General features: G+C 63.3%; 56 protein-coding genes (2 of these 56 cut by a window edge). 20 read left to right on the forward strand and 36 right to left on the reverse strand.

The window, feature by feature from the left end:
- Positions 1-187 carry the 3' portion of a fumarylacetoacetate hydrolase family protein gene (locus tag XW59_RS23370; RefSeq protein WP_137327083.1) on the forward strand. The gene continues 533 nt to the left of window position 1, outside the view, so 187 of the gene's 720 nt are visible here — the last part of the coding sequence; its start codon lies off the left edge, out of view; it ends in the stop codon at positions 185-187.
- Between the two features lie 108 nt (positions 188-295).
- On the opposite strand, the gene XW59_RS23375 is transcribed toward XW59_RS23370, so the two are convergent.
- The 8 genes from XW59_RS23375 to XW59_RS23410 form a co-directional block, all read right to left on the reverse strand.
- A complete protein-coding gene (locus XW59_RS23375; RefSeq protein ID WP_047148118.1) occupies positions 296-1,438 on the reverse strand; it encodes an ABC transporter substrate-binding protein in 1,143 nt (380 codons plus the stop codon).
- A gap of 157 nt (positions 1,439-1,595) precedes the next feature.
- Positions 1,596-2,465, reverse strand: coding sequence for an ABC transporter permease (locus XW59_RS23380; RefSeq protein ID WP_047148119.1), 870 nt, complete (start codon positions 2,463-2,465; stop codon positions 1,596-1,598).
- A 5-nt stretch (positions 2,466-2,470) separates the two neighbouring features.
- A complete protein-coding gene (locus tag XW59_RS23385) occupies positions 2,471-3,400 on the reverse strand; it encodes an ABC transporter permease (protein WP_047148120.1) in 930 nt (309 codons plus the stop codon).
- Between the two features lie 3 nt (positions 3,401-3,403).
- On the reverse strand, positions 3,404-4,396 hold the full coding sequence (locus XW59_RS23390; RefSeq protein WP_047148121.1) for an oligopeptide/dipeptide ABC transporter ATP-binding protein: 993 nt from the start codon (positions 4,394-4,396) through the stop codon (positions 3,404-3,406).
- Positions 4,393-5,400, reverse strand: a complete 1,008-nt coding sequence (locus XW59_RS23395) for an ABC transporter ATP-binding protein (protein ID WP_047148122.1) — start codon at positions 5,398-5,400, stop codon at positions 4,393-4,395. The genes XW59_RS23390 and XW59_RS23395 overlap by 4 nt, the downstream gene beginning before the upstream one ends.
- 70 nt (positions 5,401-5,470) lie before the next feature.
- Entirely contained in the window at positions 5,471-7,105 is a 1,635-nt protein-coding gene (locus XW59_RS23400; protein ID WP_047148123.1) for an ABC transporter substrate-binding protein, read from the reverse strand.
- Between the two features lie 275 nt (positions 7,106-7,380).
- Positions 7,381-8,199, reverse strand: coding sequence for a sugar phosphate isomerase/epimerase family protein (locus XW59_RS23405; protein ID WP_047148124.1), 819 nt, complete (start codon positions 8,197-8,199; stop codon positions 7,381-7,383).
- 119 nt (positions 8,200-8,318) lie between these two features.
- Positions 8,319-9,236: a DMT family transporter gene (locus tag XW59_RS23410; protein ID WP_047148125.1), complete on the reverse strand. Its 918-nt coding sequence runs from the start codon at positions 9,234-9,236 to the stop codon at positions 8,319-8,321.
- A 90-nt stretch (positions 9,237-9,326) separates the two neighbouring features.
- Here XW59_RS23410 and XW59_RS23415 point away from each other — a divergent pair, with 90 nt between their 5' ends.
- The 5 genes from XW59_RS23415 to XW59_RS23435 all read left to right on the forward strand — a co-directional run bounded on the left by XW59_RS23415 (position 9,327) and on the right by XW59_RS23435 (position 14,459).
- On the forward strand, positions 9,327-10,751 hold the full coding sequence (locus tag XW59_RS23415) for a PLP-dependent aminotransferase family protein (RefSeq protein ID WP_170990203.1): 1,425 nt from the start codon (positions 9,327-9,329) through the stop codon (positions 10,749-10,751).
- 56 nt (positions 10,752-10,807) lie between these two features.
- Entirely contained in the window at positions 10,808-11,116 is a 309-nt protein-coding gene (locus XW59_RS23420; protein WP_047148256.1) for a hypothetical protein, read from the forward strand.
- 158 nt (positions 11,117-11,274) lie between these two features.
- Positions 11,275-12,180 (forward strand): sulfurtransferase, encoded by a 906-nt coding sequence (locus XW59_RS23425; RefSeq protein WP_137327084.1) that lies wholly within the window; start codon positions 11,275-11,277, stop codon positions 12,178-12,180.
- Positions 12,181-12,280: 100 nt separating this feature from the next.
- Positions 12,281-13,495 carry a YeeE/YedE family protein gene (locus tag XW59_RS23430; protein WP_047148128.1) on the forward strand — a complete coding sequence of 405 codons (1,215 nt, stop codon included), beginning with the start codon at positions 12,281-12,283 and terminating at the stop codon, positions 13,493-13,495.
- A gap of 373 nt (positions 13,496-13,868) precedes the next feature.
- Complete coding sequence (locus tag XW59_RS23435) at positions 13,869-14,459, forward strand: hypothetical protein (protein ID WP_047148129.1); 591 nt, start codon at positions 13,869-13,871, stop codon at positions 14,457-14,459.
- A gap of 3 nt (positions 14,460-14,462) precedes the next feature.
- On the opposite strand, the gene XW59_RS23440 is transcribed toward XW59_RS23435, so the two are convergent.
- From XW59_RS23440 to XW59_RS23450, 3 genes are read right to left on the reverse strand one after another with little or no spacing between them, the layout of a single operon-like run.
- A complete protein-coding gene (locus tag XW59_RS23440; RefSeq protein WP_047148130.1) occupies positions 14,463-16,010 on the reverse strand; it encodes a DHA2 family efflux MFS transporter permease subunit in 1,548 nt (515 codons plus the stop codon).
- Positions 15,997-17,172, reverse strand: coding sequence for an HlyD family secretion protein (locus tag XW59_RS23445; RefSeq protein ID WP_206077739.1), 1,176 nt, complete (start codon positions 17,170-17,172; stop codon positions 15,997-15,999). Before XW59_RS23445 ends, XW59_RS23440 begins: the two co-directional genes overlap by 14 nt.
- Position 17,173: 1 nt before the next feature.
- On the reverse strand, positions 17,174-17,599 hold the full coding sequence (locus XW59_RS23450; RefSeq protein WP_137327085.1) for a MarR family transcriptional regulator: 426 nt from the start codon (positions 17,597-17,599) through the stop codon (positions 17,174-17,176).
- Positions 17,600-17,679: 80 nt separating this feature from the next.
- On the opposite strand from XW59_RS23450, the gene XW59_RS23455 reads away from it, so the two are divergent.
- Positions 17,680-18,147, forward strand: coding sequence for a universal stress protein (locus XW59_RS23455; protein ID WP_047148132.1), 468 nt, complete (start codon positions 17,680-17,682; stop codon positions 18,145-18,147).
- 44 nt (positions 18,148-18,191) lie between these two features.
- Here the strand turns inward: XW59_RS23455 and XW59_RS23460 are convergent, their stop codons facing one another.
- From XW59_RS23460 to XW59_RS23535, 16 genes are all read right to left on the reverse strand, one after another.
- Positions 18,192-19,127, reverse strand: coding sequence for a LysR substrate-binding domain-containing protein (locus tag XW59_RS23460; protein WP_047148133.1), 936 nt, complete (start codon positions 19,125-19,127; stop codon positions 18,192-18,194).
- 37 nt (positions 19,128-19,164) lie between these two features.
- A complete protein-coding gene (locus XW59_RS23465) occupies positions 19,165-19,461 on the reverse strand; it encodes a DUF4286 family protein (RefSeq protein ID WP_246666188.1) in 297 nt (98 codons plus the stop codon).
- An 11-nt stretch (positions 19,462-19,472) separates the two neighbouring features.
- Positions 19,473-20,441, reverse strand: a complete 969-nt coding sequence (locus tag XW59_RS23470; RefSeq protein ID WP_047148135.1) for a dihydrodipicolinate synthase family protein — start codon at positions 20,439-20,441, stop codon at positions 19,473-19,475.
- Complete coding sequence (locus XW59_RS23475; protein ID WP_047148136.1) at positions 20,438-21,367, reverse strand: dihydrodipicolinate synthase family protein; 930 nt, start codon at positions 21,365-21,367, stop codon at positions 20,438-20,440. Before XW59_RS23475 ends, XW59_RS23470 begins: the two co-directional genes overlap by 4 nt.
- A gap of 4 nt (positions 21,368-21,371) precedes the next feature.
- Positions 21,372-21,803 (reverse strand): MaoC family dehydratase, encoded by a 432-nt coding sequence (locus XW59_RS23480; RefSeq protein WP_047148137.1) that lies wholly within the window; start codon positions 21,801-21,803, stop codon positions 21,372-21,374.
- Positions 21,804-21,806: 3 nt separating this feature from the next.
- On the reverse strand, positions 21,807-22,220 hold the full coding sequence (locus XW59_RS23485; RefSeq protein WP_047148138.1) for a MaoC/PaaZ C-terminal domain-containing protein: 414 nt from the start codon (positions 22,218-22,220) through the stop codon (positions 21,807-21,809).
- Between the two features lie 9 nt (positions 22,221-22,229).
- On the reverse strand, positions 22,230-23,393 hold the full coding sequence (locus tag XW59_RS23490; RefSeq protein ID WP_047148139.1) for an acyl-CoA dehydrogenase family protein: 1,164 nt from the start codon (positions 23,391-23,393) through the stop codon (positions 22,230-22,232).
- A 20-nt stretch (positions 23,394-23,413) separates the two neighbouring features.
- Positions 23,414-24,610 carry a CaiB/BaiF CoA-transferase family protein gene (locus tag XW59_RS23495; RefSeq protein ID WP_047148140.1) on the reverse strand — a complete coding sequence of 399 codons (1,197 nt, stop codon included), beginning with the start codon at positions 24,608-24,610 and terminating at the stop codon, positions 23,414-23,416.
- On the reverse strand, positions 24,607-25,815 hold the full coding sequence (locus XW59_RS23500) for a CaiB/BaiF CoA-transferase family protein (RefSeq protein ID WP_047148141.1): 1,209 nt from the start codon (positions 25,813-25,815) through the stop codon (positions 24,607-24,609). The genes XW59_RS23495 and XW59_RS23500 overlap by 4 nt, the downstream gene beginning before the upstream one ends.
- 123 nt (positions 25,816-25,938) lie before the next feature.
- Positions 25,939-27,345, reverse strand: a complete 1,407-nt coding sequence (hydA, locus tag XW59_RS23505; protein ID WP_047148142.1) for a dihydropyrimidinase — start codon at positions 27,343-27,345, stop codon at positions 25,939-25,941.
- 31 nt (positions 27,346-27,376) lie between these two features.
- Positions 27,377-27,790, reverse strand: coding sequence for a DUF3830 family protein (locus XW59_RS23510; RefSeq protein ID WP_047148143.1), 414 nt, complete (start codon positions 27,788-27,790; stop codon positions 27,377-27,379).
- A gap of 26 nt (positions 27,791-27,816) precedes the next feature.
- Entirely contained in the window at positions 27,817-28,563 is a 747-nt protein-coding gene (locus XW59_RS23515; protein WP_052958422.1) for an aldolase/citrate lyase family protein, read from the reverse strand.
- Positions 28,560-29,510, reverse strand: coding sequence for a DUF6282 family protein (locus XW59_RS23520; protein WP_047148144.1), 951 nt, complete (start codon positions 29,508-29,510; stop codon positions 28,560-28,562). Before XW59_RS23520 ends, XW59_RS23515 begins: the two co-directional genes overlap by 4 nt.
- 90 nt (positions 29,511-29,600) lie before the next feature.
- A complete protein-coding gene (locus XW59_RS23525) occupies positions 29,601-30,569 on the reverse strand; it encodes a TRAP transporter substrate-binding protein (RefSeq protein WP_047148145.1) in 969 nt (322 codons plus the stop codon).
- Positions 30,570-30,603: 34 nt separating this feature from the next.
- Complete coding sequence (locus XW59_RS23530) at positions 30,604-31,884, reverse strand: TRAP transporter large permease (RefSeq protein WP_047148146.1); 1,281 nt, start codon at positions 31,882-31,884, stop codon at positions 30,604-30,606.
- Complete coding sequence (locus tag XW59_RS23535) at positions 31,881-32,453, reverse strand: TRAP transporter small permease (protein WP_052958424.1); 573 nt, start codon at positions 32,451-32,453, stop codon at positions 31,881-31,883. Before XW59_RS23535 ends, XW59_RS23530 begins: the two co-directional genes overlap by 4 nt.
- Positions 32,454-33,045: 592 nt before the next feature.
- On the opposite strand from XW59_RS23535, the gene XW59_RS23540 reads away from it, so the two are divergent.
- Complete coding sequence (locus tag XW59_RS23540) at positions 33,046-33,804, forward strand: hypothetical protein (protein ID WP_047148147.1); 759 nt, start codon at positions 33,046-33,048, stop codon at positions 33,802-33,804.
- A gap of 86 nt (positions 33,805-33,890) precedes the next feature.
- On the opposite strand, the gene XW59_RS23545 is transcribed toward XW59_RS23540, so the two are convergent.
- Positions 33,891-34,199, reverse strand: a complete 309-nt coding sequence (locus XW59_RS23545; protein WP_348639330.1) for a hypothetical protein — start codon at positions 34,197-34,199, stop codon at positions 33,891-33,893.
- Positions 34,200-34,538: 339 nt separating this feature from the next.
- Positions 34,539-35,321, reverse strand: coding sequence for a hypothetical protein (locus XW59_RS23550; RefSeq protein WP_052958425.1), 783 nt, complete (start codon positions 35,319-35,321; stop codon positions 34,539-34,541).
- Positions 35,322-35,521: 200 nt separating this feature from the next.
- On the opposite strand from XW59_RS23550, the gene XW59_RS23555 reads away from it, so the two are divergent.
- From XW59_RS23555 to XW59_RS23565, 3 genes are all read left to right on the forward strand, one after another.
- Positions 35,522-35,767: a hypothetical protein gene (locus XW59_RS23555; protein ID WP_047148149.1), complete on the forward strand. Its 246-nt coding sequence runs from the start codon at positions 35,522-35,524 to the stop codon at positions 35,765-35,767.
- A gap of 223 nt (positions 35,768-35,990) precedes the next feature.
- On the forward strand, positions 35,991-37,871 hold the full coding sequence (locus XW59_RS23560; protein ID WP_047148150.1) for a sigma-54-dependent Fis family transcriptional regulator: 1,881 nt from the start codon (positions 35,991-35,993) through the stop codon (positions 37,869-37,871).
- A 294-nt stretch (positions 37,872-38,165) separates the two neighbouring features.
- Positions 38,166-39,965, forward strand: coding sequence for an NAD(P)/FAD-dependent oxidoreductase (locus XW59_RS23565; protein WP_047148151.1), 1,800 nt, complete (start codon positions 38,166-38,168; stop codon positions 39,963-39,965).
- Between the two features lie 64 nt (positions 39,966-40,029).
- Here XW59_RS23565 and XW59_RS23570 read toward each other — a convergent pair whose 3' ends face one another.
- Positions 40,030-40,740, reverse strand: a complete 711-nt coding sequence (locus XW59_RS23570; protein ID WP_047148152.1) for a GntR family transcriptional regulator — start codon at positions 40,738-40,740, stop codon at positions 40,030-40,032.
- 264 nt (positions 40,741-41,004) lie between these two features.
- On the opposite strand from XW59_RS23570, the gene XW59_RS23575 reads away from it, so the two are divergent.
- From XW59_RS23575 to otnC, 7 genes are read left to right on the forward strand one after another with little or no spacing between them, the layout of a single operon-like run.
- On the forward strand, positions 41,005-42,420 hold the full coding sequence (locus XW59_RS23575) for a flagellar basal body P-ring biosynthesis protein FlgA (protein WP_047148153.1): 1,416 nt from the start codon (positions 41,005-41,007) through the stop codon (positions 42,418-42,420).
- 31 nt (positions 42,421-42,451) lie between these two features.
- Entirely contained in the window at positions 42,452-43,456 is a 1,005-nt protein-coding gene (locus XW59_RS23580) for a TRAP transporter substrate-binding protein (protein ID WP_246666189.1), read from the forward strand.
- Between the two features lie 22 nt (positions 43,457-43,478).
- Complete coding sequence (locus XW59_RS23585) at positions 43,479-44,150, forward strand: cyclase family protein (RefSeq protein ID WP_047148154.1); 672 nt, start codon at positions 43,479-43,481, stop codon at positions 44,148-44,150.
- Positions 44,147-44,665, forward strand: coding sequence for a TRAP transporter small permease (locus XW59_RS23590; protein ID WP_047148155.1), 519 nt, complete (start codon positions 44,147-44,149; stop codon positions 44,663-44,665). Before XW59_RS23585 ends, XW59_RS23590 begins: the two co-directional genes overlap by 4 nt.
- Positions 44,665-45,942 carry a TRAP transporter large permease subunit gene (locus tag XW59_RS23595; protein WP_047148156.1) on the forward strand — a complete coding sequence of 426 codons (1,278 nt, stop codon included), beginning with the start codon at positions 44,665-44,667 and terminating at the stop codon, positions 45,940-45,942. The genes XW59_RS23590 and XW59_RS23595 overlap by 1 nt, the downstream gene beginning before the upstream one ends.
- A 22-nt stretch (positions 45,943-45,964) precedes the next feature.
- The gene (otnK, locus tag XW59_RS23600; RefSeq protein WP_047148157.1) at positions 45,965-47,221 is read left to right on the forward strand and encodes a 3-oxo-tetronate kinase; all 1,257 of its coding nucleotides are present in this window, start codon (positions 45,965-45,967) and stop codon (positions 47,219-47,221) included.
- Complete coding sequence (gene otnC, locus XW59_RS23605) at positions 47,218-47,862, forward strand: 3-oxo-tetronate 4-phosphate decarboxylase (RefSeq protein ID WP_047148158.1); 645 nt, start codon at positions 47,218-47,220, stop codon at positions 47,860-47,862. The genes otnK and otnC overlap by 4 nt, the downstream gene beginning before the upstream one ends.
- A 20-nt stretch (positions 47,863-47,882) precedes the next feature.
- Here the strand turns inward: otnC and XW59_RS23610 are convergent, their stop codons facing one another.
- The 5 genes from XW59_RS23610 to ytfQ all read right to left on the reverse strand — a co-directional run bounded on the left by XW59_RS23610 (position 47,883) and on the right by ytfQ (position 53,215).
- Positions 47,883-48,635: a FadR/GntR family transcriptional regulator gene (locus tag XW59_RS23610; RefSeq protein ID WP_047148159.1), complete on the reverse strand. Its 753-nt coding sequence runs from the start codon at positions 48,633-48,635 to the stop codon at positions 47,883-47,885.
- A 6-nt stretch (positions 48,636-48,641) separates the two neighbouring features.
- Positions 48,642-49,622, reverse strand: a complete 981-nt coding sequence (gene yjfF / locus XW59_RS23615) for a galactofuranose ABC transporter, permease protein YjfF (protein ID WP_047148160.1) — start codon at positions 49,620-49,622, stop codon at positions 48,642-48,644.
- Positions 49,619-50,644, reverse strand: a complete 1,026-nt coding sequence (locus XW59_RS23620; RefSeq protein WP_047148161.1) for an ABC transporter permease — start codon at positions 50,642-50,644, stop codon at positions 49,619-49,621. The genes yjfF and XW59_RS23620 overlap by 4 nt, the downstream gene beginning before the upstream one ends.
- A complete protein-coding gene (gene ytfR, locus XW59_RS23625) occupies positions 50,641-52,170 on the reverse strand; it encodes a galactofuranose ABC transporter, ATP-binding protein YtfR (protein ID WP_047148162.1) in 1,530 nt (509 codons plus the stop codon). Before ytfR ends, XW59_RS23620 begins: the two co-directional genes overlap by 4 nt.
- Before the next feature lie 82 nt (positions 52,171-52,252).
- A complete protein-coding gene (gene ytfQ / locus XW59_RS23630; protein ID WP_047148263.1) occupies positions 52,253-53,215 on the reverse strand; it encodes a galactofuranose ABC transporter, galactofuranose-binding protein YtfQ in 963 nt (320 codons plus the stop codon).
- A gap of 449 nt (positions 53,216-53,664) precedes the next feature.
- Between ytfQ and XW59_RS23635 the strand changes: the two genes are divergently transcribed.
- Positions 53,665-55,050: a trehalose-6-phosphate synthase gene (locus XW59_RS23635; protein WP_047148163.1), complete on the forward strand. Its 1,386-nt coding sequence runs from the start codon at positions 53,665-53,667 to the stop codon at positions 55,048-55,050.
- Positions 55,051-55,074: 24 nt separating this feature from the next.
- Here XW59_RS23635 and XW59_RS23640 read toward each other — a convergent pair whose 3' ends face one another.
- On the reverse strand, positions 55,075-55,506 hold the full coding sequence (locus XW59_RS23640; RefSeq protein ID WP_047148164.1) for an Lrp/AsnC family transcriptional regulator: 432 nt from the start codon (positions 55,504-55,506) through the stop codon (positions 55,075-55,077).
- Positions 55,507-55,623: 117 nt separating this feature from the next.
- Between XW59_RS23640 and XW59_RS23645 the strand changes: the two genes are divergently transcribed.
- Positions 55,624-55,873, forward strand: partial view of a saccharopine dehydrogenase family protein gene (locus tag XW59_RS23645; protein WP_047148165.1) — the beginning only. The gene runs 851 nt beyond the window's last position; 250 of the gene's 1,101 nt are visible here — the first part of the coding sequence; its start codon is at positions 55,624-55,626; its stop codon lies off the right edge, out of view.

Consider the following 55,873-nt stretch of genomic DNA (forward strand, 5'->3'; position numbering starts at 1 on the left):
CTGGCGAACGCCCGAGATTATCTCGACCCTCTCGCGCTATTTCTCACTCGAACCTGGCGACATCATCATGACCGGCACGCCCGATGGCGTCGGACCCGTCGCTCCAGGCAACGTGCTGGTCGGCAGCATCGAAACGCTCGGAACGCTGACGGTGACGATCGGAGAACCAGCGGCGGTTGCCGCCTGACGCGTTCCTTGCGCTCGGCAAGCCGAAGCGGAACACGCGTGACGGCGGCATCAAGCCGATGCCGCCGCTGCCTTCGCGAAGTGCTGCTCGATCTGCGAGCGGTGGGTGTTACTCCACCAGTTCGAACTTTCCGTCCTTTGCCGTCAGGAGCACGACACCGCGCTCGTCGAGGCCGTAGTGATTGTCGGGCGTGAATTCGAACACGCCCTGGCTGGCCGGGAAGGGACCTCCCGTCTCGATCGCGTCGCGAAGTGCCGCACGGAATTCCGGCGTGCCCGGTTCGGCGGTCTTGCGCGCGATCGGGACCGCTTTCTTCAGGATCGCCATGGCGTCGTGAATGTGGGCGCCGAACTGCGTGCGGGTGCCTTCTCCGAAACGCTCTTCATAGGCCGTGACATAGGCGACGCCCTCTGCCTTCGTCTCGGAATCGTCGGCCTGCAATTCGGCGACCATGACCGGGCCGGAAGCGAAGATCGTGTTTTCGGCGGCTTCTTGAGCGATACGCAGGAAGTCGAAGGTCACGGCGCCATGCGTCTGGTAGATCGGGCCGGCGTAGCCACGCTCGCGCAGGGCGAGCTGAGGCAAGGCAGCCCCGGTTCCGGAGGCGCCGACCAGGACGGCGTCGGGCCGCGCGGCGACGAGTTTCAGCACCTGCCCGGAGACCGACGTATCCGGTCGGGCATAGCGTTCGTCGGCAATCATCTCCAGGCCATACTCCGCGCCGATCGCGCTCATCTGGCTCACCCAGAGGTCGCCGTAGGAATCGGAGAAGCCGATATAGCCAACGGTCTTGATGCCGTCCTTCTGCATGCGCGCAAAGAGCGTGCGCGCGATCAGCCCGGCGTCCTGTGGCAGGACGAAGGTCCATTTTCCCGCCGCGACGTTCGGCGGCACCGGCGAGCCGGCAAGATGTGGCGTGCTGGTTTCCGCCGCCACGCCGGAAATGGCGATCGAGGCGGGCGTGAGCGCCGAGCCGACGATGACGTCGACCTTGTCGTCGGTGATGAGCCGGCGCGCATTCGTCGTCGCGATCGATGGGTCACCCTGGTCGTCGAGAACGATGACCTTGAGCTTCTCGCCGTCGAGTTCCTGCGGCCACAGTTCGACCGAGTTCTTCAGCGGAATGCCGAGCGCCGCGCCTGAGCCCGTGGACGATACCGTGACGCCGATGGTGATATCGGCGAAGGCGGAGACCGCACCCAGCGGGGCTACCAGAAGCGCGACCGCGATCGCCTTTGAAAGACATTTCATATTTTCCTCCCTGAGACTTGTTCCCGATTTTCTCGGAATTGTTATTCAATATAATCGTGCCGCGGTTCCGTCAATTCAGGTAGCGGGCGGGCTGGTGCGAGCAAGGGTGGGTTTGCGTCGTCCGCGTATAGGCGTGAATGCCGAAGAGATGGCAGCCCTATCGTATCGTCGGATCGAGCTTGTCGCGCAGCCAGTCGCCGATCAGGCTGATCGAAAGCGTGGTGAACATGATCACGAAGGCTGGCATCAGCATGATCCACGGCGCCAACGTCAGATATTCGCGGCCGTATCCAACCATGTTGCCGAGGCTGGTCATCGGCGGCTGCACACCGAGGCCGAGGAAGGAGAGGCTGCTTTCGAGCAGGATGATCTCCGGGAAGGTGAGGGTCATCGAGACGATCAGGGTGGAGGCGATGTTGGGCAATATGTGCTTGAAATAGACGCGCGAAGGCGTCGCGCCGAGTTGGACGACCGCACCCGCATAGCCCTGTGCATTGGCGGAGATGGCGAGGCCGCGCGCGATGCGGGCATAGCGTTCCCAGCCGAAGAAACCCATCAGGCAGATGAGCAACATGAGCGAATTGCCGAAGAAGGCGAGCACCGCGAGCGATAGGATGAGAAACGGAAGCGCGGCCTGAAAATCCGCCAGCATCAGCACGATCTGCTCCACTATGCCGCGGAAATGGGCGGCCAGAAAGCCGAGCAGCGTTCCGAACACCGCGGAAATGATGGTCGCGCTGAAGGCGATGAGAAGCGAGACGCGGATCGATTCGATCAGCCGCGAAAGCACGTCGCGGCCGAGCTCGTCGGTGCCGAGCAGATGCGCGGGATTGCCTGGCAAGGAAAGACGGTTCTGCAGATCCATCGCGGTGAAATTGTAGGGCCGTATCCAGTCGGCGGAGAGAGCGATGGCGACCATCAGCGCGAGCCAGGCGAAGCCGAGGACGACGAGGAAGGGCGGCAGCCTGCGCTTGCCTTTTGAGGAAGCAGGCGTCGCCTCTGTGGAGTGGAGCACGGTATCGGTCATCTGCTTCAGGCTTTCGCGTAATTGTTGCGCAGGCGCGGATCGAGATAGCCGTAGAGGATGTCGACCACGAAATTGGAGACGACCATGGTCACCGCGATCAGGAGCAGGATGCACTGCACCACCGCGAGATCGCGGTTCGACACGGCGATTACGAGCAGTCGGCCGACGCCGGGCCAGGAAAACAGCGATTCGATCACCACCGCGCCGGCCACCAGTGAGCCGACCATGAAGCCGACGATGGTCACGATCGGGATCGCGGCGTTCGGCATGGCGTGGCCTCGTATGACGCGTGGCCATGAAACGCCCTTTGCGCTCGCTGTACGGATATAGGGCTGGCCGAGCACCTCGATCATCGCGCTGCGGGAGAAGCGGGCGAGGACGGCGGCGCCGCCGATGCCCATGGTCGCGATCGGCAGGGCCGCGTGAAGCCAGCTATCCTGTCCACCGGAGGGGAGCCAGCCGAGCGTAACCGAGAATATCAGCACCAGGATCAGGCCGAGCACGAAGCTCGGCATGGTGAAGCCGACGACGGCGCCGATCATGACGATCCGGTCGACGATGCTATCGCGATGGAGCGCCGCATAGACGCCGGCGGGAATGCCGATCGCAAGCTTCAGGATGAGCGTCGGCACCGTCAGCTGCAGCGTTGCGGGAATGCGCTCCGCCACCAGCTCGATCGCCGGGCGGCCGTCACGCATCGACATGCCGAGATCACCCTGGAGGATGGCGCCGAAATAGCTGAGGTACTGCACCCATATCGGATCATTGAGCCCCCACGCTTCGCGAAAAGCGGCCACCGCCGAGGGAGGCGCCTCGGGGCCGAGGATGATCGTTGCCGGGTCGCCGGACATGCGCAGCACGACGAAGGCAAAGGTCACGACCAGGGCAATGGTCACCAACGCCCGGAAAAGCCGCAAGAGGAAGAATCGAAGCATGGATCAACTCGCAATCGAGGCGGGCACCTGCGCGGGGCCGAGCAGGTGGCATGCGACCTCGCGTTCGGCCGCGACGGTGAGCAGTTGAGGGTTTTCGGTCCTGCAACGTGCGGTCGCGAAGCGGCAGCGCGGATGGAACGCGCAGCCGGAAGGGCGCGACGCCGGATTTGGCGGTTCGCCTTCCAGGATGATCCGGTCGGTCAGCGAGGTGCCAGGGACCGGAACGCTGGAGACGAGCGCCTGCGTGTAGGGGTGGAACGGCTTGGAAAAAATCTCGTCGGAGGGACCTTCCTCCACGACGCGGCCGAGATACATCACCACCACCCGGTCGCAGATGTTGCGCACCACCTTGAGGTCGTGGCTGATGAAGATCATGGCGATGCCATGCTCTTCCTGAAGGTCGCGCAGGAGATTCACGACCTGCGCCTGGATCGACACGTCGAGTGCCGAGACTGGCTCGTCGCAGACGAGAAGCTCCGGGCCGCAGGCGATGGCGCGGGCGATCACCACGCGCTGGCGCTGGCCGCCGGAGAGCTCGTGCGGATATTGGCTCGCTTGGTCGGGGCGCAATCCCACCGCCCGCATCAACTCCGCGACGCGCTCCTTGCGCTCCTCCGGTGTGCCGATTTCGTGGATTTCGAGAGGCTCCTCGATCTGTTCGCCGATCGGAATGCGGCGATCGAGCGCTGCAAGCGGATCCTGGTAGACGAGTTGCATTCTTCTGCGCAGGCCGCGCCATTCCGGCGTCTTGAGACCGGGCATCGCGGCGCCGTCGAAGGTGACGCGACCGCCGGTCGGATCCTCCAGCCCCAGCACGAGCCGTCCGGTCGTCGATTTGCCGGATCCGGATTCGCCGACGATGCCCAGCGTCCTGCCCTTGTCGATGGAGAGCGATACGTCCTCCACCGCCTTGACGAGCGTCGGCTTGGTGAAGGCGCCGCGGCGCGACGCGTAGGTCTTGACCAGATGCCTGGCCGAGAGGAGCGGCATGCTCATGCGGTTTCCAGTTCGCCTTGGCGGGTCCTTGCCTTGGCCGGTCGGCGCGCCGGTGTTTCGGCGATGACGGGATTGAAGCATGCGACCGCGCGTTCGTTTTCTTCCAAGAGCGCGGGTCGGGCCTCCGCGCAGCGAGCCGTCGCCTCGGTGCAGCGCGGCGCGAAGGCGCATCCTTTCGGCAATCGGGAAGGCTGGGGAACAGTCCCTTCAATGGGCGAGAGACGAGCGCGACCGCCGTCAAGGCGCGGGATCGCGCCGAACAGGCCCTTGGTGTAGGGATGGCGGGGCGCGCGGAACAGGCTTGCCGTCGAGCATTTCTCGACGATGCGCCCGGCATACATTACGCAGACGCGCTCGCAGATCTGCGAGACGGCGCCGAGATCGTGGCTGATGAAGACGACGGCCATTCCGGTTTCGGTGCGCAACTGCGCCAGGAGATCCAATATCTGCGCCTGAATGGTCGCGTCGAGCGCCGTCGTCGGCTCGTCGGCAATCAGGATGTCGGGCTCCCCGGCAAGCGCCATGGCGATCATCAGGCGCTGGTTCTGGCCGCCGGAGAACTCATGTGGATAATTGTCCAGCCTGCGCGCCGCATCGGGAATTCCGACGAGCTCGATCAGGCGGCGGGCTTCGGCACGGGCGGCCGGTCCCGTCATGCCATGGTGGAGGTGGATCGCCTCCTCGATCTGCCTGCCTACCCGGATGACCGGATTGAGCGAGCTTGAAGGATCCTGGAAGATCATCGCGATGCGGCGCCCGCGCACGGCCTCGAGATGCTTGCGCGGCGCCTCGACGAGATTCGTACCCTCCAGCATGACCTCGCCGGTGACCTGCGCCTTCTTCGGCAGCAGGCCGAGCGCTGCCAGCCAGGTGACGGATTTGCCGCAGCCGGACTCGCCGACAAGCCCGACGGCCTCGCCCCGCTCGATGGCGAGATCGATGCCGTGCAGCACATGCACTCCATCGAACGCTACTTTAAGATCGCGGATGTCCACCAAAGGCATCGCCGACCCTCCTGTCCCTGTAGTTGACGAGAAGACCGCGCGTCGGGAAGACACGCGGTCTGCTTTGGAGTTAGCTCCAGTTGCCCGGGCGGAAGTCCATCGCGAAAGCGGAGGCCGCCTTCCATTTCAGCGCCTTGGGCTTGGCGGTGAAGACCGCGTTCTGATGCAGCACGGTATAGGCCGGATCCTCGCGCTCGCAGATCTCCAGCATGCGGCGGAAGGCCTCGCGCCGCTTGGCGCGGTCGGTGCTGGTCTCCAGAACCACCGACATCCGGTTGACCTCCTCGTTGGTCCATTCGCGTACCTGCTGCTGCTGGCCGTTGGGGCCGTGCTGGGCCACGATCGAGGAGACCGGATCGGAGAAGGTGGCCGAATTCGACCAGTCGCGAACGGCGCGGTTCGGCGTATGCTCGAGAACCTGGCTCCAGTTCTCCTTCATCTCGATCTCGACGTTCAGGCCGACCTGCTTCCACATCTCGACCTGGATCTGAGCGGTGGCGGTCTGGTTGGTGTAGTAGTTGTTGAGAACGCGATAAGGGATCGGATCGCCCTTGTAGCCGGCCTCCTGGAGGAGCTGGCGTGCCAGTTCCGGGTTGTATTCCGGCACCTTCCAGTCATCGAAGAACATGTCACCGTAGAAGGGCCACTGCAGGCCGTTCGGGATCGCGGTGCGCCCAGCCCACAAGGAATCGACGATCGCCTGCCGGTCGATAGCATGCGTCATGGCGCGGCGCACCAGCGGGTTCTCGAGCTGCGGATGGTGCTTGTCGAAGACGGTGATGCGGTGGTTGAGAATGGTTCCGCCCAGAACCTCGAAATCCGAATTGGATTCGACGCCGACGATCTGATCCGGCGGAATATCGCAGGCGAAATCATATTCGCCGGAAAGCAGGCCGTTGATGCGCGAGGCGACTTCCGGAACCTCGACGAAGCGGATCTGTTTGAGCGGCGGCAGGCCACCCCAATATTCATCATAGGAGACGAGCAGCAGGCTCTGGTCGGGCTTGTAGTCGGAGACCATATAAGGGCCGGTGGTGATCGGCCTGCGCGCCCAATCGTCGTAGCTCTTCGCCTCTTCCCAGGCGCGACGGTTCATGATCTGCGCGCCGGCCTGGAAAAGGCGGCCTTCGATCGTCACGTCGGGCGTGCCGTTGACGAAGCGCACGGTGTTGCGGTCGACGATCTCGACGCCGAGCAGGGCGGGCCATTGGCGGCGCGCATTGGCCGGTATCTCGACAGGCAGTTCCTTGGCCTCGCGACCGCGGGTTTCAAGGCCCGCGACATAAATCGTCTTGCCTTCGGTCGGCTGCGAATCCGCGAACATGCGCTCCTGGCCGAAGGTGAAGGCGACGTCCTCGACGGTGAGCGGATCGCCGTTGTGGAACTTGACGCCATCGCGCAGCTTTAGCTCGACGGTCCTGTCGTCGACGCGCTTCCATTCGGTGGCAAGCAGTGGCACGGGACCCTGGTCACCGAGCCAGTTGCGGCCGATCAGGCCTTCCCACAGATTGGGATAAAGCGAGCGCTCGCCGACATTCGATTGCTCGCGAATGCAGTCCAGCGTGTTCGTGTTGGAGATCTTCTGGACGGCAATGGTGACCGAGGCGCGATTGTCCGACTGCCCGATCGCAAAGCGAGGGAGAGCTAACGAACCGGCCGCGCCGGCAGCAAGGCCGAGTGCTGCGCGCCGAGTGATATTGACCATGGATATAGTCCTTCCGTGCTTGGCCGCGGAGCCTTCATAGGCGGGGCGGCGGCTTGTCTGCTCGAGATTTGATGTCGCCGCGAGGCGGCTTCACGGACGCGGACAATGTCCAAGCAACATGTCGGTGAGGCTACAGAACGATGAAAGTTCTTTGACAAGACCCGTTTCTCCACAGGACGGTTCCTGACGGGAAAGGCTGTTGCCGTAGACCGAACGAAAAACCGGCCGGCGGCCTCTGCTGCCGGCCGGTTTCGATAGCGAGAAGGTAGGGCGGTCTATTCGACCAGACCGAGGGATTCGAGATAGGCGGCGGAGGAGCGGATGTGCTGCGGCTGCCTGAGTTCGAGGATAAGGCGCGGATTGCTCCCCAGCGCGGAAAGCGCGGCAAAGACGGAGTGCCAGCGGATCGAGCCCTCGCCGATCGCCCAGTGCCTGTCGGCATAGCCGTCCGCATCCTGGAGGTGGACGTGCTGAAGCCGGTTGCCGGCGGCATGCACGTAGTAGTCCACCGGCGGCGCGCCGGTCGATCCGTGCGCATAGTGGGCATGACCGGTGTCGATCGAAACGGCGATGGCGGGAGAGGCGAAGCTGTCGACGAGCGCGCAGCGCACATGTGGATCCTTGTCCTCGATGTTTTCCAGGACCATGGTGCAACCCATATCCGCGGCACGTCTGACCGTGTCGCCCAGGGTCGCGTGCGTGTGCTCGATGAGGCGCGCGCTTTCGCCGGGATTGTTGTCGAGGTTGTGATAGGACCACGTGCTGTAGGGGCTGTGGATGACCATCTGTGTCGCGCCGATCGCGGCGCATACCTCCAGGCCCTGCTTGAGACGCCTATTGACGACCTGGCGGATTTCCGGATCGTGGGAGGCAAGCGTCAGGCCCCAGAACGGGCCATGGATGCCGAGCCGCCCGGTATAGCCGTCGAGAAGCTTCTTCGCCCGCGCGGCCAGACCGCTCCAGTCGCCGCCGAGAACATCGGCGGTGGTGAAGTCCTGCAGTTCGAGGTCGCGCTGCTTTTCCAGTATCCAGTCGCGATGGATTTCAAGGGCGTCGAGCTGCATTGCCGCGCCGACGATAGGCCGAGAAGTCATAGATATATCCAGTCCAGAAAGGGGGATTGCTCAAAGAGCGAAACGGGTTCTAAGGAAAACCCGTCGGCACTATCGTCGGCTCGTGTGTCAGGCGTGTTACAGGAGATGTGCAGAGGCGCTCAGTTCACGGCCTCGCCGCGGCGGTCGCGGAAGGTTCGGGCGAAGCCTTTCGTCGGGTTGGCGAATTTTCGCGCCCCCGCAACGCAGAAGATGACCGCGACGGTGACCGCGAGCATCAGCGGGCTCACTTCCTCGCGGAGGAGCATCGCGGCGAGCGCCAGCCCGAAGAAGGGCTGCAGAAGCTGCAACTGGCCGACGGCCGCGATGCCGCCCTGCGCCAGCCCGCGATACCAGAAGACGAAGCCCACCAGCATGCTGAAGACCGAAACGTAGCCGAGGCTGAGCCAGGCCGAGGGACTCACGCCATCGAAGCTCGACGGCCAGGTGGAGAGCGTCAGAACGGCCATGAACGGCAGCGAGAGGACGAGCGCCCACGAGATCACCTGCCATCCGCCGAGATGTCGCGAGAGCTTGGCGCCTTCGGCATAGCCGAGCCCGCAAACGACGATGGCGGCAAGCATCAGCAGGTCGCCGACGGGCGACGCCGAAAAGCCTTGCGTCACCGCAAAGCCTGCTACGAGCGCGCTGCCGAGGCAGGAGAACAACCAGAAGGTCGCGCGCGGCCGCTCGCCGCCGCGCAGTACGCCGAAGATCGCGGTCGCGAGCGGCAATAGGCCGACATAGACGATGGAATGCGCCGAGGTGATGTGTTCGAGCGCCAGGGCCGTCAGCAGGGGAAAGCCGACCACCACGCCCAGCGCGACGATGATCAGCGATGCGATGTCGCCGCGCGCGGGGCTTTTCTCCCGGAACGCGAGCAGGAGAATGAGCGCGAGAATTCCCGCTATGGCCGCGCGGGCGACCGTCAGGAAGAGCGGATCGAAATCCATCACCGCCACGCGCGTCGCCGGCAGCGAGCCGCTGAAAATCAGCACCCCCAGAAAGCCGTTGACCCATCCGCTCGCCGTTCTTTCCATCGAAGCAAACTCCTTTTTCGTTCTCGCATGCTATCGGCGGCGGTGCATGGCGTTTCCAGAGACAATAGGATACAGTTGAGACAAACTGTAATGGTATCGGAAGCAGTACGGATGGATAACCGCTTGAACTCCGCTGGAACCGAAGGAACCCTTGTCGGCAAGGTGATGGAAACGATGCGCCAGCGCATCGCTGCGCGCAGCCTGACGCCGGGCGAGCGCCTGCCCTCAATACGCGCGCTTGCCGGCATGATGCAGGTTTCCAAGTCCACGGTGGTCGAAGCGTATGAAAGGTTGGCGGCGGAGGGCACGATCCGTTCACGACCGGGTTCCGGCTTTTACGTAACGGCGCCGCTCGCGCCGCTGTCTCTTGCCGAGATCGGCCCGAAGCTCGACCGCGAGATCGACCCGCTATGGATTTCGCGGCAGTCGCTGGAGGCGGGCGAGGGGATGCTGAAGCCTGGCTGCGGCTGGCTTCCGCCCTCCTGGATGCCGCAAGACGGTCTGCGCAAGGCGTTACGGAGCCTCGCGAAGGGGCACAGCGCCAGCCTGGCCGACTACGGCACACCGCTCGGCCTGCCGGCGCTGCGCCGGTTGCTCGCGCGGCGCATGGCCGGGCACGGCATCGAGGCTTCGCCGGAACAGATCCTGCTGACGGAATCGGGGACCCAGGCGATCGACCTGCTCTGCCGGCTGTTGGTGGAGCCAGGCGACACGGTCCTCGTTGACGACCCCTGCTACTTCAATTTCCAGGCCCTCCTGCGGGCGCATCGGGCGAAAATCATCGGCGTGCCCTACACGCCTTCCGGCCCCGACCTCGAGCTCTTCGCACAGGCGCTCGGGGAGCACCGGCCGCGCCTCTACATCACCAATTCGGCAATCCACAACCCCACGGGCGCGACGCTGTCGCCCGTCGTCGCTCACCGCTTGCTGAAGCTTGCCGAGCAGGCGGGGACGGCCATTATCGAGGACGACATCTTCGCCGATTTCGAGCATGCACCCGCGCCACGGCTGGCCGCCTTCGACGGGCTCGACCGCGTCGTCCATATCGGCAGCTTCTCGAAGACGCTGTCGGCCTCGGTACGCTGCGGTTTCATCGCTGCGCGGCCCGACTGGATCGAAAGCCTCGTCGACCTGAAGATCGCCACCAGCTTCGGCGGCGGCCGGCTGGCGGCCGAGTTCGTGTTCAACCTGCTCAAGGACGGCTACTACCGCAAGCATATGGAACATCTGCGCGTTCGGCTTGCGCGTGCCATGGAGGAGATGACGGGGCAACTCCAATCGCTCGGCATTGTACCCTGGATCGAGCCTCAGGCGGGGATGTTCCTGTGGTGCAGGTTGCCCGGCGGGCTCGACGCGGCGGAGGTGGCGCGGCAGGCCCTCGCCAAGGATGTGGTGCTGGCCCCTGGCAATGTCTTCAGCGTCTCGCGCTCCTGCGGCGAGTTCCTCCGCTTCAACGTCGCTCAGTGCGAAGATCCCCGGATTTTTCGGACGCTGGAAGCTGCGATGGCAAGATAGCGGTCGGATCGCTTTGCCCGATCGCGCGTTAGCTGTTTTCAATCGGGAGAATGGTCATGAACGTCGCAAATCTTCAGCTCGAAGGCCTTCTGATGGCCATCGCCGCCGTCAATCAGATCCTGGTCCGCAAGGGTGTCGTCGATTTCAAGGAGATCGACGTCGCGCTGAGCAAGGTGGAGGCGGCTTTGACGGGAGACGAAAGGGTCTACGAGGACATGTCGCCCGCAAATCGCGATGCGGTTTGTTTTCCGGTGAGGCTTTTGAGGATGGCCAACAATTCGCAAGGCGACGGCAACATGCCGACCTTCGCGGAATTGACCAGGACGGTGGCTCGGACAAAGGAGCCCTACAACGATCAGATGTAGGAAATGGCTTGGGGTCGAACCGTGAAAATTCTTCCCAATTTCTTCCAAATTATGAGAACGGCGTTTCGTGAAACGGGTGTCGCGGAGGCTTCCATACGCTGAAAATCCCGCCAGCGACGGCTAGTTTGCGCGCAAATTCCATCCTAGGAGCATTTCTCATGCGTTTCGCCCCCATCGCAATCGCGTTGACGCTTGCATTTGCAACGCCCGCCTTCGCGCAGTCAGCCGATATTCGCCCCCTCGTCGATGCCGAATGGCTGAAGGCGCATGCCGGCGAGGAAAACGTCGTCATCCTCGACATTCGCGATAATATCGAGGGTACCGATCTGGGCAGCGAGCCCTATATCGAGAACTCCGTGGTCGCTCCATATGCAAGCGCCGGCTGGCGGACGGAGGTCGACGGTGTTCCGGGAATGCTGCCGCCGCTCGAAGAGATCACCGCGCTGATCGGCAATCTGGGCATCGACAATGACGATCATGTCGTGATCGTTCCCTGGGGAACGGATTCCTCCGAGTTCGGCGGAGCGACGCGTGTCTACTGGACCTTCAAATATCTCGGCCACGACGCCGTCTCGATCCTCGACGGTGGCTGGCGTCAGTATGATGCGGCGGGCGGCGCGCGTTCGGCGGAACTTGCCAAGCCGCAACCCGCCGAATTCACCTACGAGCTTCAGGACGAGCTGCTTGCCACCACCGCGGATGTCGAGGCCGCACTCAAATCCGGCGTCAAGCTCATCGACGGCCGTCCGGCCGAGCAGTTCGAGGGCAAGTCAAAGAGCCCGGTCGTCCGTACCGAAGGTACCATTCCCGGCGCCGTAAACATCGTCCACAGCGATCTCTACAGCTCCGACCATGCGCTCTTCGCCCGTCCGGAAACCGTCGAGGCTCTCTCTAAAGGCGTCGGCCTTGCGGCGAACGAGGAAAACATCACCTTTTGCAACACCGGCCATTGGGCGTCGATCGCCTGGTTCGGCTTGAGCGAGGTGCTCGGCAACAAGAAGACGAGCATGTATGATGGTTCCATGGCCGAATGGACGGCGGATTCTTCTCGCCCCGTGGAATAAAATTCCTGCATCTCTATTATGGGCGGCACGGATGTCCGATCCTTCGGGCATCCGTCGTTTCTGACGACCTGCATCGCCGCTTGCCGGCCGGATTTTTGCAATGGCAGACATCTCATTTGAAAGACCTACTTACCTGCCGCGGCCGACGGCCGACCGTGCGCCGATGCTGGTGGCAGGCGGCGCGCTGGTTCTCGGCTTCCTCGCCATCGCCGCGCTGATCGACCTGCGTCAGGCGACGCTGTTCGTCATCGGTGGATTGCTGGGTGCGGCGCTCTATCACGGCTCCTTCGGCTTCACCGGCGGCTGGCGACGCATGGTCGTCGAACGCCGCGGTCGCGCCATGCGCGCGCAGATGCTGATGATCGGTGTGGCGGCACTCGGCATGATCCCGCTGCTTGCCGCCGGCAGCCTCGGCGGACAGGCGCTGGTGGGCGCGATGGCGCCGGTTGGCGTTTCGGTTCTGATCGGTGCGGCAATCTTCGGGCTCGGCATGCAGCTTGGCGGCGGCTGTGGATCGGGCACGCTCTTCACGGTTGGCGGTGGTTCCTCGCGCATGCTGGTCACGCTGATTTTCTTCATCGTCGGGGCGGTCATCGGTACGGCCCACCTGCCATGGTGGCTTGGCCTGCCGTCGCTGCCGGCGATCGATCTCGGCCGCGAATTCGGCGTCGGCACGGCCGTGCTTGCCACGCTCGTCGCTCTCGGCCTCGTCGCTCTCGCGACCGCGTTGATCGAGCGGCGCGCGCACGGCAATCTGGAAGTCGAGCCGGGCCCGTCGCGGCCGGGCTGGAGCTGGGTGCTACGCGGCCCGTGGCCGCTGGTCGGCGCGGGGCTGCTCATGGCCGTCCTCAACATCGCAACCCTGCTTCTGGCCGGACATCCCTGGTCGGTGACCTTCGGCTTCGGCCTGTGGGGCGCGAAGGCAGCCCAGTCCGTTGGCATTCCGGTCGAAAGCTGGGAATTCTGGAACTGGCCCGGCCCGCAGGCGGCGCTTTCCTCGAGCGTGCTGGCCGACGTCACCTCAGTGATGAATTTCGGCATCATCCTCGGTGCCGCGCTGGCTGCGAGCATCGCCGGAAAATTCGCACCGAAGGTCAAGGTGCCGTTGGCCTCGATGCTGGCGGCGGCGATCGGCGGCATCCTGATGGGCTACGGCGCACGGCTTTCCTTCGGCTGCAATATCGGCGCGCTGTTCAGCGGTATCGCGTCGGGCAGCCTGCATGGCTGGCTCTGGTTTGCCGCGGCTTTCGTGGGTTCGCTTGCCGGGGTCTGGCTGCGTCCCGTGTTTGGTCTCGATGGGTTCGCCAGGAAATGACGGCAAGAAACACGCTACTTTTCGGTGCGGCACTCGCGGCGGCCACGGCCGCTGTCGCTGTCGACCACTATAATCATCCGGCTCCGAGGGCTGCCGCGCAGACGGCGCCGGCTTCGGGCGCTGCCCCGTGCTCGGCCGCCGCGCCGTGTGCCGCAGCCGCTCCCCGTCCGCCCGCCGCTCCCTGCGCGGCTGCCGCGCCGTGCTCCGCCGGAGCTCCGGCCAAGGCGCCCGCGCCGCCACCCCCGGCTCCGGCGCCCAAGCTCGCGCCACCGCCACCGCCACCCGCTCCCCTGCCGGTGGAGGCGGAAAAGCCGAAACTCGCGCCGCCACCGCCGCCGCCGGTTCCTTTGCCGGCAACGGAAGGATCGAACGGATGAGCGAGGACACGAAGGGCCAGGCGCTGCGCGAGATCGCCTTTTGCGAGGCGATCCTCGCCAAGGCCGGGCTCAACGTGCTTCTGGAAACCTTTCGCGACGCGGCGGAAATCACTGCCTGGGAGCATTATCCGCCCGGCGACGTCTTCGATGCACAAAGCGGCGCGCAATGGTTCTATCATTGCCATCCGGCGGAGGAGGGCACGGCCGAGCACGGCCATTTCCATTGCTTCGTGAGGCCGGACGGACCGGATGGGCCGATTCACCATCTGGCCGCGGTCGGCGTCGACGCTTACGGTCGCCTCCTGCGGCTATTCACGGTGAACCAATGGGTGGTCGGCGACGATCGTCTCGACGCCGAGGCGGCGATCGCGCTCTTGCCGCGCTTCGACGTGCAGATGCCGCGCCCCTCCTATCTCGTCAATCGATGGTTGACCGCGATCTTCGCAGCCTATGAGGAGGAGATCGCCGTACTGATAAGCGAGCGCGACCGCGTGATCGCCGCTCACCGCCCGGCTAACGGCTCGTCACCCCTCGAGGACCGCGCGTTGGAAGTCACCTCCGAACTGAGAATCGCGCCGCAGGTCTGACGGTTATCGCTTTGATTGCGCCCTGTGCAACAGCCAGGTGGGAAGGAGCGCTGCGAGAAAAACGATGGTGACGATCAGGAAGCCGTCGTGGAATGCGAGCGTATTGGCCTGGATCGCAATGGTCTGGCTCAGGAAGTTGATCGCTGCCGGAATCTGCTGGAAATCGGGCAGGCCCGCGGTTCTGATGATGCCGGCGATCTTGCCGAGCAGGTCCATGGTGGCCGGATTGTCGCTCGTCTGCGTCGCGGTCAGCGCGTCGGCGTGAAGCATCGTGCGGCGTTCGAGGAACACGGCGAGCAGGTTGACGCCGAACGCGCCGCCGAGCTGGCGGATGAAATTGACCGCACCGGATCCCTGAGCCACGAGCTCACGGGGCAAGACCTTGAGCGAGCCTGCGGTGAGCGAGGGAAACACCAGCCCCAGTCCGATCCGCGAAAGCACGGTCCACCAGGCCAGTGTCCAGAAGGTCGTATCGATGCTGACGGACGCGGTGAGATAGGATGAATAGGCGAAGATCAGCATACCGCCGCCGATCAGGTAACCTGTCGGCAGCCGGTCGGAGAGTCTTCCGGCGATGGGAAAGACCAGCACCAGCACCAGTCCCGACGGCATCAGCAGCAGGCCGGCTTGGGTGGGCGTGAGGCCCTGTATCGTCTGAACGAAGAGCGGCAGCAGATAGGTCGACCCGAAGAGCCCGGCGCCCATGATGAAGGCGACGAGCGAGGCCGCGCTGAACGGCAGACTGGCGAAAAGCCGTAGATCGAGCATCGGCTTTTTCGAGGTGATCTCCCACCAGACGAATCCGCTGGCGGCGAGTATCGCAATCACGAACTGCAGCAGAATCGGGTCCGAGGTCCAGCCCTGCCTCTGGGCGTTCGTCAGCGCGTTGAGGAGGGTGGCGAGAAACAGGCTGAGCAGCGCCATGCCACCCCAGTCGAAGCCAGGTCGCGGACCGGTTTGCGTCCGCGTCGGCAGGAACAGGTTCGAAAGCACGATGCCGAGCACAGCAAAGGGAATGCCGAGATAGAAGACGAAGTGCCAGCTGAAGGAATCGATCAGAATGCCGCCGATCCATGGTCCGAGCGCTGGCGCCAGGACAACGCCGATGCCGAATATGCCCATGGCCGCGCCGCGCTGATCGGGCGGAAAGACCTGGAAGAGCAGGATCATGGCGAGCGGCTGGACGACGCCGGCCGCCGCTCCCTGGATCACACGGGCGAAGGTGAGGATGTTCTCGTCGGGCGCGATGCCGCCGAGCACGGAGCCGACCATGAAAAGGACCAGGGCGCCGATCATGGTGGCGCGCTGGCCGAAAGCCTTGTCGGCCCAATCGGCCAGCAGCATGGTCGCCGTCATGGCGGCCAGGAAGCCGGTGGAAATCCACTGCGCCTGGACCTGGCTGATGCCGAATGCGCCCATGACGTCCGGAATGGCGACGTTCACGATGGTGGTCGACAACACCACCGCGATCGTCGCCACCATCACGGTGCCGGTGGCAAACCAGCGATAGGAGGAACCGTAGCGGGCGAAGAGCGCTTCAATCGACGACATCGACGCTGACTTCCACCATCATGCCGGGGCGCAGCCGGCCCTCGCTCTGGTCGATCGAAATGCGCAGCGGCAGCCGCTGCGTTATCTTGGTGAAATTGCCGCTGGGATTGGGACTGGGCAGGAGTGCGAATTGACTGGTCGCGGCTTCACCCAGACGCTCGACCTCGCCCTGAAGCTTCATGTCAGGGAAGGCATCGACGGTGATCTTCGCCGGGGCGCCGAGCTTGACGCGGCCGAAATCGGTTTCCTTCACGTTGGCATCGACCCAGACCGTGTTGGGATCGTGGTAGATGAGCAACCTCGTGCCGGGCGAGACATATTCGCCGGCATCGATGAAGGTACTGTCGATCACACCGTCGAAGTCGGCGCGGATCTCACGATGCGAAAGGTCAACCCGCTTCTGTTCGCGCTGGGCGACGAGCGCTGATTTCTGGGTTTCCAGAGTTGCGATCTGGTGGTTCAGGACATCGATTTGAGCGCCCTCCGAGCGGACGACCGCGAGGTTGGAATTCGCCGTTGCGATGCCGGCGGCGGCGGCCTTTTCCTGTTGTTCGGCCGTGGCGAGTGCCGCCTCGGCCTCATCGAGAACCTGTGCGGAGGTGACGTTGCTTCTGGCGAGGCTGTTCACGCGCTCGAAGCGGCTGCGGGCGCTGCGCAAGGCGGCTTCGCTCGCCGCGTGGTTCGCCTCCGCCGCCCTGACCTCGCTCTCGCCCGCCTCCAGCTTGCTTGCGACCTGAGTGCGAATCATCTCCTGCTGCGCGCCGTATTGGCTCTGCTGTGCTCCTATCCCGGCGATCTGCGCGTCGAGCGCCTTCAGCTCGAGAAGCGTTTGCTCATTGTCGATCGTCGCCAGCAACTGTCCTTTCTTGACGGCATCGCCGGCAATGATCTCGACGGAGGTGACACGGCCACTCGCCTCGCTGCTGACCGTGACGAGATTCGCCGCGATCCGCGCATCGTTGATCGCCACATGCGACCAGCGCTCCGCGAGCCAGGGCGCGGCGACCGCGCCGAGTGCGATCAGCACCGCCACGGCGATGATCGGCCGCAGGTGGCGGCTCCTCTTCGGCGGCGTCTGGAGTGGCTCGGAGGTGGCCGATATCCGTTCCAATATTTCGGGAGACGCGTCGCTGTCCTTCTGAATCTCGACGATCTTGTTCAATTTACAAATTCTCCAATCTGTCGCCGACGGTCTTGAGCGTCCGCCATGCCTGGTCGAGCTCCCCGATGGGGATGTCGGCGAGAATTTCGAGGCGCAGCTCGTCCGCTATGCGGGTTATTTCCGCGATCACCGGCTCTGCCTGGGGCGTGAGGTGAATGAATTTGACCCGCCGGTCGTCCTCGCAGGCTCGGCGGGTGACGAGGCCCAACTCCTCGAGCTTGTCGAGCGTACGCACGAGTGTCGGGCCCTCGACGCTGATACGATCGGCAAGCTCGCGCTGCGGAGCGGCCCCGAACTTTGAAAGTTGGAGCAGCACGACCCAGCGCGCCTGCGTCAGCCCTGTGTGCTTCAGGCGCTCGTCGAGACGCGTGCGCCAGCGACGGCTGACGCGGCTGAGCTCGACCGCGAATTCTGTTCCGATGTCCATTCCGATAGATTCCTATCAAATAGGGTGCTATCCATATTCTCAGATTTGATGAACCGCAACCGGGAAAGAAAGGGCGCGCAATGTATGGGAAGGTTTTGCTTGCTTACGACGGTTCGGTCGAGGGCAGATTGGCATTGCGCGAGGGGGCGAAGCTGGCGAAGCTTTGCGGGGCGGAGGTTTTCCTGCTCGCGGTCGTCGACATCTCGGTCGGAATCATGCTTGCCGAAGGCGCGGCACCTGGCGCCGTCGAGCAGCAGAAGGAGGTCTATCAGAAGGTGCTGGCGGAAGGCGTCGAACGGCTGGAACAGCACGGCTTTGCACCGCAAGCCAGGCTCGAATTCGGCGACCCAGCGCATGAGATCGTTGCCGTGGCCAATGAAATCGGCGCCGATCTCGTCGTGGTGGGGCATCGGCATCAAAGCGCATTTGCACGCTGGTGGAATGGATCGGTGGGAGCAAGCGTGCTTGAAGGGCTGCGCTGCAGCCTTCTCATTGCCCAAAACGATGCCGGAGAGACGGCAGCTTCAGGAGAAGTTTCCGACGATTGACGCGATCGACCTCGCCTCGTCGGGTGAGGAAGTTCGCCGATGCTCTAACCGGCCTCGCGCCGATTGAGGGGGCCGATGAGCGCCTGAAGGTCGGTGAGCCGGCTGCTCGCCTGTTTCTGGAAGATCGAGATGAAGGCGTTAGCAAGCCGCGAGGGAACTCGTTGCTTGGGCAGGATTGCCGAGAGCGCCAGTCGCACCCGGGGCTGGAAGGGGCGGATGGCGAGGTCGGAATAGCGTCCGGATGACGCCGTCATCTCGTCGAGCAATGCGACCCCCCAATTTTCCTGAACGAGCCGCGCGGCCACATTGAGGAAGCGGACCTCCACGGTCGGCGAATAGGGCGCCGCTGCCTTCGAAAAGGCTTCCGCGACGAGAAGGCCGATCCCGTTGCTGGTATGTGGGGCGATTAGGTTCTGCTCGCGCAGGTCGCCGGGCGTTATGAAGGGCAGGGCGGCAAGGCTTGAACCCTGCTGACAGACGCAAACGGTCGTCAGCTCCGCAATCGGCTTGAGACTCAGGCCGTGCCGCTCATGTGCCTCCATGCCGAAACCGACATCGGCAAGGCCGCTCTCAACCGCGTCGAGAACGCTGTTGAGTGGACGGGTATCCAGCGAAAGATAAGCTGCGGGATGCAGTTTCAGGAACTGCGCCATGACCGCCGGCAGGATGGATTCGGAAAGCTCGGCGGTGGCCACCACGCGGATGCGTCCGATGCGGCCCGCCTTGAGGTCGGCCGCGCGCTGGTTGACCGCCTGCTGATGATGGAAAAGCGGCTCGGCCTCCTCAAGCAGCAGCTTCGCCTCCTCCGTGGGCACGAGGCGGTTGCTGATGCGCTCGAAGAGTTTGAAGCCGAGCTGGGATTCTACGTGCTTGATCGCGTTGCTGACCGCCGATTGCGACATCGAAAGTTCCTCAGCCGCCGCGATCGTGGTGCGGCAGCGCATGACGGAACTGAAGATTTCGAGCTGTCGCAGGTTCATACGCGGTTCCACCCGTCGCGCGGCATTCGTCCTCCGTTCAGCTAGCCGCCTGCTCCCGCTCCAATGGCGCCAGTCGCAGGCGACGGAAGTTGCTCACCCGATCCTCGAAGGGACCGAAACCCTTGATCGCATGAAATTCCGGTGTCTCATAGGCCTCGGGGCCGGTGATCTCGTAGACGGCCACATATTTGGGGCCGCCCTCAACGCACCGGTGCCGTTTCGCCGAGAGCCACCCCGGACAGGCTAGGATATCCGGAATGTGGATCTCGTCGTACCAGGCATTGAAGTCATCCTCGACTTCGGGATCGATGTCGACCAGAACAATATGCTGCATTGCCATCGCCGTCAGACTTCCAGGACGCCGGCGGTCGCAAGTGCTGCGCGCAGAAGCTCGGTCTCTTCCGCCGAAAGCGCCTTGATCGGCGAGCGCGAGGTCGCGGTTTCGAGTCGTCCGAGAAGCACGAGGCAGGTCTTGAGCCTCAACGTCGCCAAATGGCCCGGCGCACCGTAGACGATACGCGCGAGGTCGTAGAGGCGTTCGTGAATCGCGCGGCCTGCGGCAATGTCGTCCGCCAGCATCGCGCGCTCCAACTCCACGATGAGTTCAGGGATCACTGCCGCCAGGCTGACCAGACTACCCTCGCTGCCGATGGCGAAGCAGGTGAACAAATGCTCATCGCCCGAAGCCATGACGCCGACATCCGGCCGCAGCTTTTTCGTGAGGCGTCGCGTCGCCTCGTAGGCGGCGGTTTCCCAGCTTCCTTCCTTGATGCCGACGACGCTGTCGATCTCAAGCAGGCCGGAAAGAGTTTTCTGCGTGAACGCGGTGCGGCCCGAATTGACCGATCCCTGGAAGAGGAAGACCGGCAGGTTGGATGCTTTTGCTATCGCCCGGTGATGCCCCTGGATCACGCGGTCGTCGGCGCCCAGCGCCCAGGAATAGGGCGGGAACACCATCACGGCGTCCGCGCCCGCTTTGGCGGCGTCCTCGGAAAGCTGCACGGCGAGATCGGTACTCTCGGCATTGATGCCGGCGACGATCTTGCGTTCACCCGAGGCCTCGCGGGCAATGCGCATGACGGTGGACTGTTCGTCTCGCGAGAGCGCGAAATTCTCACCGGCATGGCCGTTGACGAGCAACCCTGCCATGCCGGCGGTGGTGACGACGGATTTGAGATGCGCGGCGAGCGCGGTTTCGTCGACGACGCCCTGCGGCGTCATCGGGCAGATGGTTGACGCGTAGACGCCGCCGAAGGGGTGGGACGTCGAAATCGTCGGCGCGCGCGGCGCCGATTCGGGTTGATGGACGTTCATGAGGAGAGCCCGCTTTTCCGGGTGATTGCGACTATGGCGTCTTCGATGTCCGGTGCGACCGGCATCAGCGGCAGCCGCGGTGAGGCGTTGTCGATGATCCCGAGTGCCTTGAGCCCGACCTTGATGCGCGTATGCATGTCGATGAGAGGGGCCGCGCCATAGATCGTGCGCACGATCGGATGCAGCCGGTCGCTGGCCGCGCGCATGGAGGCGAGGTCCTTCGCCTCGGCGGCTCTCCAGAGGTCCGAAAGCCAGTCGGGCGTCAGCGATGCGAGCCCTGAAAGGAGCCCGTCGCCGCCGACGGCCAGTTGCGGCATGAACCAGTCATAGTTCGAAGGAAGCATCGCGACGTCGGAGGCCGCGGCCTTGAGTACGCGGAAGTTTTCTTCATAGGCGAGCATGGTGTTGCTGCCTTCCTTGACCGCGATAACTTTCTTCAGGGAGGCGATTTCGCACAAGGCTCTGGTCGAATAGCCAAATCCCGATGCGAGCGGAAACTGGAAGACAGACGCCGGTATGTCGAGCGAGGAGGTCACCTTGTCGAAGAATGCCCGAGGCGCGTCGGTCGAGGCCGCCCCTCCGCCGAGTGCGGCCGGCGGAAACACGACATAGCAATCCGCGCCTGCTTCGCGCGCCGCCTTCGCCTGGGCTATCGCATCGGCGACGCCATGCGGGATGACGCCGGCAAGCAGCGGCTTCTCCTTGCCGATGACCGCACGGGTCCGGCGGATAACCTCGGTGCGCTCTTCTTCCGAAAGTGACGTGGCTTCGCCGGCATGACCGTTGACGAACACGGCCGCGACCGTATCCGGCACGGCGCAATAGGCGAGGACGCGTTCATAGCCCTTCCAGTCGATCGCTCCGGTTTCGTCGAAGGGCAGCACGGTGGCGACGGTCACGCCGCGAAGATCTTTGTGGTTCAGCATGTTCTCACGCAGGTTTCGGGCGAGGATACTTCAGGGTGGCTCGCGCTTTCAGGACTTCCTTGCCTTCCTCGTTGATGGCCGAGGCCTCCCAGACGAGCGTTCGCGTCTCCTCGTGCTTTTCGGCTATCCAGACGTCGACGGTGATCGTATCGCCGTAGAACACCGGGCCGGTGAACCAGAAGCTGTCCTCGATCGATACGCCGAGCACGCCCGCCAGTTCCGCCGTCAGTACGCTGGTGCACAGGCCGGCCACCATGATGCCCGGCGCGAGGCGACGACCGAAGCGCGTGCCCGAAGCATAATCCTCGTCGATATGCACGGGGCCGAAGTCTCCGGTGGCGGCGATGTATAGCGCGCCGTCGGCTTCGGTCACCGTCTTGGCCGCCGACACCCGGTCGCCCACCGACAGATCGCTGAACGGAATGACGTCGTACATGGCTCAGGATTCTCCGGCCGGGACGAGACGTGCCTCGCCGGAAGCGAGCGCGGCGCCATCGGCGTTGAGCGCGAGCTTGAAGGCAAATGAACCGCCCTCGTTGGAGACAAGCGTCGCGACGGCTTCGACCGTGGTGCCGACGGTGATGGCTTTTTCAAAGTCGAGACCGTAGGAAGCGATGCGATGGCCGGAGCCCGCGAGCCGCGACAGGCACGTGGTGAGCAGCGACGCCGCGGCCAGCTCGAACACGGATATGTCCGCAAGCCCTGCAGCCTTCGCCTTGCCGCGATCGACGTAAAGGCCGCCGAGATTGCCGCTGATGCCGGTGAACATGGCCTGTTCGGCAACCGTCATGGTCTTGCGGAAGGTGACGCTGTCGCCGACGGACGGTGCCACGAACTGGTTCTTGATCGTCATAGCTGTTCCTTAGATCGAAAGGCCGTTCTTGATGACCGAGCGCGCCACGAGCATCCGATGGATCTCCGACGTGCCGTCATAGATGCGGGTGACGCGGGCATCACGATAGATGCGCTCCAGCGGCAGTTCCTTGGTGAAGCCGTAGCCGCCGAAAACCTGGATTCCGCGGTCGGCGACCTTGCCGAGCATTTCGGACGCGAAAACCTTGATCATGGAAACCTTGTCGCGCGGGTCGAGGCCGAGATCGATGTCGCGCGCGCAATCGAGCACCATGCTGCGCGCGGCGAATATCTCGATCGCGGAATCGGCGATCATCTTCTGGATCATCTGGTAGTCGCCGATGGGTGAGCCGAACTGCTTTCGCGTGGCGGCGTGCTGGCGCATCATTTCGAGCACGCGCTGGGCCATGCCGACACAGCGCGCGCCTATATGGCCGAGCCGTATCGCCGACACGCTCTGCATGATGAGCTTGAAGCCGCCACCGACCTCGCCGAGGACGGCATCTTGCGGTATCCGGCAGTCGGAGAAGACGAGCTCGGCATGACCGTAGCCGCGATGGCCCATCATCGGTTGCGTGCGCGCGACGGAGAAACCGGGCGTATCGCGATCGACCAGGAAGAGCGTGATGCCACCGCGCGCGCGTTTTTCCGCATCGTTCAATGCCATCACGATGACGTAGTCGGCGATGTCACCGTCGCTGATGAAATGCTTGGTGCCGTTCAGCACCCATTGGCCGTTTTCGAGCCGCGCCGTGGTCGAGATCGAGGCGGCGTCGGAACCGGCGCCCGGCTCGGTGATCGCCATGGCGCAGATCTTCTCGCCCTTGACCGTGGGGAGCAGGTATTTTTCGCGCTGGGCGGGCGAACAGGCCATCAGCATCGGATAGACCTGCCCGAAAATCCGGCGGATCAGTGCGTCCGAGGTCTGGCCGAGCTGTTCCTCAACCAGGCACATGTCGAGCGTGCTCAGCCCGCCGCCGCCGACCTCCTCGGGCATGTTGAGCGCATAGAGGCCGAGCGCGATCGCTTCCTGCTTCAGCGCTGCGAGCTTTTCGGGTGGGATGTTGCCGAGACGCTCGACCTCCATCTCCAAAGGCTGCACCTTTCCCTGGACGAAGCGACGGACGGTTTCCACCGCCATGCGGCATTCGTCTGAAATCATCATCATGTTCATGGGCGGACGTTCCCTCGTTGTCAGGCGGCGGCGGGGACGGGGCTTGCGATGACCCCGTCCTCCGCCAGCCGGTCGATTTCGGATTCGCTCAAGCCGATCTCGGATAGGATGGCGCGGCTGTCGCAGCCGGGGCTGAGCGGCATGGTGTCGATGCCGGGCAAGGCGCCGTCATAGCGCAGCGGATGCGCGATGAGGCGGATCTTGCGGCCGTCGACTTCGTATTCGCGGAAGGCGCCCATATGGGCGGCCTGGCGATCCTCGGCGAGTTCGTCATAGGATTGCACGCGCTCGAACCAGATGCCGTGCGCGTCGAAGCGGGCTGCAAGGTTCGCGAATGTATGGCCGGCAAGCGTCTTCGCCATTGCCGCGGCGTAGCGCTCCCGCTCCGCGTATCGGTCGATGCCGGCAAGGGCTTGAAGCTCGTCGCTTTCGAGTGCGGCCGCAAGCTTGACCGGGTCGTTCATCGAAAGGACGATATGGCAATCAACCAGTTTGTAGGCTCCATAAGGCGCGTCGTGATACCAGCTTCCGATATTGGGCCCGCGCCGCATCACGTCACCCTGCACCTGGCGCATGAAATACATGGTCAGGGCCTCGCTCTGGAGATCGATCGCGGCCTGGAACAGGCTGGCTTCGACGCGGGTTCCCTCGCCGGTCTGCAGCTTGCGCACGAAGGCGGCGAGAATGCCCATGGCAAGCAGGGAAGCACCGTGCTGGTCGGCGATCGCCGCGCCGACGATCGTGGGGCCGGCCTCCGACGATCCGGTGGCCGCGACCAGGCCCGAGCGCGCCTGCATCAGCAGATCCTGGCCCGGGCGCCCTGCATCCGGACCGTCGGCGCCAAGACCGGTAGCGGACGCATAGATGATGTCCGGCTTGCGTGCCTTGATCGCCTCGTAGCCGTAGCCCAGCCGGTCGAGCACGCCGGGCCTGAAGTTCTCGACGATGGCGTCGGCGCCGTCGATCAGCTTCAGCATGATGTCGCGCGACTTCGGGCTCTTCAGGTCGATCGCGAGGCTGCGTTTGTTGCGGTTTGCCGAAAGCAGGAAGGCGCTGACGCCGCCGGCATAGGAGTTGCCGCCGGACCAGCGCCGCTCGAACGCGCCCGCAAGAGGTTCTATCTTGATGACGTCGGCGCCCATGTCGGCGAGATATTGCGTTGCCGCCGGGCCTTGCAGGTAATGACAGAAGGAAATGATCCGCATTGCGAGTTTCATGCGGACCTCCCGGCCCCGTCGGCGCAGGCGACGACGCCTTGCGAGACGAGACCGTCGATCTCGTCCTGCCCGTAGCCGGCTTCGGCAAGAATTTCGCGAGTCTGCGCGCCGAGCTTCTGCGGGGTACGGTGCACGGCGGGCGCGGCGCCGTCATAGCGCACCGGATGGGCGACGAGCGTCACCGGCGCGCCGGTCGCGCCTTCGACCGTGCGGAACGCTTCCAGATGCCTTAGCTGCGGATTGGCGGGGAGGTCATCGTAATCCTCGACCCTGGCATTCCAGATCGCGGCGGCGTCCAGCAGGCCGATCGCCTCGTCGGTGGCGAGCGTGGCAACCTTTTCCGAGACGAGCCTGGTGATATCTTCCCGGCGCGAGAAAGCATCCGCTTCCGGTATGTCGAGCAGCGCCTCGACACCGAGCGCCTTTCCCAGCACGGCCGGCGGGCTCATCGAAATGGCAATGAAGCCGTCCCTGGTGGCATGGATGCCGTAGCCGCCGGCGCTGAACCACGAGGCCACGCCGCCCGGTCCGCGCGGCGAGGTTCTTGGCGCGCCGTTTAGCCAGGCAGTGATGGATTCACCCTGTAGATCGATCGCGGCCTGGAGCAGGCTGACGTCGACCCGGCCACCCTTGCCGCTGCGCTCGCGCCGGAACAGCGCCGCGACGATGCCCATCGTATAAAGTGCGGCCGCGTGCTGGTCGATGACGACCGAACCGATTGGGACGGGCGGGCCGTCGGCTCGCCCGGTATGGGCCGCCAGCCCCGACATCGCCTGAAGGAGCAGATCCTGTCCTGGCCGCGATGCATAGGGGCCGGTGGGACCGAAACCGGTCGCGGCGGCATAGATCAGGCGTGGATGTTCCGTGACGAGCTCATCGGGGTCGAAACCGAGGCGCGCCATGGCGCCCGGACGGAAATTCTCCATCATCACGTCGGCGGAGCCGATGAGCCGGCGGACTACCGCCTTGCCCTCCTCGCTCTTCATGTCGACGGCGAGGCTGCGTTTGTTGCGCCCGGTGGAGAGGTGGTTCACGCTCTGCCCGTCGACGAAGTGCCCGGCAACCGCCCAATTGCGCTGGAAGGCTCCGTCCAGCGGTTCGATCGCGACGACATCGGCGCCCATGTCGCCAAGCAGTTGTGCCGCGGCCGGTCCGGCGAGGAAATGGTTGAAGCTGAGAACCTTGATGCCGCTGAGGATGTCCATGGCGCCGATTTTCCGTTTGCTTTTCGATGAGACTACCAACGCGCGCTCGGGCTCGGCAGTATCGACATCTATGATCTTTCGACCTGTGAGTATTTCTCCGGCAGATAGTTTGCTTGCCGGCGCTCACGCCGCATAGGCGCTCTTTTCCCGCTCCAGAACGCGGCCGTGATCCTTGCCTGCGACGATCTTGCCGTCCTCGACGACAATCGTTCCGCGCGAGACGGTCATCACCGGCCAGCCGGTGACCTCGAAGCCTTCCCAGGGCGTATAGTCGGCGCCGTGATGCAGGATCTCCTGCCGGATCGTTTCCTTCCGGTTGGGATTCCAGAGCGCCAGGTCGGCATCGAAGCCGATTCCAATCGACCCCTTGCGCGGGTAGAGCCCGTACATTTTCGCGTGATTGGTGGCCGACAGCTCGACGAATTTCTGGGGCGTGATGCGACCTTTCGAGACGCCTTCCGAAAACAGTATCGGCAGCCTCGTCTCGACGCCCGGAATGCCGTTCGGAACCCAGCGGAACGAGGTGCGCGCCTTCGGATTGAGCTTTCCGTCAGTCGAGTCGTAGCGAAACGGACAGTGGTCGGAGGAAAATGTCTGGAAGACGCCTTGCGCGATGCCTTCCCAGATCGCCTTTTGACTATCGCAATCGCGTGGTGGCGGCGAGCAGACATATTTCGCGCCCGTCATGTTGAGCCCCTTGAGGCTTTCCGCCGTCAGCGTGATGTATTGAGGGCAGGTCTCGGCATAGACCTTCAGGCCGCGCTGCTGCGCCCAGCGCACCTGCTCCATCGTCTCTCGTCCCGAGACATGGACGATCATCATCGGCACGTCGATCAGCTCGGCATGGCTGATCGCCCGGTGCGCGGCCTCGCGCTCCACGATTTCCGGGCGCGACACGGCGTGATAATAGGGCTCGGTCTTGCCCGCCCGCTCCAGCCGCTCCGCCAAAAACTTGATGGTGTCGTAGCCTTCGCAATGGACCATCACCAGCGCCTGCGTGGCGCGCGCGACGTCGAATACTTCGAGCAATTGCCGGTCGTTTAGAACCAAATCGTCATAGGTCATGAAGACCTTGAAGGAGGTGTATCCCGCCTCGACCAATGCCGGCAGCTCCTGGCCGAGCACCGCCGGTGTCGGATCGGAGACAATGAGATGGAAGGCGGTATCGATGTGGCACTCGCCTTCGGCTAGGGTCCGGTACTCCTCCACCGAGCCGCGCAGCGACGCGCCGCGCTGCTGGAGCGCGAACGGCATGACGAGCGTGTTGCCGCCCGCCGCGGCGGAGGCCGTGGCCGATGCGAAATCGTCCGCCATCACGATGCCGGGGCCGGAGGGTTGCGCGATGTGCACGTGGCTATCGATGCCGCCCGGCATGACGTAGAGGCTCGAAGCATCGATTTCCCGCTCGGCCCCGGCAACGGTTTCGGCTATGACGGCGATCTTCTCGCCGGCGATCCCGATATCGGCCTTGAACATGTCGCTGGCGGTGACGATGGTGCCGCCGCGTATCGCGAGGTCGAGCTTGGTCATTCCGGTTGCGCTCCTTTGCAAGACAGGTCCGTCAGAGGCGTTCGAAGGAAATCTCCCGCGCGCCTTCCCAGAGCGCCTTGCGGCCGAGGGCGGGCAGGAGGTCGACATTGTCGGTGATGGTGAGAAAGTGATTTCCGGCGAGCTGGCCGGCCATGCTGGCGAAGTTCACCCGGCCATAGGCGAGCAGGATCTCGGTTTCGCTGACGCCGCCCGGATAGAGGATCACCTCGCCGGGCGCTGGATAGCTGGTGGCGTTTTCGTATCCGACGCCGAATTCCATGGCGCCCAGCGGAATCCACACGGCCTCGCCGCTCCAACGCACGTGGATCGCCTTGTTGCGGAACGGCAGATAATTGAGGAACGCCGCGCAGGTGTCGGGCGCCTTCTCCTTTTCCAGCCTTGCCTCGAAAGCGACCCCCGCCAGCGTGATCCTGAGCTTTTCCATTTCCGATCCTTTTCCAGACGCGGCAGTCAGCTGCGCATCAGTGCGCGTGCCTCGGCGGCAGCGGCGGCGCCGGCTTCGAACAGAAGGTTGATGTCGTTGGCCGCGACGACGTAGCTCGCGCCGAGAGCAAGCGCGTGCGTGTGCACGAGGCTCGGCGGGACGCCGATCACGCCGAAAAACTTGCGCGCGTCCTTCGTCGCTTCCGCGATTTCACGGAAAGCCGCGAGCACATCTGGATGACCGATATTGCCGGTGTGGCCGAGGGATTGGGCGAGGTCGTTGCCTCCGACCAGCAATCCGTCGACGCCTTCCAGCGCCGCGATCGCCCGGACATCCGCGACCCCCTCGCGGCTCTCGATCATCAGGACCACTTCCAGCGCGGTTTCGCTCAGCCCGATCAGGTCCCGGACCGGCATCGGCCGGAAGCCGATGGGCGCGATCGGTGGCGGAATGGAGCGTGTCCCGTGTGGGGGAAAGCGCACTTTTTCGACGACGAATTTCGCGTCGGCCAGGCTGTCGACGTGGGGCACGATCAGGCCGGCCGCGCCGCAATCGACCACCCGCGTCAGCATTTCGGAGCCGATGCCGGGCACCCGGACGTGGACGGGAAAGCCGGCTTCCCGCCCCGCGACCGAGAGCGTTGCCGCTTCGCCGAGCGACATCGCGCCGTGCTCCATGTCGGCGAGAAGGAAATCGAAGCCGCAATGGCGCGCGACCGCCATCATTTCGAGCGAACGGAAGACGCAGGCGGCAAGCCCGATGCGCGCACTCATCCTTCCAATCCTCGCTCGGGCTTGCGAACCTTGAAGAGGCGGGCGGGATTGTCGGCGATCATGCGCCGCAGGTCAGCCGCCGCAATGCCGCTGCCGGCGAACATCATCACGAACTCGCGAAACGCCTCGACCGGCGGCGGCAGGACTAGCGCGCCGCTGTCGCTCGACAGGACGATGTTCGCGGAGCCCACGGTTCCGATCACCTCGAGTGCGGCGGCAAAATCCGCGCGCGGGAAGCGATGACGTTCCGCGTCGATCATGGTCTGCGCAATATCCGTGGCATGGCTGAAGACGAAGAAGGAATATTCGAGCATGCAGCCGGTCTCTGCGATCGCGCCCGCTTCCTCGACCGTCAGATAGCCCGCCGGCGCCAACATTCGGCTGCAGCCTCGCTCGGCCGCGGCCTGTGCGACGCGAACGGCTTCGGGGCCGGAGAGGTGGCCGAGATTGAAGACGATGTCGGCCTCGACGCACAGATCGATGATTTCCGCGACCGCGTCGGGAAGCGGCCCGCGCTCGGAAATCGACAAGGTGGTCTCGACATAGGCCGGGCCGCGGTTTTCCGAACGGGCGACAAAAGCGGTGTGATGGCAGGGCAGCGACACGAAGCGCGCTCCGCCTGTTCCATAGCCCATGTTCAAAGCCGTCGCGACGACACGTGGAGAAAGGCCGCCCGCGTAGGGTTCGAGAATGACGCCGCCGAACACGTCGACGCCGAGGTGACCAAGCTCTCGGTTGGCGAGCGCCGCCAGGCCGGACGTATTGGCGAACACATCCATCAGACCGAGACCGGAAAGGCCGGCGCGCGAGGCCGCGCGCACCGCATCGAAGAGAGTGACGGTGCGTTGGTTGATATGAGGGCAGCAATGGACATGGCTGTCGACGGCGCCGACAAGCAGTTCCATTCCCGGAACAATCGCGATTTCACGATCCACGGTTTCTTCCATGACGCGCAATTCTTCCTCCCGATGGTCGTGCCATCGCGCGGCGATGACGGAGGGCCGGGGCCATGTTCGGCCCCGGCGGTACTTCGCGATTTACTTGTTCAGGGCCTCGAAGAGGGCGCGCTGCGAGTCGCTCTCCAGGAACTTGTCGTAAAGGTCCTTCGATGCTTCGCGGAAGCCGGTGGTGTCAGGCTCGACGATGGTCACGCCTTTTTCCTTCAGATCGGCGAGCAGAGGCTGCTCCTGCTCGATCACATACTGGCGCTGCCAGACCGCCGATTCCTCGCCGGCCTCCAGAAGCGCGGCCTGTACGTCCTCGGGCAGGCTTGCGAATTTCCTCTCGCTCATGAAGATGTGCGCGGTCAGGTTCAGCCATCCGACCAGGGAGAAATGCTGGGCCACCTCGTAGAAGCGCTGGGCATCGTAGTCGGATGTCGCGCCTTCCGCGCCGTCCACGATGCCGCTCTGCAGCGCCCCGTAGAGTTCGCTATAAGCAAGCGGCGTCGGGTTGGCGCCGTAGGCGCGGAACGCCTGGACATGCATCGGCTGCTGCATCGTCCTGATTTTCAGGTTGGCGATGTCACTGATGGAATTGATGTCCTTCTTGGTCATCAGGTGGCGGATGCCGGAGGAGTAGGAGCCGATAAGCTGGAAGCCCGACGCGGTGGCGGCATTCTGCATCATTCCCTTCGCCGGTCCTTCGAGGGCTTTGCTGAGGGCGGCGACGTTTTCGAACATGAACGGCATATCGAGGACACGCAGATCCTTGACGAAATTGCTGAGAAGCGAGTTGGAGGTCATCGCCATGTCGACCGTGCCGAGAAGCGCGCCTTCCACAAGCTGGGACTCGTCGCCGATCTGTCCGTTCGGGAATATCTCGATCGTGGCCTTGCCGTTCGTCTTCTCCTCCAGAAGCTCGCGGAGTTTCTGCAGACCCTTGTCCTGGATGGAGCCGGTGACGTTGGTGTGCCCTGCCTTGATGGTGATCTCGGCGGCCTGCAGCGGGCCTGCGACCGAGAAGGCGAGCCATGAAAACACGGCGGTTGCGATTATCTTGTTCATTTTTTCGGTTCCCCTTTAGTTGACCTGGTTGATTTCACGGAAAGAAGAAGCGCGGCAGCGTCAGCACGATCCACGGAACATAGGCTGTGAGGATGAGCACGATCGTCATCGGAATCAGCGGTATCCAGACCCGGCTCACCACCTGCTCCACCTTACGGTTCGAGACCATCGCGGCGACGAAGAGGCAGATGCCGTAGGGCGGCGTGACGAGCCCGATCGACAGGTTGAGCGCGGTCATCACCCCGAACTGGACCGGATCGATGCCGTAGCCGATCGCGATCGGCATCAGCACCGGCAGAATGATCAGGATCGCGGAGATGCTTTCCATGAACATGCCGATGATCAGCAGGAACAGGTTCACGATCAGTAGGAAAATTACGGGGGATTCGGTAACGCTCCTGAACCAGGCGTCGAGCATCTGCGGCGCGCCCAGCGTGGCGATGATCCACGAGAAGACGCTGGCGGTGGAGACGATGATGAGCACCGCGGCTGAAAGGCTGATGGCTTTGAGGAAAAGCGCGGGCAGGTCGCGGAAGCCGATCTCGCGATAGACGTACACGGAGATGACGATGGTGACGAGGACTGCCATCGCAGCAGCTTCCGTGGCCGTGAAGACGCCTCCGACAATTCCGCCCACGATGATGAGAGGCAGCGTAAGGCCCGGAATGGCGGCGAGGAATGCGCGTCCGAGGCGAGCAAGAGAGAAGGGCTCGCTGTCGCGATAGACGGCTCCGCCGCGCCGTGCGAACAGCCAGCAGGTGAAGGCGAGTCCGGCCGCGATCATCAGCCCGGGCACGATGCCTCCGAGGAACATGGCGCCGATCGACAGGTTCGACGTGATGGCGATGACGACCATGATGATGCTTGGGGGAATGATGGGCGCGAGCGCGCCGGAGGCGGCGATCACCGCGGCGGAAAGGTCGATGTCGTAGCCGCGCCGCCGCATTTCCGGCGTCAGGATCGACCCCACGGCCGCGGTGTCCGCCGAGCCGGAGCCCGATATCGCCGCCAGACCCGTACCGGTCACGATGGCGACCATATAGAGACTGCCGGTTATCCAGCCCACCAGAGCGGCGGCCAGGTCGACGAAGCGCCGGGCTATTCCGCCCTCGGCCATTATGATGCCGGCGGTGACGAAGAAGGGAATCGCCATCAGCGGAAATGAGTTGACGCCGCCATAGACGCGTTGCGCGACAATCGATAGCGGAACATCCGTCATGGTGACGATCGCCAGCAGGGCGGCGACGCCGAGCGCGAAGACGACGGGAAGTCCAGAGAAGATGAGGAGCAGAAAGCCGCCGAATGCATAGGTCATTCGATCTCTCCGCCTTGGTTGGCCGCAGTGATGGAGGGGTCGCGGATTTCCGGCAGCGTCGCCAGGGCGAACTCCAGCAGGAAATAAGCCATTCCCGTCGGCAGCGCGAAATAGGGAAGGGCAAGCGGAAGCTGCAAGGCGGGCGAACGAACGATGAAGCCGAGCGCGAGCAGGCTGAAGCTGCCGATGATGACGACCACGAGGAACCAGGCGGCGAGGATGAAACCCGCACCCTTGACGATACGCTGAACGAAGATCGGGCAGCGTGCCACGATGACGTCGATCGCCACATGGTGCCGGTTGCGCATGGCGATGCCGGCGCCCAGCATGACCAGCCAGATCTGCGCGAAGGTGGCACTCTCCTCCGACCAGGAGATGGAATAGTTCAAGGCATAGCGCCCGAGCACCTGCGCGAGGATCAGGAACACCATCGCGCAAAGCAGGGTGATGGCAACCGCGTCCACGACACGGCGCAAGAGGCGCAAGGCAAGACTTGCCGCCGACAGGATGCGCGCGATCGCACCGTTCTGTTCCGGTGTGTTCAGACTCTCGATATTTGATCCGTCCATCGTGGATCGTTCCCCATTCTGGTTATTGAGTGATGGCCGAAAACGAAGACCGATGGAGCACGATGCATATGCCTCGTACCCGCCTGCCTTCGACAAGTTGCTAAGCTTCTCCTTTTCTCGGAAGGGGCTGCACGTCCGCCCTTCTTCGTTCCGATAGAGCGAACTGTATCAGCGGCGCGGGCAGCGACCACTACCACAAGCTATGATTTTTCCTACAGAGAGTATTTGTAAATTTGATAGTCTCGCCGTTGGTCCGGTTTCAGGCGGAGCCTAGGTTTCGAAACGGGTTCGATAAGACATCCGCATAGCTGTTTCCCGGCTGGAAGCTCTCGCTGAATCCATTCTTGCGAACAAACAATGAAGGGGGCAGGGCCGGCTGGCACGGTATTCACCGTCTAAGATAGGTTTGACGAATGACTCTCCGCCTTCATGTTGGGCAATGTCCAAACTGCTGCCAAGGCCGACTATTTCTGTTTCGGAACCTGGCGTATGGAGACATTTACGGGCACTGTGAGGAGTGCGATCAAGGCTATACGACGCCGGATGAGCTGGAAGCTAAACACGGTGGTTTTCTCACTCTTCTCGATGCCGAATGGGCGACAGAAGAAGAGGTCGGCTGCAGCGTTTGGACAAACTATTAGCTTTGGGCGGCCGATTCGTAGACGGGGAAGGGCGGCAATCGCTGTTGGAGATGGTGATACACAACCAATCCCTTACTCTCCAAATTGACCGTTCGTGGGATGAGGTGTTGCTCCGCACTGCGCAGTTGAGACCCAAGCATAGCCAGGCAGCATTGCTCACTTGGACGTTGGAGCCGCCGGCAATCGACGCTGGTGTCCCCGCCGAGGTTGCCGCGGTAGTATCAGAGGTCGCTACATTCCTCGGATCGGTGGCTTTCCGAATATTCTTTCCAGATGACTTGCCCACCGGGATGATAGTGCTTTGCGCGCCTAAACGATGGCTGCCGGTGGCGTTATACCAGCGGTTCACCCGGAGTTGGCCCGCCGACATTGCCGTTGCCGCAGAAGCAGCCGCCGCCGCCGAGATGTTTCTCCAGGATTGGCAACTCCAGGGGCAGATGGCTTTGGTGTTGGGTGCCAAGGGCCTGGAGGAGGAGACGCTCGATCGCCTACGAAAGGCCCGGAACTGGAACAAGATGTCATTCCCCACAGGGGTACGCTTGCTTGTTGCGCCCGCTGTAGATGGCGATGGGATTTTGCTCGCGACACACAGTGCACCCGAGATGGATCGAGTGCTCGGACTTATGTCGGCGGCCTTTGCGAGAGCCGGCCTTCCCTGCACGATGGTCGGTCCGCCTGAAACCACCTTGCAATCAAATCAACCAAGGTAACGGGTACAAACCCTAGGGGAAGAGATTGTTGGGTGGGACGGGGGCGGACCGATGATAGACAGACGTTGATGATCGGCGGCGGTCAGCTACTTGACATCATCATCGGCATCGTCAGGGTTATCGACTTCACAGCCGATGCCATGGCATCCTTGATAGTTGCCCTGAGTGTCGAAATTCGGGTTGCCGTCTCTGTCAAAACTCGGCCTTGTATCGATGTCGCTGTCATCGCGGCGCCGAGCTTCCCTGCGGTCGCGGTCTCGCTGTTCCTGTGCTGCCATACGATCTAGCGAGCGCTCTTCTTCTTCAGCGCGTTGTGAGTTTTGTACCATCATGCAATTGGCGAAATTATCAGTCCCTGGCCGGTAGCCGAAGGAGGCGCACTTTTCCTGGTCCATAGCGCGCTGTTCCTCGGGGCTTACGCAGCCTGCAACCGCCAACGGCACAAGGGCGATCAGTAAGTATCTCGCTTTGAAGCTCGGCATTCTTGTCCTCTCAAGTTATTCCGTCGCAACTGGCGCACGCGAAATCACGGGGGCATTTTGTGATATTGGCATCGATCGCGAGTTGCCGACGTTGAATTTCAGATCGCGAAGAAACCCAAGCCGCAACCGGAGGTAAGCATATGTCGCGCTGACCGACAAGCGGCTGCCGCGACGTCTCAACTGGAGTAATCGCGCTTGCAACGATCGCAAGAAGTGGCGGGTAGGGTTAATGGCTCCTTCGCGCGCGTACTGTCACATTCCGCGCGCGGTACGTACCCATTGTTCGATCCCGGCGAGGTTTTCTGGCTCGGGGAGCCCACATTGGGCAAGTTCAGGCGCCAGCCTGAGGGTGATACCCTCCTTACCCTGCGCGAGGGCATTGGCGATCGGGCCACTGGCGATCTGCGTGGTCACGTTCTGGAGATCCGACACGCCCTCGCACAAGTGGACAACGCCCCCGCCGGCACTCCACCATACGAGGTCTTCGCCGACCAACTGTGTCACGACCTGGGATTCAACGGCAGCCTGCTCCTGCGACAGTGGCTTGAAATCGACGCCGAGCACAGTCGCTATGATCGCGACGACGATGGCCGCCGCTCCGGCAATGCCTTTCTGTTTCGTGTTCATGTCCTTGTTCAAGAAGATCATGACGATCAGCGGCAGGAATGCCAGCAATGAGATAAAGGCACCGAACTGGTTCTGGATGAAGAATTTCACCGGCTCCTTCTTCGATGCCGGATCATATCGGTTCGCCTTCTTCCACAGTTGAGAACCGATAATCGCGAGCACGCCGATGACGGCAATGAAGCCTAGCAGCAACCACCAGCGCCACTGCGGAAAGCCTTGGTTGGCAACCAGCTCATCGAACGGCGGTCGCAGTATCCAAAGGATGGCGACCAACTGAAGCACGATAGCGAGCAGCCACAGCCCAAGGGCAATGATTCGCAAGCGTACGGCCTGCGTCTTCGCTGCAGGTGCCGGCGTGAAGGGTGGTTTCTCAGGTTGATCGGTGGACCTTGCCGGAGCTTCTGTCATGGCACTCCCTCCGTGCCCCCTGCAGCAAGGTGGCGCAACCGCGACGCGAGTGCAAGCCCAGCCGGTGGTCATTGAAGAGAAGTGAAAGCCAAATACTATTTCTGCAGGCTCCCCTTTTGACCCCCGCAGGCGAATCTCTAAGAGTTATTCTCCCAGATAAACATGCACTGGGGGATAGGGCCTGACGGAGAGAGACGCCGTTGAAGAACTTGATACTCGCATTTCTCGAGCACGCGGTGGTGACGGCGCTGTGCTTCCTGGCAATCCCGGTGGCGTTCTATGTGGCCGGCTATCTGCCTGCCGAGGTGGTTCACGAACGTCCGGTTTTGATCCTGTTCGTGGCCTGGGTCTTGACCGTCGCGGCGCTGATCGCCCTCTATCTGGCGATTGCTCGCTTGATCGGGCGGGTAGCGCCAAAAAGAAACCCGCGGCGCGCCATGCGATAGCGGAAAGAACGGCGATATCCGCGCCATCCGGCACGCGCCTAGCAGAAACAACCACCCATGACAGGCCCTGAGGCCGGCTATCATGGAGGTCGACTCGACAACGCGAGTCCCGCCTTTGAAGACGACGCGATGCGGTGCGTCCAGCGATCGTCGTGACCTTTCGGCCAAACTGCTTGCCCTTGGCGCAATTCTCATGCGAGCATCAAGACAGGAGGAGCCGTCCATGGTGTCGACGCTGTCGCACATCAAGGAGATCGAGCGCGTCGCCATGGGGGCGGCGAGCGGTCGCGATGCGCCCGTCGTGCAGTCGTGGCTGCGCTGTCTCAATGACTACAATCTCGATCCAGCTGCCGCCCAGGAGGCCTATATCGTCCCCGATGCGATGCTGCGCGAGCATCGTGAGCAGGCGGAGGAGTTGATCCGGATAGGGCGCTCGGGCGTCGAAACGCTCTTCAGGCAGGTCGCGGAGCAGCACTATGTGCTGCTTCTGTCCGATGCGCGTGGCGTCACCGTCGACTTCATGGGCGATCCGACCTTCGACAACCAGCTCCGCAAGGCAGGGCTCTATCTCGGCTCGGAATGGTCGGAAAACCGCGCCGGCACCTGTGCGGTCGGCGCCTGCATCGTCTCTGGCAAACCGGTCGTCATCCACCAGGACGATCATTTCGACACGAGCCATATCGGGCTTACCTGTACGGCGGCTCCGATCTTCGACACGCTTGGCGACCTGACCGCCGTGCTCGACATCTCGCAGCTTCGCTCGCCGACCGCCAAGGCAAGCCAGAAACTGGCGCTGCATCTCGTCTCGGCGACGGCGCGGCGCATCGAACTTGCCAATCTGATGGCGCGAACGAGGAACGACTGGGTGCTGCGCCTCGCGCGCTCACCCGAATTTCTCGATGTCGATCCCGATGCGGCGATCTCGCTCGATGGTGCGGGCCTCATCACGGGCATGACGCATGGCGGCTTCGGCGCGCTCGCCCGCGCCATGGACCTCGGCGGCGTCACGACCCGCCGGTTCATTGGCCAGCCGATCTCGCGTTTCTTCGACATCGAGATCGATGACCTGCCGCGTTTCATGCGCGGCCGGGCGGACGGGGAGAGGGTTCTCAGGGCACGAGACGGCTTTGTGCTCTTTGCAGGCGCGATCGCGCCGGCGGCGAGCTTCCGCCGCATGGCCGAGGCGTCGCCTCGCCTGCCGCGGGCGCTGCGCGACCTTAGTTTCGGTGATCCCGCCATGGCGACGCTGCAGGCCCGCGCGGCGAAGCTCGCCGGGCGCAACATTCCGATCCTGATCAGGGGCGAGACCGGCAGCGGCAAGGAGCATCTCGCCCGGGCCATCCACGACGGTTGCGGCAGCGCGGGCAAGTTCGTTGCGGTCAATTGCGCTGCCATTCCCGAACACCTGATCGAATCCGAGCTGTTCGGCTACGCGCCCGGAGCCTTCACCGGGGCGGCTCAGAAGGGCAAGTCCGGCCTGATCGAGGCCGCGGACGGCGGAACGCTTTTCCTCGACGAAATCGGTGACATGCCGCTCCTGCTGCAAAGCCGGCTCCTGCGCGTCCTTTCCGAAAACGAGGTGCAGCCGGTCGGCGCGCTGAAGCCGCGTCCTGTCAAGTTCCGGCTGCTTTCCGCCTCGCACCGCGATCTCGGCTCACTTGTTGCGCAGGGACGTTTCCGCGAGGACCTCTACTATCGCCTCAACGCGGCCGTGCTGATCTTGCCGCCGCTGCGGGAGAGGAAGGATTTTGACCGCATCGTCGACCACCTTCTTCACCATATCGGGGCCGAGAACGACGAAGCCTATGGGCTCGACGATGTGGCAAGGCGCGCGCTTTCCCGCCATGCTTGGCCGGGCAATCTGCGCGAGCTCGCCAACACGTTGCGGGTTGCAGCGGCGCTGTGTGACGACGGCACGATCGATATCGACTGTCTGCCGGAGCATTTTCGCCGCGATGCAAGTTCGACGGGCGAGGATGACGGTATGGCCGCGCTGCGCCGTGCGCTCGCTGAGTGCGACAACAACATTTCCGCGCTCGCGCGAAAGCTCGGCGTTGACCGTTCCACGATCCATCGCCGACTGAAGCGCACGATGCGGCATTGATCACGCAGCAGCGCAACAGGTGTTGCGGAAAAAGTGTTGCACGCAGGAAGCCGGAGCGTCTCGAGGGAGTGATTTGTGGAGCTAAGTAATTGGAATGATTGCCGGGCAAGCAACAAGCGTTGATTGGCACGGCCTTTGCCAGAGCTGTTGAGCCGTTCGGGAGATGAGATGGAGGTTGGTACCCCTTCCGCTCGCGACCGGACCAGGATCGTGACGGCCGATCGAGCCGCCCCGACGATCATTCGGACGGCGAAGGAGCCGTCGCGTTCATCAACGGAGCAAGGGAGAGAGTATATGCTCAACAAGACACCAGCGGCCCGCGTGCAGGCCTTTCTCGACACGTTCGGCGAGGCGCTTGAAGCAGGAAGGATCGACGAGGCGGCATCGATGTTCGTCGAAGAATGTTACTGGCGCGATCTCGTGACATTTTCCTGGAACATCAAAACGATGGAAGGGCGCGAGCAGGTGCGCGACATGCTCAAGTCGCAGCTCGATCACGTGAAGCCCTCCAACTGGCAGGTTGCTGAAAACGAGGAGGTCACGGAGGCCGATGGGGTGACTGAGGCCTGGATCACCTTCGAAACCGGCGTGGCGCGTGGCTACGGCCTCGTCCGCCTGCGGGACGGACTGATCTGGACATTGCTGACCACCATGGTCGAGCTCAAGGGACACGAGGAGAAGGCCGGTTTCACCCGACCACTCGGCGCCAAGCATGGCCAGAACGTCGGCGCAAGGACCTGGAAGGAGGAGCGTGAGGAGGAGACAAGAACGCTCGGCTACGACAAGCAGCCCTATGTCGTGATCATCGGCGGCGGACAGGGCGGCATCGCGCTCGGCGCGAGGCTGCGTCAACTGGGCGTTCCGACGATCATCGTCGAGAAGAACGAACGGCCCGGCGACAGCTGGCGCAAGCGCTACAAGTCGCTCTGCCTGCACGACCCGGTCTGGTACGACCATCTTCCCTATATCGATTTCCCGAAGAACTGGCCGGTGTTCTCGCCCAAGGACAAGATCGGCGACTGGCTGGAAATGTACACCAAGGTGATGGAACTCAATTACTGGACCAAATCCACCGCCAAGTCGGCGAAGTATGACGAGGCGAGGAAGGAATGGACCGTCGTCGTCGATCGCGACGGCGAGGAGGTGGTGCTGCGGCCGAAGCAGCTCGTCTTCGCCACGGGCATGTCGGGCAAGGCCAACATCCCGGCCTTCAAGGGCAAGGAAAGGTTCAAGGGCGAGCAGCACCATTCCTCGCAACATCCCGGCCCCGACCAGTACAAGGACAAGAAGGTGGTGGTCGTCGGCTCCAACAATTCCGCTCACGACATCTGCGCCGCCCTACACGAAGCGGGTGTGGACGCGACGATGATCCAGCGTTCGACGACGCATATCGTCAAGTCGGACACGCTGATGGAACTCGGCCTCGGTGACCTCTATTCGGAGCGCGCGCTCCAGTCGGGGATGACCACGGCGAAGGCCGACCTAATCTTCGCCTCGCTGCCCTACCGAATCATGCATGAATTCCAGAAGCCGATCTATGACAAGATCCGCGAGGTCGATGCGAAATTTTACGACGATCTGGAGAAAGCCGGTTTCCGGCTCGATTTCGGTGCCGACGATTCCGGCCTCTTCATGAAGTATCTGCGTCGTGGTTCCGGCTACTACATAGATATCGGCGCCTCGCAGCTCATCATCGACGGCAAGATCAAGCTGGCTGCCGGCCAGGTGGAGGAGATCACCGAGGATTCGGTGAAGCTCGACAATGGCGAGGAAGTCCCTGCCGACGTCATCGTCTACGCGACCGGCTATGGTTCGATGAACGGCTGGGTGGCGGACCTGATTGATCGTGAGACCGCTGACAGGGTCGGCAAGGTCTGGGGCCTTGGCTCCGATACGCCGAAGGATCCCGGCCCATGGGAAGGCGAGCAGCGCAACATGTGGAAGCCGACGCAGCAGGAGGCGCTGTGGTTCCATGGCGGCAACCTGCACCAGTCACGCCACTATTCGCAGTTTCTGTCGCTGCAGTTGAAAGCGCGTATGGAAGGAATCCCGACCCCGGTCTACGGGCTGCAGGAAGTTCACCAGAAATCATAACAATTATTGCCGGGTGAATCGCCTGCATCTCCCGGTTTGAAAAATCCAGCGGCGGGCGGCAGAACTAGCCGTTCGCCTTCGACATCTCGCTTTCGAGCACGTTTCGCGTCACGCTCCAGCCATTGAGGTGATGCGCGCGCAACACCTCGCGTAGCAACGCGCCCTCGCGTTGCTTGAGCGCGTCGAGGATCTGCTCGTGCTCGAACACCGCTCGCGCCCAGCGTTCGGAACGGCGGTTGCCTGCATAGCGATATCTGCGGATGCGTGCGCTTTCGGCCGCGTAGATGCGCGACAGGGTCGCGTTATGGGCACAATCGACGATCCGCTGATGAATGGTCTGGTTGGTGTGGAAATATTCCATCAGTTCGCCGCGCTTGTAAGCGTCGACCATTGCCGTATGCAGTTGCTCGATCTCGGCGATCATCTGCGGCGTCGCCCGTTCGCAGGCGCGCTCCGCCGCCACGCTCTCCAGCCCGATCAGCACCTCGATCGCCGCCTCCACCTCCTCGGGCGAGATGCTGACCACCGTCGCTCCGCGATTGGGCTCGATGCGGACGAGACCTTCTCCCTCGAGGATCTTGAACGCTTCGCGCAGCGGCGTTCGTGAAACGCCGAGCTGCTCGGTCAGCACGCGCTCGTTGATTCGGGTGCCTGCTTCTATGTCTCCCGCGACGATCATGTCGCGGACGCGCTGGGCGACGAAGGACGAGCGGCGGCCGCGCGGCCAGGTTGCTTCGGTCTCGGAATCGCTGGTCATTTTTGAGGCATATTGCATGCAAACATCCTAGCGACACGCGAAAAAAGGCACAAGCCAATTGACTCTATACCCATATTGCATGCAATAAATCGTCAGGGAGTCTCCCGCACGTCATAACCGGCAAAGAAATATGTCGTTGGGTTCCGCCTGCCGCGCCGATTGCATGCAGTGCAAGACGCGGAGCAAGCGGGGAAGGTGCGGGACAGCCATGGGGATTGAAAGTTCAGGTCAGAGGCCGCGCGGTGGCGCTGGGCGATTTTCAGGAAGACGAAGAATTTCTCGATGAATTATCACGCATACTTCAATGTCGGCGGCCGTATCGTCGAGACCTGCATCATAGGAACCGGAGGCTTTGGGCGCAGCTTCCTCGCGCAGGGGCTGCGGGTGCCTCTCATGCGTGCCCGCGTGGCAGTCGACGTGGATGCGGAGACGGCTGCGCAAGCGATGCGCGAGGTTGGTATCGCGCGCGAGGACATTCGTGTCTGCAACACTCCGCAAGAGGCCGAGCGCGCCTGGAACGAAGGCGCCTACGTCGCCGCGGGCCAGTATGATCACGTGGCCCGCCTGCCTGTGGACGTGGTCGTGGAGGCCACCGGACATCCCGAGGCCGGCGCGCGCCATGCGCGGCTGGCGATCGAGGCCGGACGACATCTGGCACTGGTTTCCAAGGAGGTCGACAGCGTCGTCGGTCCCGGCCTCGCGGTCATGGCGAGGCAGCACGGCAAGGTCGTCACGCCAGTGGACGGCGACCAGCCGAGCCTGCTCATCGGATTGGTGAGCTGGGCCGAAATCCTCGGCTTCGAAATCATCGCCGCCGGCAAGTCGAGCGAATACGACTTCGTCTTCGATGCCGCCGCCGGAACACTGACGAGCAACGGACGCACGGTGTCCGCGCCGGAATTCGGTGCCTATGCGCGTCTCGACGGACGCGACGCTTCGCAGGTGGTGGCAGCGCGTGCCCGGGCCGCGTCCGCACTGCCGCAGCGCGCGGTACCGGATCTGTGCGAGCTTTCCGTCGTCGCCAACGCCTGTGGCTTTTCGCCGGACCGGCCTCGGCTGCACGCGCCGATTGCCCGGATAGACGAGGTGCCCACCATTCTCTGCGAGGCCTCCGAAGGAGGCTTGCTTTCCGGTACCCGCAAGCTCGATGTCTTCCATTGCCTGCGCGAGCCCGGCGGTATCAGCTTCGCTGGCGGCGTCTTCGTGGTGGTGCGTTGCGAGGACCGCCCAACCTGGAAGATGCTCGAGGAGAAGGGGCACGTCGTCAGCCGCGACGGCAACGCCGCGATGGTCTATATACCGCGTCACCTTCTCGGGCTCGAGGCGGCGACCAGTATATTGGCGGCCGGCGTGAACGGTGTCTCGACGGGCGCGGCCGAGCCTTCCCACCATGTCGATCTGGTTGTGGTGGCCGATGCCGACCTGCCGGCCGGCGCGACGTTGGCCATGGGCGGCCATCACCATTCGATCGAGGGCGTCTCGTCAATGATGCTGCCGGCCGCCCCGCTGACGCCGGACGCGCCAGCGCCATTCTATCTCGCTTCGAACAGGCGCCTGGCGCGGGCCGTCAAGCAGGGCGAGGCGATCCGGATGGCCGATCTCGAAATACCGGAAGACAGCGAGCTGATGAGGCTGCGCCGCCTTCAGGATGCTCATTTCTTCGCCGAAGGGCGAGCTGAAACCGGACAATTCGCTTGACATTCACCATGCCCGATATGGGAGGAAGACCATGAATATGAACATCACCCGTCGCACATTCCTGGCCGGAGCCGGCGTGGCCACGGCAACGCTTGCCATGCCTCATCTGGCGCGCGCCAATGCCGCGCAGACGCTGCGGCTTGCCCATCCGCATCCCGACACGGACAGCTGGCAGGATATCGGCCTGTGGATGGACGAAGCCCTCAAAGAGAGGACAGGCGGCGAGCTCGGCCTCCAGCTTTTCCCCAATGGCGTGCTCGGCAGTGATTCCACCATGATCAATGCCGTGCGTGCCGGCACACTCGACATCATGGTGACTGGCAATCCCTTCTTCACCGGACTGGTGCCGCAGCTCAACGTTCTCGACCTGCCCTTCCTGTTCAAGGATCGTGACCATGTGGCGGCGGTTCTCGACGGCGAGATCGGCGACGAGCTGCGGGCGGGTTTCGCGGAGGCGGGGCTGGTCGCGCTCGCGACATGGGAGACGGGCTGGCGCAACGTCACCAACAGCCGCCGGCCGGTCAACAAGCCGGAAGACCTGCACGGCCTGAAGATCCGCACCACGCCCAACCACGCCCACATCAAGGCATTCGTGCTGCTCGGCGCTGCGCCGACGCCGATGGCTTTCACCGAGCTCTTCACGGCACTCGAGATGCGTTCGATCGACGGACAGGAAAATCCGACGACGCTGATCCTCAATTCGAAATTCTACGAGGTGCAGCGCTACCTTTCGCTGACGCAGCACGCCTTCACCTCCTCGCCTCTGGTGATGAACAAGACGAAATTCGAAGGCCTGGATGAAAAGCTCGGCGGCATTCTTCTCGAAACCGCGAAGGAGGCCGCGAAGAAGCAGCGGCAACTGAATGCCGAGCGCGAGGTGACCAGCTTGGAAGCGCTCAAGCAGGAAGGCATGGAAGTCGTCGAGGAACTGGATCGCGAGGCGTTCCGCGCCCTCGTCGCCGGTCCGGTCCGCGACGATTTCGCGGCCAAGTTCGGGCCGGAGCTGCCCGACCGCATCGCCGCACTGGCGGGCTGATAGTATCAAAGGAACCTGACGCATGCGCATCGTCGATTTGAGTATGCCGGTTAGCGAGCATTTCCGGTGGCAACCCGAAGTCACGGTCAAGGGTGACAAATCCGCCGGTGACCAGTTTCGCGTCACGCGGCTTGCCACCACCTGCCACGGTTTCACGCATGTCGATGCGCAGGCGCATTTCATCGCCGGCGCGCCCACCGTCGAGGCGACGCCACTCGACCAGGTCGTCGGCACCTGCCGCGTCTTCGATCTTTCCGGCGTGGAAGCGAACACGGCGATCACGCCCCACGCTCTTGCCGCCGCGGATCCCGGCGGCGCGGAAGGCGAGATCCTGCTTCTCGCCACGCAATGGGACAGGAAGCGGGACTACCAGACGAGGGAGTTCTGGACCGAGGCGCCGTGGCTTACGCGCGAGGCGGCGGAATGGCTTCTGGAACGCAAGCCCAAAGCGCTCGCGGTGGATTTCCCGCAGGACTACCCGATCCGGCTCCTACTCGACAACGTGCGCGTGCCCGATGAAGAGCACGTCACCCACGATGTCCTCCTGCGCGCGGGCGTTACGCTGGTTGAGTATGTCGTCAACACTGCCGCGCTTGGCGAGAAGCGCGTGCTGCTTTGCGCCGCGCCGCTCAAGATCGTGAATGCCGACGGTGCGCCGGCCCGCGTGTTCGCGATCGAGGGGTACGGCGAATGACGGCGAGAGACACGGGCGGCGCGCTGCTCCGGATAGCCGATTTTGGGTTTCGCGCCGTGGAGGCGGCGCTCGTCGTCGTGCTGGCCGCAATGGTCGTGCTGGTCTTCTCCAACGTGGTGATGCGTTATGTCTTCGATAGCGGCATCACCGTTACCGACGAGCTGTCGCGCATGATGTTCGTCTGGATTTCCTTCGTGGGTGCGATCTCGGTCGCACGTCGCGGCGAGCATCTCGGCGTCGACCTGCTGACCGCCACGCTTTCGCCCGCGGGCAAGCGTGTCTGCCGCATCATCGCCGACATCGGCATCGTTCTATGCAGTACGATCCTCGCCAACGGCGCCTTCACCCAGACGGTTGCCAACATGTCCAACATCGCTCCGGTCTCCGGCATTCCAACCGGCATTACCTATGCTGCGCCGTTCCTGGCAGGCATGGGAATCGGCGTGATTGCCCTATTCGATCTGTTCGGCGCCTTGCTGTCGTCCGGCGTGGCCGAGTCGGGTGACCAGCCATGATGGTTCTCCTCATCTTCATCGTCGTGCTCGTGGGCACGATCCTGGCGGGTGTTCCCATCGCCTTCGGCCTGCTCCTGAGCGGCGTCGCCATGATGTGGCATCTCGGTGCGCTCGACTGGCAGTCGATCGCGCTGCAGATGACCAATGGCGCGGACAGCTTTCCGCTGCTCGCCATTCCGTTCTTCCTACTCGCGGGCGAGGCGATGAATGCAGGCGGGCTTTCGCGCCGCCTCGTCAATTTCGGGCTGGCGCTGGTCGGGCACCTGCGCGGCGGGCTCGGCTATGTCGCCATCGTCACCGCGATACTGCTGGCGAGCCTTTCCGGTTCGGCGATCGCCGACACGGCGGTGCTCGCGGGAATGCTGATCCCGATCATGCGTGAGGCCGGCTACCATATGGGCCGCTCCGGCGGGCTGATCGGCGCCGGCGGCATCATCGCGCCGGTACTGCCGCCGTCGATCGGCTACATCGTCTTCGGCGTCGCCGGCGGCGTCTCGATCACCCGGCTGTTCCTGGCCGGCATCGTTCCGGGCATCCTGATGGGGCTGGCGCTGGCGCTGGCTTGGTGGTGGCTCAGCCGCCGTGAGGAAACGGCCGTGTTCCCGCGCCGCTCCGCTCGCGAGATAGGCAAGGCCGCGCTTGATGCAGGCTTTGCTTTCATCCTTCCGCTGATCATCGTCGGCGGCTTGAAGGCCGGCGTCTTCACGCCAACGGAAGCAGGTGTCGTCGCCTGCGTCTACGCCATCTTCACCGGCTTTTTCATCTACCGCGAACTGTCGCTTCCGCGTCTCTACGAATGCTTCGTGCAGACCGTCCGCACTACGGCCGCCGTCATGTTCCTCGTCGCCGCCGCGAGCATCACGGCATATATGATCGCCATCGCAAACGTACCCGGCGAAATCGGGGCCTGGCTCGGACCATTGAGGGAGAGCCCGCTGCTGCTGATGGTGGTCATCACGCTTCTGGTGGTCGCGGTCGGAACGGCGCTCGACTTCATTCCGACGATCCTCATTCTCACTCCCGTGCTGTTGCCGATCGTCAAGCAGGCTGGCATTGATCCGGTGTATTTCGGCGTGATCTTCATCATGACGGCGGCGATCGGATTGATAACACCACCGGTAGGAGCGGTTCTTAACGTCGTATGCGCGATCGCGAAGATAAGATATGTCGACGTAGTGAAGGGGGTGGCGCCTTTCATCCTCATTCAATTGTCGCTGCTTGTCCTGTTGATCCTGTTTCCGCAGATCGTGATGGCTCCGGCGAAGTGGCTCTACTGAGCCGGTAGAAGGAAGTGACGAAATGCTGCTTGGCGCGATTGCCGACGATCTGACCGGTGCCACCGACCTTGCGCTGATCCTGTCGCGGGAAGGCATGCGGACGATCCAGGTCGTCGGGGTGCCCACCGACGCCACGCAATTCGGCGCTGCCGATGCGGTCGTGGTGGCGCTCAAATCACGCACGATCCCGGCGAGCGAGGCGGTGGAGCACTCGCTGGCTGCCGCAAGGGTCCTTCTAGCTGCCGGCGCGCGCCAACTGTTCTTCAAATACTGTTCGACCTTCGATTCCACCGACGAAGGCAATATCGGTCCGGTCGCCGATGCCTTGATGGAACTGACCGGCGAAGCGTGCACCATCGCGTGCCCGGCATTTCCGGCCAATGGCCGCACCGTCTACAAGGGACATCTTTTCGTCGGCGATGCCCTGCTCTCGGAAAGCCCGATGCGCGACCACCCGCTCACGCCGATGCGCGATTCCAATCTCGTACGCGTGCTGCAAAGACAGACCCGTCGACCGGTCGGGCTCGTTGCTCACGAGACGGTGCGCGCCGGCAGCGAGGCGATCGCCTCGGCGCTGGCGGCGCACGAGGGCATGCTGATCGTCGATGCGCTGACGGAGAGCGACCTGCGCGCCATCGGAACGGCGGCAAGCGGCATGAAGCTGGTGACCGGCGGCTCGGCGGTCGCGCTCGCGCTGCCTGAGAATTTCCGACGCCAGAGCCTGCTCGGTCCGGCCGCCGCGAATGTGGAGTTCGAAGCGACGCCGGGCGCAGGCGTTATCCTCGCCGGCTCGTGCTCGGCCGCGACGAGGCGTCAGATCGCCGTCGCCAAAGCCGCCGGCGTGCCGGCGTTGCAACTCGATGCGCTCGACATCGCCGCGGGGCGGACGACATGCGACGAGGTCGTCGAGTTCGTCATCGACAACGGCGAGGGTGACTATCCGCCGCTCGTCTATTCCAGCGCCGATCCCGATGTCGTGGCGCTCGCCCAGGAAAAGCTCGGGCGCCTGGAAGCCGGTGCGGTGGTCGAGGATCTGCTGGCGGCGGTCGCCACTGCCCTCGCAGGACGCGGCTACACGCGCTTCATCGTTGCCGGCGGGGAGACCTCCGGCGCGATCGTCAACGCACTCGGTGCCAAGGCGGTGGCCATCGGGCCCGAGATCGATCCGGGCGTTCCCTGGGTGGTCTCCATCGGCGGCACGAGGGTTTCGCTCGCGCTCAAATCAGGTAATTTCGGGTCCGACGATTTCTTCGTCAAAACCTGGAACATGGTTCGATGACAGCGATCCTTTCGGAAGAAATCCGGTTGCGCGACGAGATCTGCGCAGTCGGCAAGTCCATATTCGACCGCGGCCTCACCTTCGGATCGACCGGCAACATCAGCGCCCGCTTGAGCGATGGCTCCATGCTGATGACGCCTACCAACGCCTCGCTGGGGTCATTGGTGCCGGAGCGGCTTTCGCGCTTCACCGCCGAGGGCGTATTCGTAGATGGCGACAAGCCCACCAAGGAGGCGTTCCTCCATTCCTGCATGTATTGCCAGCGCAAGTCGGCCGGAGCGGTGGTCCATCTGCATTCGACACATTCCGTGGCGGTCAGCATCCTTGCGGACGTAAACCCTGAAGACGTGCTGCCGCCTTTGACGGCCTATTACGTCATGCGTGTCGGCCGCCTGCCGCTCGTGCCTTATTTCGCGCCGGGCGATGAGAAGCTGGCGCTGGCGGTCAAGGGCCTCGCGGTGGAAAATCATGCCGTATTGCTGGCCAATCATGGCCCGGTCGTTGCCGGTTCGACGCTGCGCGAGGCGCAGTACGCCACCGAGGAACTGGAGGAGACGGCGCGTCTTTTCCTGATGCTGCACGGGCGCGAAATACGTCCGCTGACGCCCGAGCAGGCCGCTGGGCTGAGGAAGCCCCGTTAAACTCATTTCTGGACGGCCCTTCAGAGCGCCGCCCGTCCCTTCGAGCGCGTGGCCTTGATCTGCCCGCTAACGCGGTCCCGTCCAACGATGATGACCGTTCGGATGGCTTCGGCGGCGGCATCGCCGTCGCCAGCTTCCACCGCCTCGACTATGCGGCGGTGCTGCTCGACCGAAACGCGATGGGTTGCATTCTCCACTGGAGAACTCAGCTTGAAGGCGGATACCAGGGCGGCCTCGATGAGATTGCCGACCGAAAACATGAACGGGTTCTTCGAAACATCCAGCAAGGCGATGTGCAGCTCGAGGTCGGCAAGTGCAAAGGCTTCCTTGGAACGCGCCGCCTCCATGCTATCGACTATCCCGTAGAGCTTTTCGACGTCCGCCGCAGTGGCGTTGCGGGAAGCGAGCTGCGCCGCCGACGGCTCGAAGGAGAGCCGCATGTCGCAAAGATGGCTCAGGAATTCCTCCGTAACGCCCGCTTCGAAATGCCATGTCAGCACGTCGGCATCGAACAGGTTCCATTTTGTCCGTTCGGTGACACGGGTGCCGATGCGCGCGCGCGGGAAGACCAGGCCTTTCGCGGCAAGGGTCTTCATCGCCTCTCGCAGCACGGTGCGGGAGACGCCGAAGCGCTCCGCGAGCTCGCTATCTCCCGGAAGCAGGGTACCGATCTCGTATTCGCCGTTCACGATCGCCATGCCGATCTCGTTCACCACATAGGAGTGGTTGTTGCGTACGACGCGTCCGGAAATGGCGGTCCTGAGCAAATCCATGTTTCCCTATCGTGCGCTCTTCAGCGCACCGGCGTTGCGGTCGGCAATCCAGACCAGCCCCTTCTGCAGTACGATGAAAGCAAAGAGCAAGAATCCGATCACGATCTTGGTCCACCAGCTCGAGAGCGTGCCGTCGAAAATGATGTAGGTCTGGATCAATCCCATTATCATCACGCCTATCAGAGTGCCCGCCACGAAGCCCGACCCGCCTGTCAGAAGGGTGCCGCCGATCACCACGGCCGCGATCGCGTCGAGTTCCACGCCCACTGTGGAGAGCGAATAGCCTGCCGATGTGTAGATGGAGAAGACGATGCCGGAAAGCCCTGCGAGAAATCCGGAAAGCGCATAGATTTGTATCGTCGTGCGCGCCACGGGCACCCCCATGAGCCGCGCCGTCTGCACGCCGCCACCGAGCGCGTAGACATTCATGCCGAAGCGCGTGCGATGTGCCAGGATCATTCCGGTAAGAAACACGAGAAGCATGATTCCACCGATCAGCGTGAGCCGGCCCCTGCCGGGCATCAAATAGTAGAAATCCTGCAGCCTGCCGTAGAATTCGTGCGTGATCGGCACGGAATCGATGGTCAGCACATAGGCCATGCCGCGGGCGAGGAACATGCCTGCGAGCGTGACGATGAAGGGTGGCATTTCGAGATAATGTATCGTGGCGCCCATGGCGGCACCGAACAGGGTCGTGATGACCAAAAGCATGGCGAAGACCGCCACGGGGTGCAGCCCGGTATCGCGCAGGAGGACGGCGATGAAGACGCCGGAAAACGCGATGACGGAACCGACCGACAGATCGATGCCGCCGGAGATGATCACGAATGTCATTCCCACCGCGACGATGCCGAGAAACGCATTGTCGGTGAGCAGATTGCCGATCACGCGAGTGGAGAGCATGGCCGGGTACTGCGAGTAGCAGACCGCATAGGCGAGCAAAAAGATAATCACGGTTGCCAGGAGGGGGAGCGAGCGCGCGTTCATTGGACGACCGTTTTCGCGTCAGCGGGCGACGACTGCTTGTTGCGCCTGAAGTATATGAATGCCGATTGCACGGTGGGCGACTGCAGGACGAGTATGACGAGCACGATGCCGGCCTTGATGACGAGGTTGAATTCCGGTGGGAAGCCCGAAAGCAGAATGCCCGTGTTTACCGCCTGAATGATCATGGCGCCGATCAGGGAGGCGACGATGGAGAAGCGTCCGCCGAGCAGTGACGTGCCGCCGATCACGACGGCGAGGATCGCGTCGAGCTCGAGCCACAGCCCGGCATTGTTGGCGTCCGCGCCACGGATGTCGGCGGCGGCGATGATGCCGGCGATCGCGGCGCAGAGGCTCGAGGCCATGTAGACGGCGATCAGCAGAACGCGCGTGTTGACGCCGGCCAGCATGCTGGCGCGCGGGTTGATGCCGATCGCCTCGATCAGCATGCCGAGCGCGGTGCGCCGCACGACCAGCGCGACTATCACGCCGGTGAAGAGCCATATCAGCACTGGCATCGGAACGGTCAGGAAGGTTCCGGAGCCGATGAAGATCAGGCCCTCGTGGCGGAACGTCAGGATCGCTCCCTCCGTGATGAGCTGGGCGATGCCGCGTCCGGCGACCATCAGGATGAGCGTGGCGACGATCGGCTGGATTTTCAGGACCGCCACCAGGATGCCGTTCCAGAGTCCGCAGGCGAGGCCGGTGCCGATCGCCAGCGCCAATGTCGGCACCAGGCCCATTCCCCGATCGACGGCGGAGGCCGCAACCGCACCGCAGATCGCCATGACGGCACCAACCGAGAGGTCTATGCCCTTGGTGGCGATGACCAGCGTCATGCCGATGGCGAGAAGCGCGACGGGTGCGCCGCGATTCAATATGTCGATTGCGCTGCCGTAAAGCCTGCCGTTGGCTATGCTGATCTCGAAGAAGCCGGGAAAGACGATGGCGATCGAGGCGAGAACGGCGGCGAGCGTCACGAGCTGGGGCGTGATGCGGCGCAGGAATCTACTTGCAGCACTCATGTCGCGGCCTCGTCGGCGCGCCCGGCGTCCGGTCGGGCTATCGCGGCGACCATGTTGTCGGTGGTGATGTCCTCGCCCACCAGTTCGGCGACATGGCGGCGGTCGCGGACGACGATGACGCGGTGGCTGTAGGCGACCAGCTCGTCGAGTTCCGACGAGATGACGAGAAGCGACATGCCCTGGGCGCACAATTCCTCGATCAGGCGAATGATTTCCGCATGCGCGCCGACATCGATGCCGCGCGTGGGTTCGTCGAGAATGAGGAATCGCGGATGGGTCGCCAGCCAGCGTGCGAGCAGGACCTTCTGCTGATTGCCGCCGGAAAGAAGCCCCACCGGCTTTTCGGCATCCGGGGTGCGGATGTCGAGGCGGCGGATGAACTCTTCTGCCATCGCCGCCTGTGCGCGCGCCGGCAGCGGCTTCGTCCAGCCTCGGCGCGCCTGCAGCGCCAGCACGATGTTCTCACGCACGCTCAGATCGCCGACAATGCCGTCGCCCTTGCGATCCTCCGGGCAGAAGCCGAAGCCGCCGGCGATTGCATCGCGCGGCGAGCCGAGTGGAAGCGTCGCGCCCTTTTCTTCTACCTTGCCGCTGTCATGCGGTGTCACGCCGAACAGCACCTCGGCGGTTTCGGTTCGGCCGGATCCGAGCAGTCCGGCGACGCCGACCACCTCGCCGGCGCGTATGTCGAGGTCGAAGGGCGCGATCCGCCCGCTTTTGCCGAAGCCCTGGAAGCGGATCGCCGGCATTCCCTCGGGGCGGTCCGTCCGTCCACTCTCGCGCGTCTCCTGCTTGAGTTCCCGGCCGAGCATCATGTTCACCAGTCGGACGCGGTCGACGTCGGCGGTCGCCTCGGCGCCGACCAGCCTGCCGTTGCGCAGCACCGTGATGCGGTCGCTGATCTCGAAGACCTGATCGAGAAAATGTGAGATGAAGACGATGCCGAGCTGCCGCTCCTTAAGCGAGCGGACTACCTCGAACAGCATCTGCACCTCCTGGGCGTCGAGGCTCGCCGTTGGCTCGTCGAGGATCAGGACTTTGCCGGACAGGGACACGGCGCGTGCGATCGCCACGACCTGCTGCACCGCCACTGAAAAATTGTCGAGATTGCGCGAGACGTCGATGTCGAGTCCGTACTGCGCAAGCATCGTGCGCGCCGCGGCATTCATGGTCCGACCCGAGATCATTCCGAAGCGGACCGGCTGGTGGCCGAGCAGAAGGTTCTCAGCGACGGAAAGATTGGGCAGGAGATTAACTTCCTGATAGACCGTGCCGATCCCGAAACTCTGCGCTTCCAGCGTGTTCCGCGGATCGATGGGCATTCCATCGAGAAGAATGTCGCCGCCGTCGCGCCGATACGCGCCGGTCAGGCATTTTATCAGCGTCGATTTTCCCGCGCCGTTCTCGCCGAGAAGCGCGTGGACCTCTCCCGGATGAAGCGTGAAATCCACCTTGTCGAGCGCAATCGTGCCGGGAAACGTCTTCGTCACGGCCGTGGCGCGAAGGAGAGGCTGACTGCCGGACACGTCTTTCCTCCCTGTGCTTCATGACCCGCGCGCGGCGCGCCGGGATCTGCCGTCGGGCATGGTCGCGCCCGACGGCAGAGGTTCAATAGCCGAGGTCCTTCTTGGCTTCGTAGACCGCCTTCGGGTCGTCGGCCTGGGTGTAGAGCTTCGACTCCGTCTGGATGAACTTCGGCGGCGTGGTGCCGTCCTTCATGAAGGCCGCCAGCGCGTCGAAGGCAGGGCCGGCCATGTTCGGTGTCAGCTCGACCGTGGCGTTCGCCTCGCCGGCGGCCATGGCCAGGAAGATGTCCGGCACGGCGTCGATCGATACGATCAGAATGTCTTCGCCCGGCTTGAGACCGGCTTCCTTGATCGCCTGGATGGCGCCGACCGCCATGTCGTCATTGTGGGCGTAGAGCGCGCAGATGTTGCGCCCGCCATTCTCCGCCTTCAGGAAGCTTTCCATGACTTCCTTGCCCTTGGCGCGCGTGAAATCGCCCGTCTGGCTCCGGACTATCTTGAGATTGCTCTTGTCGGCGATCGCTTCCTCGAAACCCTTCTTCCGATCGATCGCCGGCGAGGAACCCGTGGTGCCTTGCAGCTCGACGATGTTGCACTCCTTGCCGTTGGTCTCGGAAACCAGCCATTCGCCCGCTACCTTGCCCTCATGGACGAGGTCGGAGCCGACCGCGGTCAGGTAGAGATCGTCGGATGAATCCACCATGCGGTCGAGCAGAACGACGGGGATCTCGGCCTCCTTGGCTTCCTTGAGGACGGCGTCCCAGCCGGTCGCCACGACCGGGGCGATCAGGATCGCGTCCACGCCCTGCGCGATGAAGGAGCGCAGCGCCTTGATCTGGTTTTCCTGCTTTTGCTGCGCATCGGCGAATTTCAGGTCTATTCCGCGCTCCTGGGCCTGCTGGCGGGTCAGCGTGGTTTCCGCGGCCCGCCAGCCCGATTCCGAGCCGATCTGCGAGAAACCAATCGTCTGCGCCACGGCGCCGGACGCCATGAAAGCCATTGACGCGAGAACACCCGCGCCAATCCACGCTTTTCTCGAAAGCATCATTTCCTCCCTGGAACTATAATGGGCTCCTCACCCGGAAATAAAAAATCATACTATATGATTTTTGTAAACGCGAAACGGATCTGCCCGTACTCGACCAAAGGTGGGTTCGTTCAAGGCATGACGACGGCCCTTGGGCGGCCTCCGCCGCTGGGCGCAGATCGGGCAAATTCGGGAGAAGGGCTTGCCGCGAGGCGGAATGGCTCGCTATACCGGGATCGCTGGATCGGTTTCCATGGCAAGACCGCATTCCACCCCGTGTTGTCGCCGGCTTTCCACATTGAGCAACTGAGCTCCGCCGGCGATCATGATTTCGCGGACTCCATAGGCAAGATCGTCGCCCGCCCGGGAACATCCTGGGGCCGTGGCAAGTTAACGCGAGGAGAAATCCGAAGAGGCTCCGATATGATTGCAGTTTCCCGACAACCGTTCGAGCGGGAGGCGTTCGCATGAGTCGGCTGGTAATCGCTTCCAACCGTGTCGCGGACCTCCGGCAGACGACACAGACGGGAGGGCTGGCGGTGGCGCTGGCCGACGCCGTGCGAGAGCGCGGCGGTGTATGGTTCGGCTGGGACGGCGAGATCGGGGAGGTGGACGAGCCGGAAGTCGATCAGATCGATAATGTCACGCGCGTCGCGCTGCCGCTCTCCGAGGATGACTATACGAACTACTATCTCGGCTATGCCAACAGCGTGCTGTGGCCGCTGTTTCACTATCGGCTCGATCTTATCGACTATCGTCCCGCCTTCTTCGAAGGCTATCGTCGCGTCAACCGCATGTTCGCGCGCCATCTGGCGCAATTCCTGAAACCGGATGATTGCATCTGGATTCACGACTATCACCTCATCCCGCTGGCCGGCTATCTCCGCGAACTCGGCTGCCGTCAGCGCATGGGGTTCTTCCTTCACATTCCCTTTCCGCCGTCCGACCTTCTCGAGGCGTCGCCAAACCATGCCGAACTGGTCGATTGGCTGCTTCAGTACGATCTCGTCGGCTTGCAGACCCACACCGATGTGGGCAATCTCACCCGCTACCTGGAGGACCACACCCCCGCGGTGCCGGTGCGGGAAGGACGTTTCCTGTTCGGCGAACGAACGGTTTCGGTCGAGCGGTTCCCGATCGGCATCGATTTCGAGATTTTCGAGCAGATGGCGCAACGCGCGCCGGACGACGTGGCCGTCGACGTGTTGCGCCGAAAGGTGCTTGGCCAGAAGCAGATCATCGGCGTCGACCGTCTCGACTATTCGAAAGGCCTGCCGGAAAGGCTGCGTGCCTATGGCCGGATGCTGGCACAGCATCCCGAGCTGGAAAAGTCCGTGAGCTTCCTGCAGATCGCGCCGCTGACGCGAGGCGATGTCGACGCCTACGCAAATATAAGGCTGGAGCTTGAAGCGCTGGCCGGCTCGATCAACGGCCAGTTCGGCGACTTCAACTGGACACCGATCCGGCATATTCATCGGCCGGTACCGCGCGAGAAGCTGGCCTCGCTCTTTCGCGCTAGCCATGTCGGCTTCGTCACACCATTGCGCGACGGCATGAACCTTGTGGCGAAGGAATATGTCGCCGCACAAGATCCGGCCGATCCCGGCATGCTCGTGCTTTCGCAATTCGCCGGAGCCGCCGAGGAAATGGTCGAAGCGCTGGTCGTCAATCCCTACGACGTCGATGAGATGTCGCGGCGACTGCATCAGGCGCTGGTGATGCCGCGGGACGAGCGCCGGCGCCGGCACGAAGCGCTGATGGAGAAGGTGATGCGGCATGATGCGAAGGCCTGGCTGACGGCCTTCCTGGAAGCCCTCGGCGACTTGGCCGACAAGCCGGCTGATCTGTCGTGAACGGCACGACCGTTCTCGGCTTTCCTACCGCATGATGCGGGTCGAGAGGATAATGGAGGAGAGCGTTCTCTCCACGCCCTCCAGTTCGCCGATGAGGTCGATGACTTTGTCGAGATCGCTTACCGATTCTGCAGCGACGATCGCTATCAGATCGAACGACCCGCTGACCGAGTGGAGAGACCTGACCTGATCGATCGCCGAAAGAGCACGGGTGACGCTCGCGGAAGCCTTCGGCGAGATGGTGATCAGCACATGTGCCCTGACGAGGCCGCGCTCGTACTCATCGGAAAGCCGCACCCCGTAGCCAGCAATGACGCCTTCGCGCTCAAGCTTGTCGATCCGCGCCTGGACGGTGGTGCGCGACGACCCCAACCGGCGCGCGAGCGTCGCCGTCGGGGTCCGTGCGTTCTCCTGAAGTAGGGAGAGCAGCAGCCGATCCTTGTCACTTATAGGCATATCGTCGAATCGTTCCGTCGAAACGTGTAAATTAACTGGCATTCTGCTCTATTCGAAGCTGTGAAACAACATGCCTGTGTCGCATCGTGCTCCGTGAAGTTGCATGGGGAATCGCAGATGAAAGACATAGTGGTACTTGGAGCGGGAAAAATCGGTTCGACGATCGCAAGGTTGCTTGCCGGGTCGCGGGATTACGCGGTGACGGTAGCGGATCGCAGCAAGCCGCATCTCGATGAGCTTGCCGGCGAGAGCGGCATTGCGACCGTGCTGACGGACATCTCCGACCAGTCGGCGCTGGAGGCGCTTTTCGCCGGCAAGTTTGCCGTGCTCAGCGCCGCGCCGTTCCATCTGACGACGACCATCGCGC

The organism is Aquamicrobium sp. LC103 (genome assembly GCF_001014615.2).
In the GTDB taxonomy this organism is placed as follows: domain Bacteria; phylum Pseudomonadota; class Alphaproteobacteria; order Rhizobiales; family Rhizobiaceae; genus LBCQ02.

What these genes read in the sequence shown, in the direction of transcription:
- XW59_RS23610 (WP_047148159.1), bottom strand. Translation starts at nt 48,635, where the DNA reads ATGGATTTGCTCAGGACCGCCATTTCCGGACGCGTCGTACGCAACAAC.
- XW59_RS23395 (WP_047148122.1), bottom strand. Translation starts at nt 5,400, where the DNA reads ATGCCTTTGGTGGACATCCGCGATCTTAAAGTAGCGTTCGATGGAGTG.
- XW59_RS23385 (WP_047148120.1), bottom strand. Translation starts at nt 3,400, where the DNA reads ATGCTTCGATTCTTCCTCTTGCGGCTTTTCCGGGCGTTGGTGACCATT.
- XW59_RS23535 (WP_052958424.1), bottom strand. Translation starts at nt 32,453, where the DNA reads ATGGACGGATCAAATATCGAGAGTCTGAACACACCGGAACAGAACGGT.
- XW59_RS23455 (WP_047148132.1), top strand. Translation starts at nt 17,680, where the DNA reads ATGTATGGGAAGGTTTTGCTTGCTTACGACGGTTCGGTCGAGGGCAGA.
- XW59_RS23595 (WP_047148156.1), top strand. Translation starts at nt 44,665, where the DNA reads ATGGTTCTCCTCATCTTCATCGTCGTGCTCGTGGGCACGATCCTGGCG.
- XW59_RS23485 (WP_047148138.1), bottom strand. Translation starts at nt 22,220, where the DNA reads ATGACGATCAAGAACCAGTTCGTGGCACCGTCCGTCGGCGACAGCGTC.
- hydA (WP_047148142.1), bottom strand. Translation starts at nt 27,345, where the DNA reads ATGACCAAGCTCGACCTCGCGATACGCGGCGGCACCATCGTCACCGCC.
- XW59_RS23515 (WP_052958422.1), bottom strand. Translation starts at nt 28,563, where the DNA reads ATGAGTGCGCGCATCGGGCTTGCCGCCTGCGTCTTCCGTTCGCTCGAA.
- XW59_RS23540 (WP_047148147.1), top strand. Translation starts at nt 33,046, where the DNA reads ATGGGCGACAGAAGAAGAGGTCGGCTGCAGCGTTTGGACAAACTATTA.
- XW59_RS23525 (WP_047148145.1), bottom strand. Translation starts at nt 30,569, where the DNA reads ATGAACAAGATAATCGCAACCGCCGTGTTTTCATGGCTCGCCTTCTCG.
- XW59_RS23435 (WP_047148129.1), top strand. Translation starts at nt 13,869, where the DNA reads ATGAGCGAGGACACGAAGGGCCAGGCGCTGCGCGAGATCGCCTTTTGC.
- otnK (WP_047148157.1), top strand. Translation starts at nt 45,965, where the DNA reads ATGCTGCTTGGCGCGATTGCCGACGATCTGACCGGTGCCACCGACCTT.
- XW59_RS23520 (WP_047148144.1), bottom strand. Translation starts at nt 29,510, where the DNA reads ATGGAAGAAACCGTGGATCGTGAAATCGCGATTGTTCCGGGAATGGAA.
- XW59_RS23415 (WP_170990203.1), top strand. Translation starts at nt 9,327, where the DNA reads ATGGTATCGGAAGCAGTACGGATGGATAACCGCTTGAACTCCGCTGGA.
- XW59_RS23420 (WP_047148256.1), top strand. Translation starts at nt 10,808, where the DNA reads ATGAACGTCGCAAATCTTCAGCTCGAAGGCCTTCTGATGGCCATCGCC.
- XW59_RS23390 (WP_047148121.1), bottom strand. Translation starts at nt 4,396, where the DNA reads ATGAGCATGCCGCTCCTCTCGGCCAGGCATCTGGTCAAGACCTACGCG.
- XW59_RS23590 (WP_047148155.1), top strand. Translation starts at nt 44,147, where the DNA reads ATGACGGCGAGAGACACGGGCGGCGCGCTGCTCCGGATAGCCGATTTT.
- XW59_RS23490 (WP_047148139.1), bottom strand. Translation starts at nt 23,393, where the DNA reads ATGAACATGATGATGATTTCAGACGAATGCCGCATGGCGGTGGAAACC.
- XW59_RS23465 (WP_246666188.1), bottom strand. Translation starts at nt 19,461, where the DNA reads ATGCAGCATATTGTTCTGGTCGACATCGATCCCGAAGTCGAGGATGAC.
- XW59_RS23545 (WP_348639330.1), bottom strand. Translation starts at nt 34,199, where the DNA reads ATGGACCAGGAAAAGTGCGCCTCCTTCGGCTACCGGCCAGGGACTGAT.
- yjfF (WP_047148160.1), bottom strand. Translation starts at nt 49,622, where the DNA reads ATGAACGCGCGCTCGCTCCCCCTCCTGGCAACCGTGATTATCTTTTTG.
- XW59_RS23380 (WP_047148119.1), bottom strand. Translation starts at nt 2,465, where the DNA reads ATGACCGATACCGTGCTCCACTCCACAGAGGCGACGCCTGCTTCCTCA.
- XW59_RS23430 (WP_047148128.1), top strand. Translation starts at nt 12,281, where the DNA reads ATGGCAGACATCTCATTTGAAAGACCTACTTACCTGCCGCGGCCGACG.
- XW59_RS23635 (WP_047148163.1), top strand. Translation starts at nt 53,665, where the DNA reads ATGAGTCGGCTGGTAATCGCTTCCAACCGTGTCGCGGACCTCCGGCAG.
- XW59_RS23620 (WP_047148161.1), bottom strand. Translation starts at nt 50,644, where the DNA reads ATGAGTGCTGCAAGTAGATTCCTGCGCCGCATCACGCCCCAGCTCGTG.
- XW59_RS23375 (WP_047148118.1), bottom strand. Translation starts at nt 1,438, where the DNA reads ATGAAATGTCTTTCAAAGGCGATCGCGGTCGCGCTTCTGGTAGCCCCG.
- XW59_RS23405 (WP_047148124.1), bottom strand. Translation starts at nt 8,199, where the DNA reads ATGACTTCTCGGCCTATCGTCGGCGCGGCAATGCAGCTCGACGCCCTT.
- XW59_RS23500 (WP_047148141.1), bottom strand. Translation starts at nt 25,815, where the DNA reads ATGGACATCCTCAGCGGCATCAAGGTTCTCAGCTTCAACCATTTCCTC.
- XW59_RS23530 (WP_047148146.1), bottom strand. Translation starts at nt 31,884, where the DNA reads ATGACCTATGCATTCGGCGGCTTTCTGCTCCTCATCTTCTCTGGACTT.
- XW59_RS23560 (WP_047148150.1), top strand. Translation starts at nt 35,991, where the DNA reads ATGGTGTCGACGCTGTCGCACATCAAGGAGATCGAGCGCGTCGCCATG.
- XW59_RS23480 (WP_047148137.1), bottom strand. Translation starts at nt 21,803, where the DNA reads ATGTACGACGTCATTCCGTTCAGCGATCTGTCGGTGGGCGACCGGGTG.
- XW59_RS23450 (WP_137327085.1), bottom strand. Translation starts at nt 17,599, where the DNA reads ATGGACATCGGAACAGAATTCGCGGTCGAGCTCAGCCGCGTCAGCCGT.
- XW59_RS23425 (WP_137327084.1), top strand. Translation starts at nt 11,275, where the DNA reads ATGCGTTTCGCCCCCATCGCAATCGCGTTGACGCTTGCATTTGCAACG.
- XW59_RS23475 (WP_047148136.1), bottom strand. Translation starts at nt 21,367, where the DNA reads ATGCTGAACCACAAAGATCTTCGCGGCGTGACCGTCGCCACCGTGCTG.
- XW59_RS23640 (WP_047148164.1), bottom strand. Translation starts at nt 55,506, where the DNA reads ATGCCTATAAGTGACAAGGATCGGCTGCTGCTCTCCCTACTTCAGGAG.
- XW59_RS23575 (WP_047148153.1), top strand. Translation starts at nt 41,005, where the DNA reads ATGAATTATCACGCATACTTCAATGTCGGCGGCCGTATCGTCGAGACC.
- XW59_RS23570 (WP_047148152.1), bottom strand. Translation starts at nt 40,740, where the DNA reads ATGCAATATGCCTCAAAAATGACCAGCGATTCCGAGACCGAAGCAACC.
- XW59_RS23510 (WP_047148143.1), bottom strand. Translation starts at nt 27,790, where the DNA reads ATGGAAAAGCTCAGGATCACGCTGGCGGGGGTCGCTTTCGAGGCAAGG.
- XW59_RS23440 (WP_047148130.1), bottom strand. Translation starts at nt 16,010, where the DNA reads ATGTCGTCGATTGAAGCGCTCTTCGCCCGCTACGGTTCCTCCTATCGC.
- otnC (WP_047148158.1), top strand. Translation starts at nt 47,218, where the DNA reads ATGACAGCGATCCTTTCGGAAGAAATCCGGTTGCGCGACGAGATCTGC.
- XW59_RS23470 (WP_047148135.1), bottom strand. Translation starts at nt 20,441, where the DNA reads ATGAACGTCCATCAACCCGAATCGGCGCCGCGCGCGCCGACGATTTCG.
- XW59_RS23565 (WP_047148151.1), top strand. Translation starts at nt 38,166, where the DNA reads ATGCTCAACAAGACACCAGCGGCCCGCGTGCAGGCCTTTCTCGACACG.
- XW59_RS23550 (WP_052958425.1), bottom strand. Translation starts at nt 35,321, where the DNA reads ATGACAGAAGCTCCGGCAAGGTCCACCGATCAACCTGAGAAACCACCC.
- ytfQ (WP_047148263.1), bottom strand. Translation starts at nt 53,215, where the DNA reads ATGCTTTCGAGAAAAGCGTGGATTGGCGCGGGTGTTCTCGCGTCAATG.
- XW59_RS23580 (WP_246666189.1), top strand. Translation starts at nt 42,452, where the DNA reads ATGAATATGAACATCACCCGTCGCACATTCCTGGCCGGAGCCGGCGTG.
- XW59_RS23460 (WP_047148133.1), bottom strand. Translation starts at nt 19,127, where the DNA reads ATGAACCTGCGACAGCTCGAAATCTTCAGTTCCGTCATGCGCTGCCGC.
- XW59_RS23495 (WP_047148140.1), bottom strand. Translation starts at nt 24,610, where the DNA reads ATGAAACTCGCAATGCGGATCATTTCCTTCTGTCATTACCTGCAAGGC.
- XW59_RS23400 (WP_047148123.1), bottom strand. Translation starts at nt 7,105, where the DNA reads ATGGTCAATATCACTCGGCGCGCAGCACTCGGCCTTGCTGCCGGCGCG.
- XW59_RS23410 (WP_047148125.1), bottom strand. Translation starts at nt 9,236, where the DNA reads ATGGAAAGAACGGCGAGCGGATGGGTCAACGGCTTTCTGGGGGTGCTG.
- XW59_RS23585 (WP_047148154.1), top strand. Translation starts at nt 43,479, where the DNA reads ATGCGCATCGTCGATTTGAGTATGCCGGTTAGCGAGCATTTCCGGTGG.